Raw genomic sequence first — 57,671 nt, 5'->3', positions numbered from 1 at the left:
ACACTATCTAATTTAACAGGTTCAAAATTTAACTCTTCAACTTCTGGTCCGCTTGGTATTTCTCCAAACCATTTTTTTACTAGTTTTTTAGTTTCTTCTACATCAATATCGCCTGCAATTACTAAAGATGCATTATTTGCGCCATAGTATTGATTATAAAACTCTTTAACATCTTCTAATGTAGCTGCTTGTAAATCTGGTAAAGATCCTATTACTGTCCAACTGTAAGGATGTCCTTCTGGATATAAGTTTTTTCTAATAACTTCATCTGTATATCCATAAGGAGAGTTATCTACACGTTGACGTTTTTCATTTTTTACAACTTGTTTTTCACGCTCTAAAGCCTCTTTGGTTACCGTATTAATCATATATCCAAAACGGTCTGAATCTATCCATAATATTTTTTCAAAAGCATCTTTTGGCACCACTTCATAATATACGGTACCGTCACTCCATGTTCCTCCATTACGACTTCCGCCCCATTCTGGAATCATTTTTCTGTTAGCGCCTACAGGTACATTTTCAGAGTCATTAAAACTCATATGTTCAAAAAAGTGGGCAAATCCTGTTTTACCTGGTTTTTCTCGGTTAGATCCAACATGCATCATGGTTGCAACAGCAACAATTGGATCTGAATGATCTTCATGAAGAATAACTTCTAAGCCATTATCTAAAGTGAATTTTTCATAATCAATTTTAAAATCTACAGCAGTATCTGCTTTAGATACTTGCGTTTTTGAGTCTGAATTGTTACATGAGATAAATGCAAATACAGACAAAACGGATAAAGTTTTTAAGAGTCTCATTAAATTATATATTTGATTGAAGTCTAAAGATAAACAATATTTAATTGTCATAAATTTTTAATAAAACGATATGAAAAAAAATCTATTTTAATTATCTTTAAGAGGAACTTTAATACCAAAATAATATGGATATAAAATTTGAATATGACAATGTAAAGGCTAGTAAGGCTTTAGAAGAATACACAACAGAAAAAGTACAAAAATTATTTAATAAATATGAATTTTTAGTTAGAGCTGATGTGTTTTTTAAAGTTGAAAATACTAGCGATGATAAAACAGGAATGATATCTAGTATTAGATTAAGCGCACCTGGACCTAGATTATTTGCTAAAGACAGTAAAGACACTTTTCATAAAAGTGTTAGTGAAGCTGTTAGAGAATTAGATAATCAATTAGCCAAGCGAAAGGGTAAAATGAAAACACACCATTAATATATAACTATAAAAAAGGCGACCAAATAGGTCGCTTTTTTTTTGCTATATTAAACTGTTATTTGTTTCATTTTTATACCTAGTGCTTGTTCTACCTTAGTTACCTCGCTGTGTTCACTTGGTAAAATTAAAGCAATTGAAACACCTTTTTTACCGCCTCTTGCTGTCCTACCACTACGATGTGTATAATATTCTAAATGTTCTGGTAGTTGATGATGGATAATAAAACTAACATCATTAACATCTATACCTCTAGCCGATACATCTGTAGAAATTAAAAATTGTAAAGATTCGTTTTTAAAAGAACGCATAACCTTATCTCTATCTTTTTGGGTCATATCGCCTTCTAATGCATCTACATTAAAACCTTCTACTTGTAATTGATGCTTTAAAGCTTGTGCTCCTGCTTTTGTACGTGTAAATATAATACCACGTTCTTCTGCTCTTTCATCTAAAATTTGCATTATTGTACTTGCTTTTTGATGAATTGAAGTTTCTATAAAGAAGTGGCTTATATTTTTATTGACAATACTATTTCTGTCAATTTCAATACGGATAGCATTATCTGCAATGTATCTTTTTACAATATCTTTTAAATCGTTAGACATTGTTGCACTAAACAACCAAGTATTTTTTTTGCTTTTTATAGCGTTTAATATAGTTGTTAAATCGTTTTTAAAACCCATGCTTAGCATTTCATCTGCTTCGTCTAAAACAATTGTTTTAATGTTAGATAAATCTACAGCATCACGCTGCATTAAATCTACTAAACGACCAGGAGTAGCCACAATAACATGTGTAGTTCGCGCTAAATTTTTAAGTTGAATATCTATCTTTTCTCCACCATAAACAGATTCTACAAAAGTTTGGTTTGTATTATACTTAGTAAACTTAAAAAGTTGTTTTTTTATTTGTTGAACTAACTCGCGTGTTGGAGATAAGACTAATGCTTGAACATGACTTTTTTTAGGGTCAACTTTATGTAGTAAAGGTAAACCGTAAGCTGCAGTTTTACCAGTACCTGTTTGGGCTAAACCAACAAAGTCTGTATTACTGCTTAATAATATAGGTATGGCTTGTTCTTGAATTTCGGTTGGTGTTTTAATACCAATCTCTTTCAAAGATTTTGTATAGTTTTTATCTAAGCCTAAGTCTTTAAAAGTCATATTATTTTATTTGTAGTCGTTAGACTTGTTAATATATTAATTTATTCTTCTTCTGGAGGAGGGAAACCATGAATTTCTTCATAGATCTCGTCAAATTCAGATCTTATTTTAGCATTTAATTTTTTACGGTAATCGTCTTTAAGCCAATCTACAAAGTTATGTGTACTTTTACTAATACATTTTGTGTATCTACCAATTCTATAATCAATATCATCTCCTAAAAGCTTTGCTAAAGCTAAGGCGTCCCACATATCTTCACTATTTTCTACACAAATATGAGCATGCTGTGCGATAGAGCGTTCTAATACTACTTTAGAGCTTTCTCCTGCTCTAATTGAGTTTATATAGGTTTTTTTGATATCAAAATATACATGCTCTGAGTTTTTAAACTGCTCACGCATGTCATCTGGCATTTCGTATTTAAAATTATTTTCAAGTTCTTCATCACTTAAAATACCATCTAAATAATAGTTTGGAGAACGGAAAATTTTATGCCAATCTAAATCTGCGCCCCATGCTCCAAAACGATGTACGTTATTACCTAAATCTATAACGGTAAACTTGTCTTTTTTATCTAAAATACGAGATCCACGACCAATCATCTGATAGTATAATGTTAATGATTTTGTCGCACGGTTTAGCATGATACAATCTACTGTAGGTTCATCAAAACCAGTAGTTAAGATACTTACAGACGTTAAGATAGCATCTGGTGTTTCTTTAAACCATTTTAAAATAGCTTTACGCTCTTTTTTTGTATTGTTATTATCAAGATGAGCAATTTTATAACCTGCACGTCTAAAGGTATCGTAAACATGCAGAGATGTATTAATACCGTTATTAAATATTAATGTTTTCTTACCTTTACAACGCTCTTCATAAGCTTGTAAAAGCTTAGTTAACATGTCTGTATTGGTATATAAATCTTCTGAAGATTTTACAGTATAATCACCATTAGCACCAACAACTAAAGACGTTAAACCTACATTATAGCTATAGATTTCTGCACGTGCTAAAAATTCGTTTTCTATAAGAGATTGTATGGTTTCTCCTACAATTAATTCATTATAATTATCCTTCATAGGAAGGTTAATATTACTACTTAAAGGTGTTGCTGTAACACCAAGTATAAATGAATTATCAAAAAACTTAAATAATTTGGTAAAACTATTATAATGAGCCTCATCAATAATAACTAATCCAATATCAGAAATATCAAGTTTATTATCATTTAAACGGTTATTTAAAGTTTCTACCATTGCTACAAAACAATTATAGTCACCTTGATCACTTAAATCTGCTTTACTATCTATAACTTTGTTTGACACACCAAACTCAGACAACATTCTAGAGGTTTGTCTACAAAGCTCTATACGATGCGTCATTACTAAAACTTGTTTTTTTCTAGTTTTAAGATATTGTCTAACAATTTCAGAGAAGATTACTGTTTTACCACCACCGGTTGGTAATTGATAAAGCAAGTGATAATTATCTGGTGCTTCTTCAAAACAAGTAAAAATCTTATCTATAGCTCCTTTTTGATAATTATATAAACTTTTTCCTTCTGTACGTTCTTGTAATTCTTGTGTTTGGACTGACATTAATTAATAATTCTAAAAAATTTAAGATGTGCAAAAATACAATGATAATAGACTTATGACGAATAATTAGCGAAAAAAATTTATTGATTACATTTATCCCTTAATATGACAAGAATAATTGAAAATTATAAAGATAACTTTAGTGGTTTTTTTAATACACCACATTTATTTAACTCTGAAGTTTTTGGGATTACACCTTTTACTAAAGCATTACCACAACAATTTATTTTTACTAAGCTGATAACTAAAAAGTTAAGGTTAGGACAATTAGTAGAATATTTTGTTTTTGAAGAGTTAAAACAATTTAAATCAATCAAAATATTATCAGAAAACCTTCAAATTATAAATAAAAATAAATTAACAATTGGAGAGATTGATGCTATTTATTTGGATGAAGAAAAGCCATTTCATCTAGAAATTCAATATAAATTTTACCTTTTTGATACCACTGTTGGAGAGACAGAAATTGAACATTGTATTGGACCAAACCGTAAAGATACTTTAACACAAAAACTAAAAAAGCTAAAAGACAAGCAATTACCACTACTCTATTCTAACACAACAACACCTTACTTAGAACAACTAAATCTAAAAGCAGTAGATATAAAACAGAAAATCTATTTTAAAGCTCAAATTTTTATGCCTTATGGCAAAAATTTCATGCTTAAAACACTAAATAACGACAGTGTTTATGGGTTTTATTTCAACTATAATCACTTAAAAAATTTTAAACACTGTAAATTTTATATTCCTAAAAAATTAGATTGGTTAGTAGATGTGCATCCCAATGTAAATTGGCAAAACTATGAGCAAATGCTTCCTCAATTAAAAACATTTTATGAAGAAAAATACACGCCAATGCTTTGGTTAAAATTTCCAAACGGAGACATTAAAAAAAGTTTTATGGTTTGGTGGTGATTAACCGTTAATAACTTAGTCATAAAACTGCTTCCAAAACTTAACAATTTCATTTAATTTGCAACACTAAATTTTTTAATCTAAATGAAAGTCTGTATAGCCGAAAAACCTAGTGTGGCAAGAGAAATTGCTCAAGTCTTAGGCGCCAAAACCAAACGTGATGGCTACTTTGAAGGTAATGGTTATGCGGTAACTTACACGTTTGGTCATTTATGCACACTAAAAGAACCTAACGATTATAAACCCTATTGGAAAAGTTGGGATTTAAACAACTTACCCATGTTACCTGATAAGTTTGAAACCAAAGTATCAAACGATTCTGGTATTAAAAAGCAATTCAAAATAGTAAAATCCTTATTTGATAAAGCAGACGTTGTAATAAATTGCGGTGATGCCGGTCAGGAAGGAGAATTAATTCAACGTTGGGTTTTAGACCAAGCCAATTATAAAGGTGAAGTTAAACGATTATGGATATCTTCTCTTACCACAGAAGCCATAAAAGAAGGTTTTGAAAAATTAGAAGCTAGCACAAAATACGATAATTTATACTATGCTGGGTTTTCTAGAGCAATTGGAGATTGGCTTTTAGGAATGAACGCTACGCGTTTATACACCGTAAAATATGGTGGTTATAAGCAGGTTTTATCTATTGGTCGTGTGCAAACACCAACGCTAGCCATGGTTGTTAACCGTTGGAAAGAAATAGAAAACTTTAAACCACAACCCTATTGGGAACTACAAACGCTTTATCGTGACACCTTATTTAGCTACGAAGAAGGACGTTTTCTAAAAATGGAAGATGGCGAAAAATTAGCTAACATTGTTAAAGAACACGATTTTGAAATTGTAAGCATTACCAAAAAGAAAGGAAATGAATTTGCACCAAAACTGTTTGATCTAACAGGTTTACAAGTGTATTGCAATACAAAATTTGGCTTTTCGGCAGAAGAAACCTTAAAAATAGTTCAAAAGTTATATGAAATGAAAGTGGTAACTTATCCGCGTGTAGATACCACATTTCTTCCAAATGATATTTATCCTAAAGTACCAGGGATTTTGAAAAACTTGACTAATTACAGCCAATTAATTCAGCCACTTTTAGGTCAAAAAATTAAAAAATCTAAAAAGGTTTTTGACGATGCTAAAGTAACCGATCACCATGCGATAATTCCAACAGGTGTACAAACCAATTTGCAGTACAATCAGCAACAGGTTTACGATATTATTACCAAACGTTTTATAGCGGTATTTTATCCAGAATGTAAAGTCTCAAACACAACCGTAATTGGTAAAGCAGAAGCTGTAAACTTTAAAACCACAGGTAAAGAAATACTTGAAAAAGGTTGGCGTGTTGTTTTTGAAACAAATGACAAACCAACTAAAGAAACTGGCATTTTGCCCACGTTTGAAAAAGGCGAAAAAGGTCCGCATGAGCCTTCTTTTTTAGAAAAAGAAACCAAGCCGCCAAAACAATTTACAGAAGCATCTTTATTGCGTGCAATGGAAACCGCAGGTAAACAAGTAGATGATGACGAGTTACGTGATTTAATGAAAGAAAATGGTATTGGACGACCTTCAACTAGAGCCAATATTATTGAAACGCTGTTTACACGTAAATACATAAAACGTAATAAAAAACAAGTGTTGCCAACGATTACCGGTATTCAATTGATTGATTTAATTCAAAATGAATTATTAAAATCTGCAGAACTAACAGGACTTTGGGAAAAACAACTAAAAGACATAGAAAAAGGTGAATATAGCGCTGTAGCATTTATCAATAACATGAAAAAAATGGTAGACCATTTGGTGTACGAAGTTAGAACAGAAAAGGTTCAAGCCAAATTAAGTTACACCAATAATAAACCAGCCAACGCCAGTAAATCATCTTCTAAAAAAACTTCAAAAAAAGGTATTGTAGGTAAAACATGTCCAAAATGTAAAAAAGGACAATTATTAAAAGGAAAATCAGCTTACGGTTGCACACTATACGGAAGAGATTGTGATTTTGTTTTACCTTTTGAATATGCTTCAAAAAAAATATCAGAAAATCAATACAAACGCTTATTAGATAAAGGATCTACTGTAAACTTAAAAGGATTTAAGGTTAATGAGGCTTCTGTTGAAGGTTTGCTTCGTTTTGATGATAATTTTAAATTAAAATTAGAGCCTAAAAAAGAAAATTCCGCGAAAGCGACAAAAAAAAACGTAGACGAAAAAACTTGTCCTAAATGTAAAAAAGGTACAATTATAAAAGGAAAAACCGCTTATGGTTGTAGCAACTATAAAAATGGTTGCGATTTCAGGTTTAGCTACGATTTAATAAGAAAGAAAGCAAAAGGACAGCAATTAACTAAAGAGTTGGTTTTTAAAATTTTAAATGAAAACTAAACACCAACACTTTAAAATATATAAACCTTACGGAATGCTTAGTCAGTTTGACAGCAATGCTAAGCATGAGCAAAAAAAACGCTTTTTATCAGAGCTTGGTACATTTACAGATGGAACAATGCCAATTGGCAGATTAGATAAAAAAAGTGAAGGTTTATTACTATTAACTACCGATGGAAAATTGAGTAATCACATCAATCAATCTGGAATAGAAAAAGAATACTATGCTTTGGTTGATGGCGCAATTTCCGCGAAAGCGATACAAGATTTACAAACTGGAGTCAAAATTGGTTTTGACGGAATAAAATATAACACAAAGCCTTGTAAAGCTAAAATTTTAGAATCTACTCCTAACCTACCACAACGTACTAAAAAAATACGAGACGAAAGACATGGACCAACTACTTGGATATCTATAACTTTAACAGAAGGTAAATTTAAACAAGTTAGAAAAATGACTAGCGCTGTTGGCTTTCCTACATTAAGATTAGTCCGTGTTAGAATTGGTAATATTCTTCTAGAAAATATGAAATCTGGAGATGTAGTTTTATTAGAAAATTTACCAGAAATACTTTAACGTATCTTTAATTTATTTAGTTGTTTAAATAATCAAAAACTCTGTACTTTTGCTTGTTACAAACAATTAACATGAATAAATATCAACACTTTTTTTACGATTATTTTAAAGAATTAAGTTTTACAGACACTTCTGCAAAATACATGAATATGCTTTTGCTATTTGTAATAGCTTTAGTAGGTATATTTATTGTCGATTTGATTGTAAGAACGATTCTAAGATTTATTTCGGCAAGAATTGCTTCTACTACAAAATCTAATTTTGACGATTTATTAATTTCTAATCGTGTTCCTGCTAATACGGCACATGTGCCTGCTTTATATTTAGTGCATGAGAGTATTCCGATTGTTTTTCATGACTTTGAAAACCTTCATATTATTCTTGAAAAAATAACCACAATCATTGCCATAATTTTAGGTCTATGGATAGTTAGAAGCTTACTAAATACTTTAAAAAGTTATTTTAAAACTCTGCCAAGACTTAAAGATAAACCAATAGACAGCTATATACAGGTCTTTATGATTTTTGCTTGGTCTGCTGGTATTTTATTAGCAATAGCTGTTGTAATAGAGTTGTCTTTAACAAAGTTTATAGCAGGATTTGGTACAATATCTGCTATTATCTTATTAATCTTTAAAGACACTATTTTAGGTTTTGTAGCAAGTATTCAAGTCGCTATAAATGATATGGTTAGAATTGGAGACTGGATAACTTTTGAAAAATACGGTGCAGATGGTGATGTGATAGAAATAAATTTAGCTACTGTAAAGGTGCAGAACTGGGATAATACAATTACTACCATTCCTACATATGCCATGATTTCAGATTCGTTTAAAAACTGGCGTGGTATGACAAATTCTGATGGTAGACGTATTAAAAGACATATGTTAATCAAGCAAAATTCTATTAAATACTTAACTGATGAAGATATAGAGCGTTTAAAAGGTATTCAAATTATAGAAAGCTACCTAACTAATATGCAACAAAAAATAGAGCAATATAATACAGCTAACAATGCAGATAAGTCTTTATTAATAAATGGTAGAAATCTAACTAATGTAGGTGTTTTTAGAAAATTTATACAAACCTATTTAGAACAACACTCTGCCATAAATGACCAAATGTTATTGATGGCAAGACAATTACAACCTACTGCAGAAGGTATTCCTATAGAAATTTATTGCTTTAGTAAAGATAAGCGTTGGCAAAATTACGAGTATGTTATGAGTGATTTATTTGATCACTTTTTAGCAGCAGTGCCTTATTTTGATTTAGAAATTTTTGAATTTCCAGATAATTCAACTTTTAAAAGTCTAAGTAACAAGGGAAAAGTTAATTTATAGTTAATGAATTTCAAAACCGATAGTAATACTATTAAATTTGCAAATAAATAGATGTTATATGCAAAAGTTACTATCTAATTTAAAAATTACTATTAACGAAAATATTTTTCTAAAAGATCCAGAATCTTCAGATTTAGGAAAACGTATTGTTGAAAACAGCATTTTATTAATTGACGAAATAGGTTTTGACGATTTTACTTTTAAAAAATTAGGTGCCAAAATTGGCTCTAATGAAAGTAGTATATATCGCTATTTTGAAAACAAGCATAATTTACTAGTCTATTTAGCATCATGGTATTGGAGCTGGACAGAATACCAATTAGTATTTTCTATAAACAATATTGCAGATCCTTTAAAAAAATTAGACTTAGCTATAGAAGTTTTAACAAAGACTACAACTTTAGATAGTACTTTTAAACATATAGACGAAGTTGTTTTAAAACGCATTATTATTAATGAATACAGTAAGTCCTATCTAACAAAACAGGTCGACTTGGATAACGATGAAGGTTACTTTTCGATTTACAAAAGACTAGTAATTAGGCTTAAAGAATTAATACAAGAAGCAAATAAAGACTATAAATATGCTTTTTGTTTAGCTAATACAGTTATAGAAGGATCTTTACATCAGCAATATTTAAAAGATCATTTTAAATCCATTTCTGGATTAAAACCAAACGAAGCTCCTACAGAATTTTATAAAGATTTAGTGTTTAACACTTTAAATATTTCACCTAATGAGTAAAAAAATATTAACAGCATGGCAACGCTTTATCAACCTATTAAAGCTTGATAAAAAAGATTTAAAACAAGTTTTTTTCTACGCCATTTTTGCTGGATTAGTTAACCTATCTTTACCTTTAGGTATTCAGGCAATTATTAATTTGTTACAAGCAGCTCAAGTAAGTACATCTTGGATTGTTTTAGTCATTTTAGTAACCTTAGGAGTTATATTTGTTGGTGTTTTACAATTAATGCAAATACGAATAATAGAAAATATTCAGCAAAAAATATTTACAAGAGCATCTTTTGATTTTGCATATCGATTACCAAAAATTAAAATGAGCGCATTAAGAGGCTATTATCCTCCAGAACTAGTAAACCGTTTTTTTGATACTGTCATTATACAAAAAGGATTAGCTAAGATTTTAGTAGATTTTCCTGCTGCTATACTTCAAATTATTTTTGGACTATTACTACTATCATTTTACCATCCATTTTTTATCATATATGGTGTATTACTAATAGTACTAATGTATATTGTATTTAAATATACTGCAGAAAAAGGCTTAAAGACAAGCATAAAGGAATCAGACCACAAATACCGTGTTGCACATTGGTTAGAAGAAATAGCAAGATCTATAGTTAGTTTTAAACTTTCAGGAAAAACAAATTTAGCGCTTTCTAAAAACGACCAATTAGTAACCGATTATTTAGACGCAAGAGAATCTCACTTTAAAGTACTGGTTATGCAATTTATGCAATTAATTGGTTTTAAAGTCTTAGTAACTTTTGGGCTTTTAGTTATTGGTGGCGCATTGGTTTTAAATCAGCAAATGAATATTGGTCAATTTGTTGCTGCCGAAATTATTATTCTATTAGTAATTAATTCTGTAGAAAAATTAATACTTGGTCTAGAAACGTTTTATGATGTACTTACTTCTATTGAAAAATTAGGAAAAGTAGTTGATAAAGAATTAGAGCCACAAGATGGAGAGATTATAGATTTTGATAATAAAGAATTCAATTTAGAATTTGAAAACATCTATTATGAAGTGCCTGATAAAGAAACACCTATCCTACAAAACATTAACCTTAAAATTAATAATAAAGATAGAATTTTAGTTAATGGGACAAATGGTTCTGGTAAGACAAGTTTATTAAAACTAATATCTGGCATCATCCAACCAACAAAAGGAAATGTTTTTGTTAATAATCATTCTCTTGTTAGTTTAAACCTTAATCAATATCGTGCTCATTTAGGGCAAACACTAGAAGAAGAAACTCCTTTTGAAGGTACGTTAAAAGATAATATTACCTTTGGTGATCCGTCAATATCCAAATCAGACTTAGATTGGGCAATACAAAGTGTAGGATTATCTAATTATGTTAAGCACTTACCAAAAGGTTTAAATACTATTTTACGTCCAGAAGGAAAAGAAATCTCTTACACTACAGCTAAAAAAATCATTTTAGCAAGAGCCATAATAAAAAAGCCAAAACTATTAGTTTTAAAAGAACCATTAGATCATTTTGATCAAAAAGAAGCGTCAAAAATAATAGACTTTTTAATAGACAAAAAGCATGATTGGTCATTAATTGTTGTTAGCCAAAATCAACTTTGGGAAAACAAATTAAGTAAAGTAGTATCATTAGATAACGGTCAAATAATTAACAATAAATAAGATGTTAAATATTTCAAATAATAAGCTTGAAAACAGGTTAGATTTAACCAAGTACGAGTGCGGTAAAAAAGCATTTGGTAAAGAGCATTTTAAAGCGTTTAATCGCTTTTTGGTCACCTTTGGTGTTGTAGGTATAATAATATTATTCTTACCATGGACCCAAAATATAACAGCAGCAGGTAAGGTTACAACATTAACACCAGATCAACGTCCACAAACCATACAATCTCCTATTCCTGGTCGTATAGAAAAATGGTATGTAAGAGAAGGTGATTTTGTAAAAAAAGGAGATACAATTCTTCATATTTCTGAAATTAAAAATGAATATTTTGATCCTAATTTAGTTGAAAGAACCAATCAACAAATAAAAGCTAAATCATCTTCAGTTTCATCTTACAGCGAAAAAGTTAAAGCGCTTAACACTCAAATAGCTGCTTTAAGTAACGAAAGAAAGTTAAAGTTACAACAAGCAGAAAACAAACTATTACAAGCCAGATTAAAAACTAAAAGTGATAGTATAGATTTTGAAGCTGCAAAAACAAATCTAAACATTGCCGAAACCCAATTTAATCGTACACAACAATTACAGTCAGAAGGTTTAAAAGCAATTACAGATGTAGAAGCTAAACGATTAAAATTACAAGAAACTCAAGCAAAATTAATATCACAAGAAAATAAATTTTTAGCGTCTAAAAATGAAATCATTAATGCGCAAGTAGAGCTAAATCGTATAGATGCCGAGTATGCAGATAAAATTTCAAAAGCTAGAAGTGACAAGTTTACAGCGCAATCAAATCAGTTTGATGCCGAAGCGCAAGTTTCAAAATTAGAAAGCGATTATACAAATTATTCTATACGTAATGACATGTATTACATCAAAGCGCCTCAAGATGGTTTTATAAATAAAGCCATAAAAGGTGGTATTGGTGAAACATTTAAAGAAGGTGAGCAATTGGTAGGAATCATGCCTTCTAAATATGATATAGCTATAGAAACATTTGTAGACCCAATAGATTTACCTTTAGTTCATTTAGGAGAAGAATTTAGAGTACAGTTTGATGGTTGGCCTGCAATAATATTTAGCGGTTGGCCTAATGTATCTTATGGTACATACGGTGCAAAAGTTGTAGCTATAGAACGTTTTATAAGTCCAAACGGTAAGTTTAGAATACTATTAGCTCCAGATGAAAATGATTATGATTGGCCAGAAGCTATTAGAGTTGGTTCTGGAGCCAGAACAATAGGTTTATTAGAAGATGTGCCTATTTGGTTTGAATTATGGCGACAGCTTAATGGTTTCCCTCCAAATTACTATCAACCTGAAGATGCATCAAACACAAAGACTAAAAAATAAAAATGAAAAACACATTTATTTTCATATTTAGCCTCTTACCTATCCTATTACTAGGTCAAACTTTAGACAGTTTAAGTTATACCGAATATTTAGGTTATGTAAAACAATATCATCCTGTTGCAAAACAAGCAGATTTAAAGTTGGCATCTGGTGAAGCGACTTTACTAAAAGCTCGTGGAGGATTTGACCCTAAAGTTGAAGGTAGTTTTAACGAAAAAGACTACAAAAACACAGAATATTACGAAAGACTAAACGCAACTTTTAAAGTCCCAACATGGTACGGTATAGAGTTAAAAGCAAACTTTGAAGAAAACTCAGGATATTATTTAAATCCTGAAAATACAGTTCCTGAAGATGGTTTATTTAGTGCTGGTGTAGCTTTTTCGGTTGGACAAGGGTTATTTATCAATAAAAGAATGGCAGATTTAAGAAAAGCCAAATTTTTTAGAGAACAAACTGTTGCAGAGCGTAAACTAATGGTTAATGAGGTTATTTATAATGCTTCTATAGCATATTTTAATTGGGTTCAAGCTTATAATGAAACTAAAATTTATGAGAATTTTTTAAATAACGCTACTACAAGATTTAATGGTGTAAAGTCAAGTGTTTTAGCTGGCGATAAAGCAGCTATAGATAGTTTAGAGTCTGGCATAACAGTAAAAAACAGAAAATTAGAATTAGAACAAGCTAAAGTTAAATTAATGAAAGCAAGACTTGAAGCTTCAAATTACATTTGGCTAAACCAAACACCTGTAGATATTAGCGAAACTATAAAACCAGTAACAATTAATGAAGAAGAAATTGATAATGTTTTAGCTTTAAATCAATTAGAAAGTTTTCAGTTAAATAATCATCCAAAACTAATTGCTTTACAAAGAAAAATAGATGGTTTAGGCGTAGATCAAAAATTAAAAGCTAATAAATTACTACCTAAAATAGATTTAGAATATAACTTTTTAACCGAAACACCAGATATTTCAAATTCCTTTAATTCATCAGCATACAAAGCAAAAATAAGTGCTGCTTTTCCTTTATTTTTAAGAAAAGAACGTGGTGATTTAAAACTATCTAAACTAAAAGTACAAGATGCTAATTTTGAGTTATCTGATACCGAATTACAATTAAAAAATAAAATAGACGCTATTACTAAAGAATTAGAATCTTACGTTACACAAAACAAACTTATTAAAGACATAGTTCAAGATTATGATGCTATGTTAAAAGCAGAAGAACGTAAATTTAGTTTTGGAGAAAGCTCTGTATTTTTAATTAATACGAGAGAAAATAAATTAATTGAAGTACAGGTTAAAGCTGTAAAACTTGAAAATAAATTTCTTTCAACTAAAGCAAAATTGTTTAATAGTTTAGGCGTATTACCTAATTAGATTTATTATTTGAAGTTTGTGTAGAATCATTTTTTTCTACACTTTGAGACTTTAGTTTTAGCGGACTATCTTTTTCTTTTACTACAATAATCGTTGCTTTTACACCTGTTGCTAAGTTCCATTGGTTAACAGCAATAACATTTCCAAATTCATCTAACACCTGAAACTCTGCAGTGTTAGGACCAGAAGTCCCTTGGTTTAAAGCTAAAAAGTCTATTTCATTAATACCTTCATCTAAAGGTAACAGCAACCCATTAAATCCAGATGTTAAAACAACACTAGGTACAACAATGTCTTTATTGATAAATACTCTAATTTTATCACCATCAGGATATTGATGATCACGATAAATAATGTTTACGGCTTTTGCTGTGGTACGATATTCACCTAAAAACTGATTAACTAAGCTACCGTTATTACTTTTTTCGTCGTCTTCTTTAAATTTTAATTGCCTATCTAGTTGTTTTTTAAATAATTCACCAGGATTTCTCAAATTATTTTTTTCTACCATAGAAAATTCTTTTTTAGGTAGAGCTTCTGTTTTAGCATCTTTTGGTGCAGTTACTACATTATCGTTATCGTCTGGTTTTATATCATTTTGCTGCTCTTCTACAGGTTCAATGATTAATTCTGGATCATCTTTTGGATCTTCTGTTTCTTCAGCAGGTATTGCAATACCAATTCTTTCACTATCAATTTGCGAAACACTTGATACTGTAATAGAAAAAAATATTAAGAATGAAATTAAAATCTTCATGTTTAAATTAATTGGTACTAAATTAATTCAAAAACTATACCTAAATACTAAAATTATATTAATCCTTGTTAATTTACTATTAACACTACAAGCAATAAGGGTTTTATTAATTTTTTTACAATATACATAAATGTTAAAAACTGTTAAAACAGTATTATGTTATACAAAGTACTGTAACATTTTTGTTTTATACTCGTCATATAGGTGTAAATCATTTTAAATCAATCAAATAAAACTATTAATTATGAGAACTTTAAACAACAATCGATTATCAGAAACTTTAAAAGGAACCAAAAGTAACGTTTGGAATAGTAAAAGACGTTATAGACACTAAGTAAATAACAACTAAACCACAAAGATCATGAAAACACCAAAAATTATAAGAAGACTAAATCAAAATACTTTATCAAACGTACACTGTAATAGAGAAATCTTTAGGTTTAGTTGTACAAAAAACGGATTATGGCGAGGCGTTAAACGCTATGCACACTAATAAAAAAAGCAAGTGAAACTCACTTGCTTTTTTATTTTAATACTCTAATAATTTTAATAGTTCTTCTTCAAATTTTCCTTTTGCTAAATATTGTTCTTCTAACTGATTAATAAAAGGTATTGGTGTATCTAAACTGGCTACACGTTTTACTGGTGCATCTAAATATTCAAAACAATGTTCCATTATTAAAGATGAAATATCACTAGCAATACCACCAAATAAAGAATCTTCTTGCAGAATAATAGCTTTACCTGTTTTTTTAACAGAAGTATAGATAGCTTCTGTATCTAAAGGTTGCAGTGTTCTTAAATCTATAACATCTGCTGAGATATTAGGATGTGCATCTAATGTGTTTAAAGCCCAATGTACTGCAGCTCCATAAGCAACAATTGTTATATCATTACCTTCTTTTAATAATGAAGCTTTGCCAAATGGTAGTGTGTAGTAATCTGTTGGTACATCTTGTCTAATACTTCTATATAACGCTTTGTGTTCAAAGAATAATACAGGATTTGGATCATTAATAGCTGTAGCTAATAAACCTTTTGCATCATAAGGAAACGCTGGAAATACAACTTTTAAGCCTGGAGTTTTTGTAAACCAAGCTTCATTAGTTTGACTATGAAATGGTCCAGCAGCAACACCTGCACCACAAGGCATACGTAATACCACATCTGCATTTTGGTTCCAACGGTAATGTGATTTTGCTAAATAGTTAACTACTGGATTAAAACCAGAGGTTACAAAATCACTAAACTGTAGCTCTACAACACTTTTAATACCAGCAATACTTAATCCCATTGCAGATTCTATAATGGCAGATTCACAAATAGGAGTATTACGAACACGCTCTTTACCAAAAGCTTCAACAAAGCCTTCTGTAATTTTAAAAACACCACCATATTCTGCAACATCTTGTCCCATAATTACAAGATCTTCGTGACGTTGCATAGATTGTTTTAACCCTTCAGAAATAGCATCAACTAAACGTAATTCTGACATGTTTTCTTTCGGTTTAACTTCTTGGTATTTAACCTCTTGAAAAACATCATTTAATTCAGTGCTTAAATGTGGCGTGATTGGTTCTTCCGCGAAAGCGATTTCTAAATGCTCGTTTATTTCGTGGATAATATCTTCTTTAATTTTAACTTCTTCTTCATCGGTTAAAATACCTTCATTTTTTAAAAATTCTTGATAGTTTTCAATTGGATCTTTTTTAGCCCATTGATCCATCAAATCTTGCGGTACGTATTTGGTACCACTAGCCTCTTCATGACCACGCATTCTAAAGGTTTTAAATTCAATTAATACAGGACGAGGATTTTTACGGATGCTTTCTGTAATTTCAGAAATTTTTGTGTAAACCTCTAAAATATTATTGCCATCTATAATATGACTTTCCATACCGTAACCAATAGCACGGTCTGCTAAATTCTCACAGTTGTATTGCTCTTTTGTTGGTGTAGACAAACCATAACCGTTGTTTTCTATACAAAATAGCACAGGTAATTGCCATACAGAAGCAACGTTTAAGGCTTCGTGTATATCGCCTTCACTTGTTCCGCCTTCACCTGTAAACACTGTAGTTACTTGGTTTTTGTTTTTTAGTTTAGAAGCTAAAGCAATACCATCTGCTACACCAAATTGTGGTCCCAAATGGCTAATCATACCTACAATCTTATATTGCTGTGTACCAAAATGAAAACTTCTGTCTCTACCTTTTGTAAACCCATTAGCTTTTCCTTGCCACTGCGAGAATAAACGGTATAACGGGATGTTTCTTGTTGTAAAAACACCTAAGTTACGGTGCATTGGTAAAATATACTCTTCGTCTTGCATAGCAGATGTTACTCCTACCGCTATGGCTTCTTGCCCAATACCAGAAAACCATTTACTTATTTTACCTTGTCTAAGCAAAATAAGCATCTTTTCTTCAATTAATCTAGGTTTAAGTAAACGCTTGTAAAGATCTAACAGCGTATCGTTATTTAGGGTTGATTTGTCAAATTTCATTAATAAGCTTTCAATAATTGAAAATATGATAATATATACTATGCCAAATATAGTATAATTACGAATAAAATAAACTACTGTTTTTGCTTAGTTTTCGTTACATTTGTAGTTAGAAGATTATAATTTTTACACATTATGAATAAAATACCTAGTGTTAATTTAGAGGATTTTCTATCTGATGATCCTAAGAGAAAACAAAAATTTGTAGATGAAATTGGTAAGGCTTACGAAGAGATAGGTTTTGTAGCTCTTAAAGGTCATTTTTTAGACGATAAATTAGTAGACGATTTATACGAAGAAATAAAGAACTTTTTTGAATTACCTGTAGAAACTAAGCAGAAATACGAAATACCTGGCATTGGTGGACAACGTGGATATGTGTCTTTTGGAAAAGAAAGTGCAAAAGGTAAAAAAGAAGGTGATTTAAAAGAATTCTGGCACTTTGGACAATACGTAGAAGATGATCCAAAACGCGCCAAAGAATACCCAGAAAATGTAGAAGTTAAAGAAGTTCCTAATTTTAATGTCGTTGGAAAAAAAGCATACCAAACTTTAGAAAAAACGGCTAAGTATGTATTACGTGCTTTAGCGCTTCACTTAGGTTTAGAAGAAACGTATTTTGATAATTATATCCATAACGGAAATTCAATTTTAAGACCAATTCATTACCCACCAATTACTCAAGAACCAGATAATGCGGTTCGTGCAGCAGCACATGGTGATATTAATTTAATCACTTTATTAATGGGTGCACAAGGTCGTGGTTTACAAGTTCAAAACCATAATGGAGATTGGATTGATGCTATTGCTGAACCTGATGAATTAATGATTAACGTTGGTGATATGTTATCACGCCATACTAATAATAGATTAAAATCTACAATTCACCGTGTTGTTAATCCGCCAAGAGAATTATGGGGTACGTCTCGCTACTCTATTCCTTTCTTTATGCATCCAATTAGTGAAATGAAATTAGATGTATTAGATAGTTGTGTAGACGAAAACAACCCTAAGCAATATGAAGATATTACTGCTGGAGAGTTTTTAGAACAACGATTAAGAGAATTAGGATTAAAAAAATAGTTTTCAGTCACAGTCACAGTTATTTCTTCTAAATAATTGTGACTGTAAACTGATACTGTATACTAAATAACATGGATTTACAAGATCAATTAAAAAATCTATTTCCTGATCACGTCCCTGAAGAAACCGAAGAACAGCAAGAAGAAAGCAACATTTGGTTACAAGATGATCCTATAATTTGTAAATACGAAAAACGTAAAGGAAAGCCCATTACAATTTTAGAAGGATATACTGGTGCTGATGAAGATTTTAAACTACTATCCAAAGAGTTAAAACAAAAACTAAGCGTTGGTGGTAGTTTTAAAAACGATAAAATCATTATTCAAGGTGATTATCGTGATAAAATTATGGAAATATTAAAAGATAAAGGCTTTAATGTAAAACGTGTTGGAGGCTAATTATGGGTAAAAAAACGCTTCATATTACAAATGGTGGTGTATTAACAGAGTATTTAACCAAATTAGATTTTGAAGGCGATATGCTAACATGGCACGAAATGTTGTGCGTTGGACCTACTACAAAAGAAATAGACAATGATAATTTTTTCAGTATTAGAAAAAAATTTATCGAGTCTACTTATAATATTCCTTACAAAGCAGAAGTTTTTAAAAAAGAGCTAGATAAACTTTCAAAATTAGAAAGTTACGAAGAAGTTATCCTTTGGTTTGAATATGATCTGTTTTGCCACATCAATATGATAGCCGCAATAAGTCTTCTAAAACAAAAAAAATGTCAATTACCTATTTACTTAGTTAATTGTGGGAAAATTGAAGGAGAAAAACAACTAAAAGGCTTTGGAGAATTAACTCCAAAACAAATTAATTTTAATTACGAAAACCGTATTCAATTAAATGTAGACGATATAGCTTTTGCACAAAAAGCTTGGCGTGTATATTGCGAAAATAACCATAACTTATTAAAAGAATTAATTATACGTCCATCTAATTACATTTACATGAGCAATTGTTTAAAAGCGCACATGAAACGTTTTCCAGATACAAGATCAGGATTAAACATGATGGAGTATAATCTTTTAAAGCTAATTAATGAGTATAAAATAAAAGATCGCCATCATTTACTTGGTTATGGCTTGCATTATCAAGGCTATTACGGATATGGAGATATTCAAATAAAAAGAATAATTGATAATATTTCAATATTCTATGACGAAAAAGAAGAACAGTTAACCCTTAACAGAAGCGGTCATTTAGCTTTAGAGCACCAAAAAAACTTTTTTGAAGAAATGAAATCAGACTTCCAATTTGGAGGCGTAAAAAAGTCAGATTTCCAATATTTAAAAACCGAAAGTAAATTAGTAAATACCATCAAATAATGGCAATACAAGAATCAGAACTAATCTTAAATCCAGATGGTAGTGTTTACCACCTTAATTTAAAACCAGAACATATATCAGATACCATAATTTTTGTAGGAGATCAAGATCGTGTCGAAAAAATAACAAAACACTTTGATTCGATCGAATTTACCACACAAAAAAGAGAATTTAAAACACAAACTGGGACTTATAAAGGCAAACGTTTAAGTGTTATATCAACAGGTATTGGACCAGATAACATAGATATTGTCTTAAATGAATTAGATGCTTTAGTAAACATAGATTTAAAGACTAGACAACCTAAAGAAAATCTAACATCATTAAATATTGTACGTGTTGGTACTTCTGGCTCTTTGCAAGCAGATATACCTGTAGATTCATTTTTAATGTCATCGCATGCATTAGATTTAAATGGAATGCTACACTTTTATCAGATAGATAATATTAGTAATCCAGAAATCGAAGATGCCTTTATAAACTTTACAAATTGGGACAGTAAAAAAGCACGTCCAATTATCATAAATAATAGTAAAGCTTTAGAAATACAATTTGAAGGGTCAAATATTTTTAAAGGCATGACAGCAACAGCTGGTGGATTTTACGGTCCACAAGGTAGAGTGTTAAGATTACCTCTTTTTGATGCAGATTTAAACCAAAAAATGGATACATTTAACCATGATGGTTTTAGAGTCACAAACCTAGAGATGGAAACATCTGTAATTTACGGTCTATCAAAACTTTTAGGCCACAATGCACTATCACTTAATGCAATAATTGCAAATCGTGCTAATGGTACTTTCAGTAAGGATCCAAAAAAAGTAGTCGAAAACTTAATAGAATACACGCTTGATAAGTTTACAAAGTAATTAAACTTTTTAAACATATCTAAGAATTTCGCTTTCGCGGAAAAACATAACAATACATTAAATGAAACAAATAAACATTGGTGGCGTACCAGAACATTTCAATCTGGCTTGGTATTTAGGCTTAAAAAATGGAGAATATAAAGATGCAGGCATAAATCTACGTTGGAAAGACTATTTTGGAGGAACAGGCGCAATGAACAAAGGTTTACGCGATGGTGATATAGATATGGCTGTTATCTTAACAGAAGGTATTATTAAAGATATAATAGCAGGTAATAAGTCTAAAATTGTTCAAGTCTTTGTAGAGTCGCCATTAATTTGGGGAATTCACGTCGCTTCTAAATCAGATTATAATACAATAGAAAGTCTTAAAGGAACAAAAGCAGCCATAAGCAGGTATGGATCAGGTTCTCATTTAATGGCTTATGTTAACGCAAAAAATAATAATTGGGATTTAGAAAAAGATCTAGATTTTGAAGTCATAAAAAACTTAGATGGCGCTGTTGAAGGTCTTACAGAAGGTAAAGCCGATTATTTTATGTGGGAAAAATTTACCACAAAACCTTTAGTAGATAACGGTACATTTAGACGTGTTGGTAATTGTCCTTCTCCTTGGCCATGTTTTGTGATAGCAGTTAGAGAAGAGTTTTTAAAAACTAACAAAGAAGATGTAAAAACCATTTTAGATATTGTTAATGCTACTACTTCAGAGTTTAAAGATATACCAAGTATTGATCGCATGATTGCTAATAGATATGAGCAAGAATTAGAAGATGTACAAGAATGGTTAAGTCTTACCGAATGGAGTCAAGAAAACATCTCTGAAGCGACAATAAAAAAAGTACAAGATCAACTATTTGATTTGAATATTATAGAAGAAAAGTGGAACTATAACGATCTTGTTGCAGAGTTGTAGACCATGAAAACAATTCTAAAAATTATTGGTTTAGCACTACTCTATTTAATTATAGTTTACGTTGAAATTTTGATAGCTTTTTTAATTTTTGGCTCTAGCGGAAATGCTACTGAAAAATCTTCAACATTAACATTTCAGTTCATAGTATATTTTTTACCATTAGTTATAGTGATTTTGCTTGGCAAACGCATTTTAAAAAAATAATTACCACTCTATCTCCTCTAACCCATTATTCTTTAAAACAGCATTAGTCTTACTAAAATGCTTATTTCCAAACCAGTACCCACGATTAGCACTTAAAGGCGACGGATGACCTGATGTTAAAATATGGTGTTTTTCATTGTCAATTAGTTTGGCTTTTTTCTTAGCAAATCCGCCCCAAAGTAAAAATATGACATTTTCTTTTTGTTCACTTATTGTTTTAATAACAGCATCTGTAAAGGTTTCCCAACCGTGTTTTTGATGGCTACCAGCTTCATGCGCTCTAACAGTTAACGTTGCATTTAGTAAAAACACACCTTGCTCTGCCCAACGTTCTAAATTTCCACTTTTTGGATATGTTTTTTTTACATCTGTTTCAATTTCTTTAAAAATATTAACTAAAGATGGCGGATGCGCAACACCATCATTAACACTAAAACACAATCCATTGGCTTGATCGTAATTATGATACGGATCTTGACCAATAATAACGACTTTTAATTGATCTAACGTACATTTTTTAAACGCATTAAATATTAGGTTTTCTGGCGGAAAGCATTGATATTCTCTATATTCTTCCTTTACAAATTCGGCTAATTTTTTAAAATACGGTTTATCAAATTCGTCTTGTAAAATAGCGTTCCAACTTGGGTTAATATCAACGTTCATAAGTTTGTAAATAAAATGGTAGTCTTCTAAATACTGAAGTGCTTTCAAAGATAAAAATAATACTATCTTTATTTTTTAAAAATGTTTGTCATTTCGATCTTAAGAAAGAAATTACAGCACTTATTGCAACAAGCATTATGAGATATCTCACATGCGTTCGATATGACAAAATAAAATAAGTCATTTCGACTGAAAAGGAGAAATCGCATTATTTAGAAAAAGCATTATGCGATATTTCATATACATTCGACATGACAACATAAATTAATTGTCATGCTAAGCTTGTCGAAGCATCTTTAAATTAAAATTTAAAATAGTTCTCAGATTATAATAAGTATTTAATACATATGAAAAAACTAAAATTCCCTTCAGCACAAACCATTTTACTAATCATTGCAGGATTAGTAACTTTATTAACTTGGGTTATTCCTGCAGGAAAATATGAAACTTTAGGCTATAACAGTGCTGACAACACATTTACTAAAACTGGTATCACTGAAACTGAAAATTTACCAGCAACTCAACAAACTTTAGAAAACTTAAATATTAAAATCCCTCTAGAAAAATTTACAAACGGAGATATTTATAAACCAATAAATATTCCAAATACCTATCATCAATTAAAAGCCAAGCCACAAGGGTTTTTCGATTTTGTAAAGTCGCCAATTAAAGGAGTTATAGAAGCAGCAGATATTATTTTTTTAGTCCTAATTATTGGTGGATTAATTGGTATTATTAATAGTACAGGAGCTTTTGACGCAGGAATTGGTTGGTTGGCTAACGCATTAAAAGGACGAGAATTTATCCTAATCATATTTGTGACAATATTAGTTGCTGCAGGAGGAACAACCTTTGGTTTTGCTGAAGAAACTATTGCCTTCTTCCCTATTTTAATTCCTGTGTTTTTAGCAGCACGTTACGACGCTATTGTTGGTATTGCGTGTATCTTTTTAGGGAGCACAATTGGCACCATGTGTTCTACAGTTAATCCGTTTAGTGTTATTATTGCAAGTGATGCTGCTGGTATTGCTTGGAAAACCGGGATTTGGGGACGATTATTTATGCTATTAGCGTGTTTAACTATTGCTTTAATTTATATTATTCGCTACGGTAAACGCGTACAAAATGACCCTACAAAATCTATAGTTTACGACCAACATCAACAAATTGCAGCACTGTTTAAACACGATAAAAAAGTGATAGATTTTAATGGTAGATTACGTTTAGCATTAATTGTTTTCACTTTATGTTTTATAGTAATGATTTATGGAGTAGTTTCTATTCAAGGGTTTTGGTATACAGAAATGACTGCGACATTTTTAGTAGGCGCAATTATTATAGGTGTTATTGCAAAAATTAAAGAAACCGATTTTATTGACACTTTTGTTAGAGGCGCAAGCGATTTATTAGGCGTTGCACTAATTATTGGTATTGCACGTGGCGTTACCGTAATTATGGTAGATGGATTAATAAGTGATACTTTATTGTATTATGCTAGTTCTGCAACAGAAGGCATGAATAAAGGTGTTTTTGCAAGCGCTATGACTGCAATCTACGCAGGCTTATCATTTTTTATACCTAGTAGTTCTGGTATGGCTGTGTTGACTATGCCAATTATGTCTCCGTTAGCAGATAGCGTGGGAATTGGAAGAGAAATTGTAGTTAATGCCTACCAATATGGTATGGGATTATTTTATATGATTAACCCTACAGGTTTGATATTAGCCTCTTTAGTAGTAGTAAAAATTGGTTTTGATAAATGGTTAAAGTTTATAATGCCTCTATTTATTACTCTAGTTGTTTTTACATTAATTGTAATGACAATATCTTGCTACTTATAATTATAGCCTTATATAACGATATTTTAAAATATCGGTTTATAAGACGATTTTTTTGGTAATCGTGTTTTAAAACGATATCTTTATAAAAAAATATACATGATAGCAGTATTAACAGGAGATATTATTAATTCTAGACAAGGTCAAACATCCTTGTGGTTAAATCAACTAAAGTCAACGCTTAATCTTTATGGACAGACACCAAAAGATTGGGAAATATTTAGAGGCGATAGTTTTCAATTAAAAACAAATCCAGAAAATGCTTTACGTATAGCTTTGCATATTAAGGCTGTAATAAAACAAGTAAAACCTTATGACGTACGTATTGCAATAGGTTTAGGAGAACAATCTTATGATAGTAAAACTATATCTGAATCTAACGGAACTGCTTTTGTTAATTCTGGTGAAGGTTTTGAATCTCTTAAAAAACAAACATTAACAGTTGTATCTGAAAACAAAAAATGGGACAACACGATTAATATTATGATTAATCTAGCTTTGTTAACAGCCAATAGTTGGAGTAATACTGTTGCAAAGGTAATTAGTACAGTAATAGAAAATCCTGAAAAAAACCAAAATGACATTGCTTTACTTTTAGGAAAATCTCAAAGCACCATTAGCGAAGCTTTAAAAAGAGGCGGATATGAAGAAATTATGCAGTTAAACGCGTTCTATAAAGAACAAATCTTAAACCTATGATTGTACTTTTATTAAAACTATTATTAGCTCACGTAATTGGTGATTTTGTGTTACAACCAAAAAAATGGGTTAAGCAAAAAAATAAAAAGAAGCATAAATCAAAATACCTTTATTTTCATGTCATTATACATGCTTTAGCCTTAATAATCCTTTTAAAGTTTAAATTTAGTTTCTGGATAGGTATTTTAGTTATTACAGTATCTCATTATATAATAGATTTAATAAAACTCTATCTAAATAATAAAATAAAAGCGCACTACCTGTTTATTGCAGACCAGATAGCACATATTATAGTAATACTAATTGTTTCAGCTTTATATACAAACTATAAGTTTGATATTAATAGTATTTACTCTAAAGAAGTCATAGCTTTGTTATTAGCATTAATGACATTAACTTCAGTTTCTTCAGTAATTATGCAACTAATAATGAACAAATGGAAGTTAGATGAAGACGATGCAGAAAACTCTTTAGATAAAGCAGGAAAATACATAGGCATACTAGAGCGTTTGTTTGTCTTTGGATTTATCGTGTTAAATCAATGGAGCGCTATTGGATTGCTAATTACTGCAAAATCTGTATTTAGATTTGGTGATTTATCTAAAGCTAAAAACAGAAAACTTACCGAATATGTCCTAATAGGTACATTGTTAAGCTTTGGTATCGCTATAGCTGTTGGTTTACTTTTTAATTTTGTTATAAAAAATTAGCATATCAAGTAAATAAAGACTTTTAAAATTTCAATTTACATTTCCGTAAATTTGCAAACAAAACAAAGAAAAAGAGAAATCTGCCTTGCAGAGTTTACCTATGATAAACATTCATCAAAAAACATTACAAGATTTAGAGTTTGCTACCGTTTTAAACCAAGTTAGTGAGTATTGTATCACTGCTTTGGGTAATGAAGCTGCGCTTTCTATTTCGCCATACAAAGACAAAGAGACGTTACTGTTTTCGTTACAATTAACTAACGAGTATATTTCGTCTTTTTATAACGATAATCGCATACCAAATCACGGTTTCGATTCAATTACAAAAGAATTAAAGCTACTAAAAATTGAAAACACTTTTTTAGAGCCACATAGTCTGAAAAAATTAGTTTCTATATCATTAACCAGTAACGATTTAATCAAATTTTTTAAAAAGTTTGAAACCTATTATCCAACTTTACAGCAGTTTAGCAATAAAATTGAAGTCACTACAGACATCATAGACAAAATAGACAGTGTAATTAACCGATTTAACGAGGTTAAAGACGATGCTTCTCCAACATTATACCAACTACGCCAACAAATTAACAAGTTAAAAGGAAAGATTAACTCAAGTTTTACTAGTGCTCTAAACCATTATCATAATTTAGAATACCTAGACGACATTAGAGAATCTGTAGTTGATAATAAACGTGTATTGGCTGTAAAAGCGATGTACAGACGTAAGGTTAAAGGCGCCATTATGGGCGGAAGCAAAACAGGAAGCATTGTTTATATAGAGCCAGAAACCACCTTACAGCACACTAGAGAACTTAACAATTTACAATACGAAGAAGGCGAAGAAGTTGTACGTATCTTAAAAGAAGTAACTAATTACATTAGGTTTTATTTACCGCTTTTAGAGCTTTATCAATCGTTTTTAACTAAAATAGATGTGATTTCGGCAAAAGCAAAATATGCCAAATCGATGAATGCGATTTTACCAGAAATCACAGAAAATCGCGAGTTATACTTACGTGATGCCTTTCATCCACTACTCTATTTAAATAATTTAGAAAAAAAAGAAACAACACATCCGCAAACTATCCAGCTTAAAGAAGATAGTCGCATTATAGTTATTTCTGGACCTAATGCTGGCGGAAAAAGTATCACCTTAAAAACTGTTGGTTTATTACAAGTAATGCTACAATCCGGATTGTTAATTCCGGTGCATGAACGCAGTAAAGTTTGCTTGTTCGACCGTATTGTTAGTGATATTGGAGATAATCAATCTATTGAAAATCATTTAAGTACCTACAGTTATCGTTTAAAACAGATGAATTATTTCTTAAAGAAAATAAACAAGAATACGCTGTTTTTAATAGATGAATTTGGTACAGGATCGGATCCAGAACTTGGTGGCGCGTTAGCCGAAACGTTTTTAGAAGAATTTTATGCCCGTAAAGCATTTGGAATTATCACGACGCATTATGCTAATTTAAAGCTGTTAGCTAATGAAAAGGATGAAATGATTAACGCCAACATGATGTTTAACGAGCGTACGTTAGAGCCAATGTACAAACTAGCATTAGGACAAGCAGGAAGTAGTTTTACTTTTGAAGTTGCACAAAAAAACGGAATTCCGTATAGCTTAATTAACCGTGCTAAAAAGAAGATAGAACGTAGTAAAGTACGTTTTGATGCAACAATTGCTAAGCTTCAAAAAGAACGCGCAAAGCTTGAAAAAACAGGCGAAAACCTAAAGAAAAACGAAAAGAAAAAGCAATCTGAAGCTGATAAGTTAGAAGAGATTAATGCTAAAATTCAGAAAAAATTAGAAAGCTATCAAGAATTGTATGATAGCAATCAGCGTTTGATTTATTTAGGTCAAAAAGTAAATGATTTAGCCGAAGGTTACTTTAACAATAAGCGTAAACGCGAATTGATGTCTGAGTTGTTTAAGCTTGTCCAAATTGAAAATTCTAAACGTAAAAAACAATCTGCCAAACAAGCAAAAGCCGAAAAAGCAAAACAACAACAAATAAAACAAGAAGCAGAGAAAAAGGTAGAAGTTATACGTAAGAAAAAGAAAGAAGCGAAGAAAAAAGAAGCTGAAAAACCTGCACCACCAAAACCAGTTTTAAAAGTTGGTGATCGCGTTCGTATGGAAGATGGTAAAGCTGTTGGAAGTATTGATAGCATTGACGACAAAGGAAAAGCTGTTGTTAACTACGGTATTTTTACGACCAATGTAAGTTTAGACCAATTAGAATTGGTAGAAGCGGTGAAAAAGTAAACTATTTACCAAACATTTTGTAAATAACCCAAGCTGGACCAATTAACAAAAACTGTAAATCATCAATAAAGCTTGGTTTTTTACCTTCAACTTTATGCCCATAAAATTGGCCAATCCATGCTAAGACAAATATTATTATTGATGTAATTGCCAAATTAAAATATTGAGCTATAAAGTAATTTACTATTAGACAAAATGCAGAAAAAAACAGCATTTGTAAACCAATTTTTAAAGACATTCTAAAATAAAAAAACACTAAAACAAAAGCTAACACAACAAAAGCCCAGTTAGCAATAATAGGATGTGGTAAAAAACGACTTAAAAAACCGCTAGGAATAGACATAAACAGACCTACTATACTTAAAAAAATAGCTGGCACACAAATAAAGTGAATAGAAATATTTGTTGGATTTTGATGGCTTACTGCGTAACTATCAAACCATTCTTTAGCTGTTCTCATATAATTGGTTTTTGTAAATATATTAAATTATTTTTGTTATTATGAATCACTTACCAAAGCATAAACAATTAATACTTTTTGATGGTGTTTGCAACCTATGCAATAACTCTGTTCAATTTGTTATAAAGCAAGACAAAAAGAATAAGTTTATGTTTGCTCCTTTACAAGGTAAGGCTGGACAAGAAATCATTAGAAAATACAATATTAATACCGCAAAAACAGATTCAATTTTATTATATTCTGAAGAAAAAGGACTTAAGTTGAAATCTACAGCAGCATTATATATAGCTAAAGATTTAGGATTTCCTTACGCTCTACTTTCTGTGTTTTTAATTGTTCCTGCTTTTATCAGAAATATGGTTTACGATTTTATAGCCAAAAACCGCTACAAATGGTACGGTAAAAAAGAAGCTTGTATGATTCCTACACCAGAGTTAAAGAGCAAATTTTTGGAGTAATATTGTTCTCGATACAATACTTCTATTGTCGCAATACTCGAATCGACGAGTTTAAGATATATAAAACCACGACACCTCGAGTGTTTTTTGAAGAATGAGAAAAATGCATCGAAAAGCTTTATCTCACCCAAAGTATAAGTTTACTTAATAAAAAGTTCACTTCCCTAATTACAATTTTTTTAGTTTATACTTTCAAATTAATTTAGCATTGAGAGTAGTAATAAAAGATCTCAAAGCATTACTGTTAACTTAACCCTTACTTCTGTTAGTAAGGAACGAGTTAAGTTCTAAACAAAAGGCATGTCTAACCGTTTGTTTAGCTTAGGTTACTAATGGATAATGTAATGTTTTGAGATTTATTTTTTTAGGTAAAGATGTTTAAACATTTAATTATTTTAAAATCTTTTTTAGATAATGATAGGCTTCTTTTTCCATGATATCAAAACCACCATCAGCAAAAGCCATTAGTTTTATATCAGCAAATAAATCTGCTAAATCATTACGGTAATAATCATGTGTTTTTACAGCTTCGATAATATTTTGTATGCTTTGGTAGTCATTATCTTGGTTAAACTTCTCTTCTACTCTTTTGTAAATATCCTTATCAACTCTAGATAAAATATACTCTTTTTCTTTTTTGGTTTCTTCTAAATCAGAATGAGCAACAAAAATTAAAATGTATGCTAGTAACTCTTCTTTAGACCATTGTTTAGGATCTTGCATGTTTCCTGTTGTTAAAGTTCCGTATTCTGTCCACGAACCATCGTAAACGCTATTGTTATAACCTAATAGTGTTGCAGCTAAACTTAAAATTGAAGCAGTAATACCAGAGCCACAAGTAAACACTAAATGTTGATTATTATTTGCTAAATCTTTAAAAGCTGAAGCTATTTGTTCTTTGTACTGAAATTTATGTTCGTTTAAGATATTTTGATATGGTAAATTAACCGAGTTTGGTATACGTCCTGAACGTAAACCTTCTCTTGGTTCTGGTACGCGACACATAAAACGATCGTTAGATCTTGCATCGATAATCTTAAAATTTGGGTCTTTATTTATAGCTTCTAAAGATTCAAAATAGACAACATTATTTGGATTGTATTTAGCTATAAAATTCCCTGTTTCATGTTGCTTTTCAGTTTTAACTTCTGTTGGAAATTTCTGACTCTTCCATTCAGGAAAACCTCCATCTAAAACAGCTACATTGTTATGTCCAAATGTTTTAAATAACCACCAAACACGCGGACTTGAATATATTCCAAATTCATCATAAACAACAATAAAATCTTCTTTATTAATACCTAATTTTTGTGCTTCGGTTTGAAATTGAATTTCAGAAGGAATTGTGTTAGGAAATTCTGCTGAAGTATCAGTAAAAGCATTCTTTATATCAAAAAATCTAGCATTTTCTATTTGTTGTTCTTCTGATTTAAAGTTGCTTGAAACTTTTTTTATTGTTCCATTTATAACAATAACGTTTGGATGGTTTAAATGATCTTTTAACCACTTTACAGAAACAATATTATCAAAACCATCCATAATTAGATATTAAGTTTTATCTGTTTAAATTTAGAATAATTATAATACATGATTATTTTACATCTTCATAATTGTCATCCCATTCTTTTGGATGTGGCTCATGCAATTTATCTAACGATTTTGCTACCAACATAGACACAGTAGCATCACCAGTAACATTTACGACTGTACGACACATATCTAAAGGTCTATCTACTGCAAAAATTAAGGCTAATCCAATTGGTAATAATTCCGCAGGAAAACCAATAGACTCTAAAACAATAACCAACATTACCATACCAGCACTTGGCACAGCAGCACTACCTATAGAAGCTAATAATGCGGTTAAAATTATAACAATTTGATTGGTAAACGTTAATCCTTCTGGCCAAATTACCTGCATAATAAAAACAGCTGCTATACCTTGGTACAAACTTGTTCCATCCATATTTACTGTTGCGCCTACTGGTAAAACAAACCCAGAAACTTCTTTATCTACACCAATATGTTCTTCTACACGTTCCATTGTAACTGGTAATGTTGCAGCACTACTTGAGGTTGAAAATGCTAATAATTGTGCTGGACTAATTTGTTTTAAGAACCATAATGGTGATTTTTTAGCATATATGCTTACTAGTAGCAAATAGAAACATACCATTAAAAATAGTCCACCAACAACACATAGTGCATAATATAAAAGTTTTAGTAAAATTTCTGTATCATCAAAAGCTATAATTACGTTTGCCATTAGTGCAAATACAGCGTAAGGTGCAAATAGCATAATTAAATCGACCATTTTCATAATGACCTCGTTGAGCGAATCGAAAAAATCTACCATAGGTTTGGCTTTTTTCTCTCCAATTAACAACAAACAAATACCAACAAATAATGCAAAAAATATGACTTGCAACATTGAAGCATCTGCAAAAGATTGAAATATATTACTAGGAAAAATATCTACTAAAGGTTGTAATGGACCAGCATCTTTAGTTGCGTTTGCTTTATTTAATTTATCAACAACACCTGCATCATTTTCATACTTCATTTTAATTTTTTCGATAGTATCTTTAGGCATACCTGTACCTGGTTTTGCAATATTTACAATACTTAAACCAATTACAATAGCAACTAAAGTTGTTGCAATGTAAATACCAATGGTACGTAAGCCCATTTTTTTGATTTTTGAAATATCTTTTAAATCGGAAACTCCTTTAATTAATGAAGCTAAGATTAAAGGAACTGCAATTAACTTTAAAAGATTAATAAAAATTTTACCGAATGGAGCAATCCAATTTGTTGTAAATAATTTTCCGCCATCAATAGTATTCATTAAAAAACCAAAAATTATTCCTAGTATCATTCCTATAATAATCTTCCAATGTAACGCTAGTTTCTTCATATAATATATTTCTTTTCCTTAGATAAATTATTTAATTAGTTAGTTATAGTTTTAATAAGCTTATTATATTTCTAGTAAATTTTATTAATCAAAAAATAATCGGCTAAAACCAGTGCAGCCATAGCTTCTACAATAGGTACAGCACGAGGTACAACACAAGGATCGTGTCTTCCTTTACCTTGCATTTCAACTTCATTTCCTTCTTTATCAATAGTGGTTTGATCTTGCATAATTGTTGCTACAGGTTTAAAAGCAACTCTAAAATAAATATCCATACCGTTACTTATTCCTCCTTGGATACCACCAGAAAGATTTGTTTTAGTACTTCCGTCAATATTAAATTGGTCGTTATGTTCACTACCTTTCATCTTAGCGCCGCAAAATCCGCTACCATATTCAAAGCCTTTTACGGCGTTTATTGATAGCATAGCTTTACCTAACTCGGCATGTAGTTTATCAAAAACAGGCTCGCCTAATCCAATTGGCACATTTTTTAACACACAAGTTACTGTTCCTCCTATGGTATCACCTTCTTTTCTGATTTGCTTGATTTTTTCAATCATTTTATCGGCATATTCTTCATCTGGACAACGTACAATATTAGATTCTACTTTAGAAAAATCTAAATCTTGATACGGTTTTTCAAGAAAAATATCACCAACAGAAGATGTATAAGCATGAATTTGTATAGTATTAAGCATTTGCTTAGCAATAGCACCAGCTACTACTCTACTCGCAGTTTCCCTAGCACTACTACGTCCGCCACCACGATAATCTCTAAATCCGTATTTTTTATCGTATACAAAATCTGCATGACTTGGTCGATACGCATTTTTAATATGCGAATAGTCTTTAGATTTTTGATTGGCGTTTTCTATAACAAAACCAATTGGTGTTCCGGTAGTTTTACCTTCAAAAATACCAGAAAGAAATTTGACTTCGTCTGGTTCTTTACGTTGAGTTACAATTTTTGATTGTCCTGGTTTACGACGATTCATTTCTTGCTGGATAGCTTCAAAATCTAATTCAATTCCTGGTGGACAACCATCTATAATTCCGCCAATTGCAGTTCCGTGTGACTCACCAAATGTGGTAAGTTTAAATAAATTTCCGAAGCTATTTCCTGCCATAAATATTTAATTTACGCTAATGTAATCATAAAAAATGCCTAAACAAAACAGGTTTTATTTCAACTTTAAAAAATTGATAATATTAACTTAACAATATACTGATAATTAAATAATTGTAAAGACACGTTGTATTAACAAACATTATCAATATTTGTAGCGTAAAAAAATCTAAAGTATTGAAATTTAAAAGAAAAGTTGAAATAGTAGTTATATCTGATGTACATCTTGGTACTTATGGTTGCCATGCTAAACAACTCCTTACCTATTTAAATAGTATAGAACCAAAACATTTAATTTTAAATGGTGATATTATAGATGTTTGGCAGTTTAGTAAGCGTTATTTTCCTAAATCACATATGCAAGTGATTAAAAAAATTGTATCATTTGCTGCAAAAGGAACAAAAGTAACTTACATTACCGGAAATCATGACGAGATGCTTAGAAAATTTACCGATACCGAAATTGGTAACATTGCAGTAGTCAATAAATTAGTTTTAGAGTTAGACGATAAAAAAGCTTGGATTTTTCATGGAGATGTTTTTGATGCCTCAATCCAAAATGCTAAATGGTTAGCAAAACTTGGTGGTTACGGTTATGACCTTTTAATTTTAATAAACCGTTTTACTAATTGGATGTTAGTTAACTTAGGAAAAGAAAGGTATTCTTTATCAAAACGTATCAAAAACAGCGTAAAATCTGCAGTTAAATACATTAGTAATTTTGAAAAGACAGCTACAGATTTAGCTATAGAAAACGGTTACGATTATGTTATTTGCGGACATATACACCAGCCAAAAAATGAAATCGTAGAGTCTAAAAAAGGAAAAACACACTATTTAAATTCTGGTGATTGGGTTGAGAATTTTACTGCTTTAGAATATCAGTTTAAACGCTGGAAATTATACAAATACAGTGAAGATAAACTTTCTGCTTTTTACGCTGATGAAGATCTTAAAGAAATGACAGAAGCCGAATTGATTGCAGCAATTACAGTTATGAAACCAATGAAATAATTCGGTTTTTTAAAATAGATTAAGTTTCTTTACTTTGTAAAAAACGCACCACATGAAACTTACGCAATCTATTTTACTCTTATTTTTAAGTCTATTTTTATTTAATTGTTCTGATGATAGTGATGATTCAGAAATAAATAATCAAATTCAATTTTCTGGTGAGTTTTTACCATTATCCATTGATAACCAATGGAATTATGATGTAGAAAACACAAATAACAATACAAACGAAACTACAAATAGTCAAGACGTTTTAAAGGTTGAAAGTGAAAATGCCTCAGGATATTCTTTATCAGTTAATGATAATGGTGTAGCTAATGGAACTATGAGTGGCATTTTAACCACTGGAGATTTATCTTTAACAGAAACCACTCTAGTTTCTAACGGAACAATAGGCTTACCTATTGACGGATTTGATTTTAATATTGTTTTAGATAATGCGTTATTATACAATACTGAAGCACCAAATGGCGAACTATTATATACACAGTCAGGTACTTTTACTCAAGATTTTCAAGGTTACCCAATAACTATTAATTATTCTTTGTTTAGCACACAGTTAGAAAACCTAGAAAATATGGAAGTTTTAGGTGTAAATTATGATACTGTAACATCTGCTAATATTTCACTTGAATTATCTGTATCTACAGAAGTGTCTGTATTTGGTTTAACGCAAACAATAAGTCTTTTAGATACTCAAAATGTCTTATCTGTAGATGCGTTTTATGCAAAAGATATAGGATTGATTACCGCTAATGCTAATATTGGTTATTCTTTAAACGAAAATACAGTAACCATTTTACAGCAACTAGGTGTAGATTTAAATATGCTACCAACAAACACGTCAATATTAAACACACAAGAATTGACAAGTTACACTTTACAATAAAGCTTCTTTTAATATAGTTACTGGATGATATGCAGTTTTCTGTGTTCCATCTTTTATTTGATGCCTACAACTAGTACCATTGGCACTAATCACTGTGTTTTTGTCAGCTTTTCTAATAGCAGGAAATAAGGTTTGCTCGCCTACTTTCATACTAATATCAAAATGTTCTTTTTCGTAACCAAAACTTCCTGCCATACCACAACAACCACTTGGTATGATTGTAACTTTATATTTTTTAGGAAGGTTTAAAACGTTAAAACTATGTATTTGATTAGACAATGCTTTTTGATGGCAATGTCCATGAAATTTAATAGTTTTTTCTTCAAGTGTGAATTGATCTGAAGTGATATTTCCAATAGCAATTTCATTACTAATAAATTCTTCAATTAAAAAGGTATGTTTAGCAATATGTTTCGCTGAAATTTTATCATCTACTAACTTAGGATACTCATCTTTAAACGTTAGAATAGCTGAAGGTTCTATACCTAATAATGGCGTGTTTTCTGTAATTAAGTTTTTAAAACACTCAATGTTTTTATCGGCGACATTTTTTGCTTGATCTAATAATCCTTTAGATAGCAACGAACGACCAGATTCAGCATGATTGATAATTTCGACTTGATAATTTAATGCTGTTAACAATGTTATTGAATCTTGACCTATTTGGCTATCTAATTGGTTGGTAAACTCATCATTAAATAAATATACTTTTTTTATTGAATTATTTTTAAAATATTGATTTTTAGTATTTTGATAATAATCACCTAAACTAACACTTGATAATAAAGGCAAACTTCTTTTAGACGCAATTCCAAAACTTTTTTTGATTAATGAAGACGAAAATTTATTAGAAAACATAAAATTAGTTACACCTTTAAAACGTCTTCCAAATACATTTAATTGATTATTGTAAGCAAACAATTTAGTGCGCCAACTAATTCCATTCTCTTTTTGATATTGATATAAAAACTCGGCTTTTAAACTAGCAACATCAACACTACTCGGACATTCGCTAGCACAAGCTTTACAGCTTAGACACAAATCAAATACATCTTTTAATTCTTTATGATTGAATTTGTTTTCTTTATCCGAAGTCGTTAAAAACTCTCGTAACGCATTGGCTCTAGCTCTTGTGGTATCCTTTTCGTTTTTTGTTGCTCTGTAACTTGGACACATTGTACCTCCAAATTCAGGCAATTTCCTACAATCTCCTGATCCGTTGCATTTTTCAGCTTCGCGTAAAATCCCTAAAGACTTAGAAAAATCAAGCTTGGTTTTAATGTTAGGCTCTACTCTATCAGCTTGATAGCGTAAGTTTTTATCCATTGGTAATGCATCTACAATTTTACCAGGATTAAAAATATTATCAGGATCAAAAGTATACTTTATTTGCTTTAGTGTTTGGTAATTTTTGCTACCTATCATTAACTCGATAAACTCTGCACGTACAATACCATCTCCATGTTCGCCGCTAAAAGAACCATTATATTTTTTAACTAATTTGGCAACATCGGTTGTAATTTGCCTAAATAATTTAACATCTTCAGATTGCTTTAAATCTAAAATTGGACGTAAATGAAGCTCGCCAGCACCAGCATGCGCATAATACACTGCATTCTGGTTATAATGCTTCATCAAAGCAGTAAAATCATTAATGTAATTGGCTAAATCATCAATAGTTACAGCTGTATCTTCAATACATGCAACTGCTTTTTTATCTCCAACAATATTACCCAACAAACCTAATCCAGCACTTCTTAAGTTATTAGCTTTATCAATATCGTCTTCTATTAAAATAGGATTAGCGTAGCTTAAATTGTGCTTTTCAATATCAGTAATTAAAGCATTTGCTTTGTTTTTGGCGTCTGTTAATGTGTTTGCTCTAACTTCACACATTAATATCGCCATAGGATCACCTGTTATAAAATATCTGTTTTCTTGTTGTGTTTTGTTTGCTTTTGTGCAATCCAAAATGGTTTTATCCATCATTTCGCAATTAAACAAATCGTGCTGCATTGCTGGCTTTACTGCATTTAAACAATCTTTAATAGTTTTAAAATGCATGGCTACCATGACGCGATGTTTTGGCGGCAAAGCGTCTAATTGTAAAGTAATTTCGGTAGTAAAAGCTAATGTACCTTCGCTTCCTGATAATAATTTAGCGACGTTAATATCTTCTTTTTCTATTAATTCGTCAATTGCGTAACCAGTGTTTCTTCTATGAATTTCAGGTTTTGGAAAGTTGTTTTTTATTTCGTTTACGGTTTCTTCCGAAGAAATAATTTCATCTAAAACCTTATAAATATTGGCTTCTAAGGTATTATTAGATTTTAATTGCTGAATTTCAGTTTTAGTTTTTGAATTAAAAACAGCTTCACTTCCATCACTTAAAATGGTTTTTAATTGAATGACCTTATCTCTTGTCACTCCATATTTAATAGACGTTGTTCCAGACGAGTTGTTACCAACCATTCCGCCAATCATACAGCGATTAGACGTAGATGTATTTGGACCAAAAAATAATCCAAAGGGTTTTAAATAGTTATTTAGTTGATCACGAACAACACCAGGTTGTACTGTTACTGTTTTATTATTTTTATCTAAACTTATTATTTTATTGAAATGCTTTGAAACATCAACTACAATTCCGCTACCAACACATTGACCAGCAAGTGATGTACCTGCAGTACGCGGTATTAATGAAGTTTTGTTGTTTTTAGCAAAATCAATAAGTTTATATATGTCATTTACTGTTTTTGGATAAGCAACTGCAAGTGGTAAAATCCTATAAACTGAAGCATCTGTAGCGTATAAAGTTTTTAATAGTTGATCAAAATGAAGTGTTCCTTCTAAGTTTTTTGAAAGTGCTTGAAGCTTAGCGTTCATAAGTGTTAGGATGTTTTTGCTAAAAATCAAATTTAAGACATGTTAACTAATATTAACAACGATTTATGAACGAATTTTAACATTTGAAACGTTTTATAACTAATTTTACGTAAAACCAAAACAATTAAAATTTATGAAAAATCTTATTATTACAACTGTTGCATTACTAGGTTTTGCAACTTTTACGTTTGCTCAAGACATTTCTCCAAACGCAATTGGATTACGTTTAGGAGATAGTGATGGTTTTGGGGCAGAAATATCTTATCAAAGAGCTTTAGGAGATAACAATCGTTTAGAAGCTGATTTAGGTTTAAGAAGCGGGAATAACTACGATGGATTTAAATTAGCTGCTTTATACCAATGGGTATGGAATATTGATGGTGGTTTTAACTGGTACGCTGGTGCTGGTGGAGGATTAGGTTCATACAGCTTTGATAATGATATACCAGGTCTTGATGACGATAGCGAAACATTTTTATTTGTAGCTGGAGATATTGGTATTGAATATAATTTTGATATCCCATTACAATTATCTTTAGATGCTAGACCTGAATTAGGATTTGGAGATTATAGAGATGATTTAGATTTTGATATCGCTTTAGGAATTAGATATAGATTCTAAACCAATTAAAATACAAATAAAAAAGCCATCTAGATTAGATGGCTTTTTTTTATTAATATACTTTACATTTATTAAGGGTTTCTTGATAAATAGCTTCGTATTTTGGAACAATTTGATGTATATCAAAAGTTTTGGCTTGTGACTTAGCATTTTTCTTAAACGCTTTAAATCTACTTTCATCTTTTAATATATAAATCGCATTTTTGCTCATATCTTCAACATCTCCTACTTCACTTAAAAATCCAGAAAAACCTTCTTTATTAACTTCAGGTATTCCTCCTGTATTACTTGAAATTACGGGAACACCTGACGCCATAGCTTCTAAAGCAGAAAGCCCAAAGCTTTCGGTTTTACTTGGTAATAAAAATAAATCTGAAAAACATAGTATGCGATCAATCTCGTTACTATTCCCAAAGAAAACTACTTTATCTGCAATACCTAATTCTTCACATAAACGTTCTGCAGGTTCGCGTTCTGGTCCTTCTCCAACCATCATTAATTTGGCTGGTATTTCTTTTTGAATATTATAAAACACTTTAATTACATCTGGTATACGTTTAACTTCTCGCATATTACTAATGTGCGTTATAATTTTTTCATCTTCTGTTGCCATCATGGCACGTTGACAATCTGTAAAATTATGATTAAACCTAGAAATATCTATAAAGTTAGCAACTACATTTATTTCCTTTTTTATATTAAACAAACGCAGTGTATCTTCTTTTAAACTTTGTGATACTGTTGTAACAGCATCAGATTTGTTAATACTAAATGTTACTGCTGGTTTGTAAAATGGATGATTACCTACAAGTGTAATATCTGTACCGTGTAAAGTTGTTACTATTGGTACATAAATACCTTCTTCTAACAACATTTTTTGCGCCATATATGCAGCATAGGCATGAGGAATTGCGTAGTGTACATGCAAAACTTCAATCTTATGAAGCTTTACCATATCTACCAATTTACTTGATAAAGCTAACTCGTATGGTTGATAATGAAATAATGGATATTCTGGAACATTTACTTCGTGAAAATGCACATTATTACCTAATAACTCTAATCGCACTGGTTGATTATAGGTTATAAAATGAATTTGGTGTCCACGCTTGGATAATTCTAAACCTAATTCTGTTGCAACTACACCACTACCGCCAAAGGTTGGATAACATACTATGGCTATTCTCATTTATTTGATTGGTTTTAATTGAAAGGCTTAAACTTTCAAATATTTATAAGTTGGTCAATAATTTTAATTAAAACTTACAAAAGATAAGAGTTATTCTATAATTGCTTCATATATAACTTCTTGAATATTTGTTCTTATGTTTTCTCTAAGTAACATGTTTTTTCCCATAGATGTTGGATATGTTCTATTTGCCATAAAAACATATACAATTTCAGTTTCTGGATCTGCCCATGCATAAGTTCCTGTAAAGCCAGAATGTCCAAAACTAGTCATACTAACACAACCGCAAGTTGGTCCAACATCTCCTAATTGTGGTTTGTCAAAACCAATACCACGACGGTTATCACTTTCGCAGAAATAACATGTATTAAATTTATCTAATGTTTCACTTTTAAAATAGCGTTTTCCGCCATAAAACCCTTTTTGTAAAAACAACTGCATGATTTTTGCAATATCATTAGCATTACTAAAAATACCTGCATGACCACCAACACCTCCTTGCATTGCTGCACCCATATCATGCACATATCCTTGTACGGTTTGGAAACGGTAATAATCATCATTTTCTGATGGTACTATATGTTTGTTACTAAATTTTTCAGAAGGATTATAAGTTGTGTAATTGGCACCTAATGATTTGTAGAAATGATCTTGAACAAGTTCATCTAAAGGTTTATCGTAGTACTTTTCTATATATTGTTTTAAAATATAATACGGCAAATCACTGTATCTGTATCTTAATCTTGATAATAGATCTGTGTCTTTAATAATACCATTTATAGAGTCTTTATAATCGTCTCGCATATATAAGTCAGGCATAACCTTAACTGTAAATCCCTTTGTTTTTTCTTTTCTATAGTATTTTAATGACGGTTTTTTAGTAAGTGTATCTAATGTTTTATAATAAAAAGGAATCCATGGTTTTAACTGCGCATAGTGAGATAACATGCGTTTTAAAGTCACATCTTTTTTATTAGAATTTTTGTATTCTGGTATGATATCGGAAAGTTTTGTATCTAAGCTTACAACTCCTTGCTCCTCTAATTCCATTAATAATGGTAATGTAGCTACAATTTTAGTAAGAGAAGCTACATCATAAATATCATTAAACTTTACTTGTTCATCACCTTCATATGTATGTTTGCCAAAGTTTTTATTGTAAATTACTTTACCGTGTCTAGCTACAATTAACTGAATACCTGGCGTCATTTTATTAGTTATCGCATAATTGGCTATAGAATCTACTTTTTTTAATATCGTACTAGACATGCCTACTCGCTCTGGTGAAGAATATCCTAATCGATCTAAACTATTTGTTTGGACTCCATCTCCAACGGAAAAATAAGGACCTGCAGAAACAGATAAGCAACCTCTTGCAGGGATAGCACCAAAAATTAACTGAGCTGATTTTTGTTGTGCAATATCACTATTTTGATAGCTAACAATAATACTTTCAAAATTAGAAATTGTTTTTAAATCCATTAACGCATATGGTTTAGCAAAAACATTTAAAACAACATTATTGTTTCTTGCTATTTCATATAACCACGTTAATTCTTTATCAGAAAATTTGTATGACTTCCAAGGGTTATCATTTGATTTATGAAAACCAACAATTACAGTGTTATAATTTTGAAGTTTAGTAATTAAATTATCTAAATTATCATCCGAAATTATATGAACATCTGTATATTTTTTTAACTCATTATAAAAAACATCACCAGAATCATCACCTAGTTTTACATAGGCTATTTTCTTAGTTTCTAAGTGTCTAAATGGTAACTGTTTTATTGAGTCTTTAGCAATAGTAATGGCATTTTCCATTAATTTCTCATATAAAACATCATCTTTAATTCGGTTTAAATCTTTAACTAAATTTTTAGTAGAAATTGGTTTATAGTTATTTAATCCAACTTTGTATTTAGCCATTAATATTTTTTTGACCGAATGCGCTAAACGTTTTTCAGTAATTTTACCTGTTTGATATGCTACAGCTATTTTATTAATACCAGCAGCAACATTTTCTGACATTAGCATTACATCATTACCTGCTAAAAAAGCAGCTAAATCCACATCACCCGCTGTATCAAGTCTATTTATTTTATTTCCGTCGATTGAAGGACTTACATATTCTGAAACACCTTTCATTGTTAAAGCATCTGTAAAAATTAATCCTTTAAACTTTAAACGTTCTTTTAATATATCTTTTATAATTATACTAGATATTGAAGATGGTAAACCTTCTTGACCTGTTAAACTTGGTACGTTTAAGTGTCCTACCATTACACTAGATAGTCCTTTTTTTATTAGTTTTTTATATGGATAAAGCTCTATAGAATCAATTCTTTTTGCTGAAAAATCTATTGTTGGTAAGGTTTTATGTGAATCTGAAGACGTATCTCCGTGACCAGGAAAATGTTTTGCATTAGCTAAAACGCCAGCGCTTTGCATACCTTCCATAAAAGCTAAAGCTTTTTCTGTAACATTATCTCTATCTTCCCCAAAAGAACGATTACCTATAATCGGGTTGTTGGGATTGGTATTAATATCTACAACAGGAGCAAAATTAAAATGGACACCTAAACGCTTGCAATGCTCGCCTAATTGTCTTCCTGTTTGTTCAATTAATTCGTTATTTTTTACGGCGCCAAGTGTCATATTCCAAGGAAAAGAATAGGTTGAATCTAATCGCATACTTAATCCCCATTCTGCATCCATACCAATTAATAATGGTGTAGCTGAAGCTGCTTGCAACTTATTATTTAATTGAGCCTGTCTAATTGGTCCACCTTTACTGTAGATAATTCCGCCAATTTTATTGTCTTCAATAAGCTTTAATATATCATCTTTTGATGGACCATCTCCGTTAGAAAACACTTGAACCATGTATAATTGTCCAATTTTCTCGTTTAATGATAAACTATTATACACACTATCCACCCATTTTTTTTGGGCTTCTTTGTCTTTGGTTAATAAAGGGTTATCACTATTTTGAGAAACAGTGAAAATTGAGAATAAACAAAATATAGCTAAGAAAAATAATTTATGCATAAAAATGAGTTGTCTGTTTTTATATATTCAACTAAAAACTATGCCAAATTAGTATATTTTGTAGGATAAATAAAGGACTTTAAGATTGTTTTATAAAAGCGTTATAAACAAAATTAATCTACTAGATCTATATGTCTATCATGATACCCTAACAAATAGAGCACACCATCTAGACCTACGCTTGAAATAGAACTCTGCGCATTGTTTTTAACTTTAGGTTTTGCATGAAAAGCAATACCTAAACCAGCTAAATTTAACATTGGTAAATCATTAGCACCATCTCCAACTGCAATGGTTTGATTTATATGGATACCTTCTTTTTTTACTATTTCTTTAAGGTATTCTGCTTTTTTATTACCATCAACAATTTCTCCAAGATATCCGCCTGTTAAGACACCATTTTTAATTTCTAACTGGTTGGCATACACATAATCAATACCTAATTTTTTTTGTAAATAGTAACCAAAATAAGTAAATCCACCAGATAGTATTGCTGTCTTAAATCCGTAAGTTTTTAAAGTATCTATTAATCGTTTTGCACCTTTAGTTATGGGTAAATTTTCAGCTACATTTTTTAAAACATCTTCACTTAAACCTTCTAACAACTTCATGCGACGCTTAAAACTTTGGTTAAAATCTATTTCGCCTTGCATTGCAGATTCTGTTATAGCCTTTACCTCTGCTCCGACGCCTGCAAGTTCTGCTAACTCATCTATAACTTCAGTTTGAATTAACGTAGAATCCATATCAAAACACACTAAGCGTCTGTTACGTCGATAAATATTATCTTCTTGAAAAGCAATATCTACATCTAAATCGTGAGATATTTGCATAAATTTTTCTGTAAACTCAGCTTTATTATCAATTTTTCCTCTAATAGAAAGTTGAATTGATGCACGAGGATAATCATCTTCTTTAACTAAAGATGTACGACCTGTTAATCGTTTTATCGCATCAATATTCAGATTTTTATCTGAAATGACTTGAGTAACTTTAGATATTTGTTCTGCTGTTAATTGTTCTCCTAAAATAGTTACAATATATCTGTCTTTACCTTGTAGTGTTACCCAATTTTCATAATTTTCTAAAGAAATAGGCGTAAATTTTGCTTTAACACCCAACTCGTAAGCTTTAAAAAGTAAATCTTTTAATACTGCTGAAGACTTATTTCCTGATTCTATTTCAAAAAGAAAGCCTAAAGATAACGTGTCATGTATATTTGCTTGTCCTATATCTAAAATCTTAGCTCCATAATGAGACAAAACGTTAGTTAAACTAGAGGTTAAACCTGGTTTATCTTGTCCTGAAATGTTTAGCAGAAAAATGTCTTTGGTCATGTTGTTTGTGTTTAGAAAAACCTGCTATGCCAGCTTTGTTCTGCAGGAACTTCCCAATTTTCGTTAAGTTCTCCAATATTTGTTACCAAATTATTAAAAACTATGGTGTTTTTTGATACTGCTTTATCTTTTACCATTTTTTTAAAATCAAGTAATGTTTTGTGGGCAACAAATTGACCTTGTTTGTAGGATACATTCATTTTATCCATTAAATCTACATTGTAGTCTTGTTCTAATTGTTGAATAAATCTAACAGAAGCATCTATACTACAACCTGTTGCAGATTGTGATGTTTGGTTTACTGCCAATATGATAAAACGTTTATATCTAATATCATAACCAGCATTAAGATCTGAACCGTGAGCTGTCCAATTGGTAATAAATGTATCTAATTTTTGTTTAATTTCAGTAAGCTCTTCTTCAGAAAAACTTCTATTGGCTTGGTATATCCAAACTCTTGAATGTTCTGGTAGCGTATTAAAATCTACTAACATTAATCTAAATTTTTGTTTTTGTTGTTAGGTTTACGTTTTGCCATAAAAATGCCAAAAACCCAAAATAAGAAAAAGCTAATTGTGGTATATAAGCTATTGAACGGCATATCTCTTAAATAGTTAATAAATGTAACTATTAATGTCCCTATAATAGCCATTATAAAACCCGTTATAACTCTTTGTTTTAACGGTGGTTTTTGTTGGTTTTCCAAAGCTTATTTATTCTTGTGTGTTAGCTATTAGTTCTGCTATATCCATAACATCTATTTCTGCTTCTTTTTCTTTAGCTTTAACACCATCTGTCATCATTGTATTACAGAATGGGCAAGCAGTAATAATTACTTTTGGATCAGTTTCTAAAGCGTCTTCTGTTCTTAAAACGTTAATGTCTTTATCTCCTTTTTCTGGTTCTTTAAACATTTGTGCACCGCCAGCACCACAACATAAAGAGTGACGTTGGTTACGTTTCATTTCTTTAAAATCTACACCTAAAGTTTGGATTAAATCTCTAGGAGCTTCAAACACTTCGTTAGCACGACCCAGGTAGCATGGATCATGAAAAGTAACTTTTTTTCCTTTAAATTCGGATTCTTTAACTTTTAGTTTTCCTTGAGAAATTAATTGTGACAAAAATTCGGTATGATGAAACACCTCATAATTACCACCTAATCCAGGATATTCATTTTTTATGGTATTATAGTCATGAGGATCTGTTGTTATAATTTTTTTCACCTCATACATATTCATTACCTCAATGTTAGTTACAGCTTGCATCTGAAATAAAAACTCGTTACCAGCTCTTTTTGCAGCATCACCAGAATCTGACTCTTCTGTTCCTAAAACAGCAAAATCTACATTAGCTTTATTTAATAATTTTACAAATGCTTTGGTTATTTTTTTTGCTCTATCATCAAAAGCACCTGCAGAACCTACCCAAAATAAATATTCTGGTTTTTTACCTTCTGCCATCATTTGTTCCATTGTTGGCACATTTAATTGCTCGCTCATACTATTAGGAGTTTATTTGTTTAAGGCTTTAAAATCTTCTTTTGAAAGCCTTATGTATATTGATAATATTTTTATTCCGTTATCTCTACGGTTTTTAGGATCGTTTTGTTCAAGTTCTGATAATTTAATCGCTTGTAATCCTAATTGCTTTTTTTGTTCTTCGGTACAATAATCACAAAGTACTTTTTTTAATTTTATATCTTCAACTTTACTTTTATGATACTTTATTGCTGTGATTATTTTAAATTGTAATGAGTCTTTTGTATAATCTTGTGCTTTGGTTTGGTTTAAACCAAAAATGAACATGATTAATATTAAAACTCTATATTTCAATTTTTAAAAATTTTAGTCTACTCGTCTTTCCATTTTAAACGATCCATTTGGTTGTATGGCCAAGGTGCACCGTTATTTTCTATATTGGTCATCATATTATTTAATTCCATTGGTGCCGCACTTTGCTCCATAACTAAATATTGACGCATTTGCATGATAATATTTAATGGATCTATACTAACAGGACAAGCCTCTACACAAGCGTTACAGCTGGTACATGCCCAAAGCTCTTCATTTGTAATATAATCGCCTAATAATTGTTTACCATCGTCTACAAATTTACCGCCGTTTGCATCAATGTTTTTACCAACTTCTTCTAAACGGTCTCTGGTATCCATCATGATTTTACGTGGAGATAATTTTTTACCTGTAAGATTTGCAGGACATTCGCTAGTACAACGACCACATTCTGTACATGTATAAGCATTTAACAAGTTTAACCAACTTAAATCTTGCACATCGCTTGCTCCAAATTTTTCTGGTTCTGCAGCGTTTTCGTCTTCTGCTGGCGCAGCAAATGGATCTGCATTTGGATCCATCATTAACTTTACCTCTTTAGTTACTGTTGGGTTATTAGGAAACTGTCCTTTTGGTGTTAATTTACCGTAATACGTATTTGGGAACGCTAATAAGATATGTAAATGCTTAGAGAAGTATAAATAATTTAAGAATACTAAAATACCTACAATGTGTAACCACCAAGCAGCTCTTTCTATAATGTGTAATGTTCCTTCTGATAATCCAGAAAATAAAGGTGAAATAAATTGACTAATTACATTACCTGAATCTAAGGATTGAAATGTGGTATCTGTTGCATTCATAACCAAAAACAAGGTCATTAATACCATTTCAAAATAAAGGATAAAGTTACCATCGTTTTTAGGCCAACCTTTCATTTCGGCGCTTAAAAAACGTTTTAATTTTATAACGTTACGTCTTAACCAAAATACAACAACTGTAACAAATACTAATGCTGCAAGGATTTCAAAACTTCCTATTAAAAATCCGTAAACTGATTTTGGTAGCACTTTTAGTCCTACTCTATGTGTCCCTAAAAGTCCGTCAAGAATAATTTCTAAAACTTCAATATTTATAATAACAAAGCCTACGTAAACAATTATGTGTAACAATCCTGCTATAGGTCTTTTTACCATTTTGCTTTGCCCTAAAGCAATATAAGCCATGTTTTTCCAACGTTGTGGTTTATTATCTGAAACGTCTAAATCTTTACCTAGCTTAATGTTTCTTGATAATTTTTTTACGTTTTTTACAAAGTAGCCAATGCCTAAAATAAGGACAATTGCAAATAGAATATTAGGAATATATTCCATAGTTAGTCAATTTTAATTTAGTTAGTTATTGTCTTTAATCTCATTACCTTCAGCATCATAACGTTTTGGTTTTTTTCCAAATAATGAAAAATGTACATAACGTTTTGGGTTTAACTTCATGTCTTGCAGAAGTTGTTCCATTTGCAATGCTGCGCCTTCAAGATTATTATATAATTTATCGTCTTTTAAAAGTTTTCCTAAAGAGCCTTCTCCATTTTCTACACTTGCTAATATACCATTAACACTGTTTAATGTATTCTCTAATTTTTCAATACTATTACTTATTTGAGCTTCTTTTAACTCTTTTGATAATGTAGTTAAATCCTGACTTACAGTTTTAAAATTTTCTAAAACTTGAGCGATATTCTCATCATTCTTCTTAACAACTCCGTTAATTGAATAAGATAGGCTTTTAAATGATTTTAAAGTTGAATTTAACTCTGCAATTGTATTTTTTAATCCGTTTTCTGATGTATCTGTAACTAAACCATTTAGGTTAATCAATAAAGTATCTGCAGATTTTAAAGTTGAATTTAGGTCTGTACTAAGTTCAGAAAAGTTACCTGTAAGTTTATCTACTAATCCTTGCTCTACTTCAGATTTTAAAAAGTCACCATCCTTAGCATAATCATTATCATTAGCAGCAATTAAAGCTAAAGCGTTACCGTCCATAATACCTGGCTTGTAAAGTCTTATAATACTATTTCTTGAAAACTTTATTTCGTCATCAACAGTAAAAGACACTCTTGTTTTACCAGTGTTTATATCGTAAACAATATCTTTTACCTTACCAACTCTATTTCCTTTAATAGTTACAGAAGAAGATTTTGAAAGCGCATTGTATTCAAATTCGGTATAATATACATCGTCATTTTCTAAAATATTATTTCCTTTTAAGTAGTTATAACCGAATATAAACAGGAAAATACCTGTAAGAACAATTATAGAGGTTTTGACTTCTTTTGTAATTTTTATCATATTAGAACTTGGTTATGTAACAAAATTAGAAATAAAATTATTAATGGACTGCTATTTTTTTTCTGTTTTTAAGGCTTCAGAAACTTTTATCTGTTTACCATCTTTAAATGCAGTAATAAATGCTGTATTATAACCTTTGTTTTTTGCTTGAATTTGAAGCTTTTGTATTTGATTATAGTCTGAAGTGTATCCATAATAATATTTGTAAAGCTTACCTACTTTTTGTCTAGAAATATCTTTTAGACCTTTAAAGTTATACGGTTTAGGGTCTAAAGCTTTACTACTTGCTGCCAATTGTACTTTAAAAACAACATTTGTAATGGTATTTTCTGTTGTTGATATAGTATCTGCAATAGGTTTTTCTATATGGTTACCTACATTAAAATCTAAATCTTTTTTATAATCTTTAATTGCATTAGCAATAGCTGTTGATAACTCTGCTTGACCTTTTTTAGAGTTAAGGTATTTACCTTCGTGCGTATTGGTTACAAAACCTGTTTCTATCAATACACTTGGCATAACTGTTTGATGCAAAACAATAAAACCTGCTTGTTTTACACCTCTATTTTTTCGCTTTAGTTTGTTTGTAAAGTTATCTTGAATGTTGGTTGCCAGCTTAATACTTTGATCTAAATACTCTTCTTGCATAAAGGACAAACCAATAAAGGATTCTGGTGAGTTTGGATTAAAACCAGCGTAATTTTCTTCATGATTTTCTTCTAAAAAGATCACTTCGTTTTCTGCTTTAGCAACCTCAAAATTGGTTTTATTTCTATGCAATCCTAAAACATAGGTTTCTGAGCCATAAGCTTGACTAGTATGAGCATTACAGTGTACAGAGACAAACAAATCTGCATTAGCATCATTTGCTATTTTACCTCTTTTAAATAAATCTACAAATACATCTGTTTTTCTGGTATAAACCACTTTTATATCATGTTCTTTTTCTAAAATCTGACCAATTCCTAATACAACTTTTAAAGCTATATCTTTTTCTTTTAGTCCAGATTTAGCATGTTTACCAGGATCTTTACCACCATGACCAGCATCTAAGACTACTATAAATTTATCTTTATCTACTTGGGCAAAAACATTATTTAATGTAAAAAATGTTAATACTATAATAAAAGATACGAAATGTTTTAAAGTGTTCGTTTGCATAGATATTATAACCTTTTTTTTATAGGTTTATTATGGAATATAAATTTTAACGAAATATAAATATTTCAATAAAAAATATATGTAGTTTTGTCATTTCAAAAACCAAGCCATACTTTTACAAAAATACATTTAAAAGCATTGCATACACAACGTCTTAACATACTTTTTACCCTGAGTTTTACAATGTTTATTAACATTGTTTGCTTTGCACAAAAAGATTTGCCTAAGGAAGGAACAAAAATTCCGCCTGTAGAAAACACAGAAGAATTACCTGAAGAAGAAGTTAATGATAGTCTAACCATTGATGCAGAAAGCTTTTTGGCAAGTAATAAAGAAATAGACTCTACCAAAAACGATACTATAAAGCCTAAAACTCAACTTTTATCAAGTACTGTAACTTATAAGGCTACAGATTATATGGCTTACAAGAAAAAAGAATCTAAAATGTATCTTTATAATGAAGCTGAAGTCTATTATGAAGATATGGAAATTAAAGCCGGTAGTATTATTTTAGATTTTGATAAAGATCTAGTATATGCTTACGGTATAAAGGATACATTAGGTAATTATACACAAAGACCAAGCTTTAAGCAAGGTCAAAACTTAATAGAGCCAGATTCTATTATATTTAACACAGTGACAAAAAAAGGGTTAATTTACAACTCACAAACAGAACAAAACGGAGGTACTTTAATTACAGAAACTACTAAAAAAATTAATGATTCTGTATATTATGTAAGAAATGCAAAATTTACTACTGCAGAAGATTTAGACGATCCGGAATATTATTTTTTAATCAGTAAAGGTAAAATTGTACCAAACTCAAAAGTAATTACAGGTCCCACACAAATGCATATTTATGATGTCCCTACTCCTGTTTGGATACCTTTTGCTTTTTTCCCGTTAACCAAAACACGTACATCTGGAGTAATATTTCCTAGTTTTGGAGAAGATGGTACACGTGGTTACTTTTTACAAAATGGTGGATATTATTTTGCGATTAGTGATTATGTAGATTTAGCTACTATCGGAGATTATTACACCAATGGTAGTTACGGATTAAGACTAGAAAGTAAATATGCCAAACGTTATAAGTTTAATGGTAACGTAGGTTTTAGATATGAAAATTTAATTACTAGCGAGCGTGGCTTTCCTGATTATGCAAAAACTACTATTTATAACATACGTTGGTCTCATAATCAAGATAGTAAAGCCAACCCTAACTCACGTTTTTCTGCGTCTGTAAACCTTGGTAGTAGTAATTATTATCAACAATCTGTAAATCAAGTAAACTTACCTAACACTCAAAACAATACACTAGCATCTTCTATTTCATATTCTAAAACATTTCAAGGAGAGCCACAAGCAAATATTAGTTTAACAGCTACTCACTCTCAAAACACACAAACAGGACTTGTAAATATGACACTACCAACGTTTCAAGGTAGTATAAGTCGTATATTTCCTTTTGCACCAAAAACTGGAGTTAAAAAAGGAATTATTCAAAACATTAACTTACAATATAATGTTAGAGCAGAAAATAGAATAAGTACAGAAGAAGAATTTTTCTTTAAAAGTGAAATGTTTGATGATGCGCAAGTTGGCGCAAGGCATTCTATACCAATTTCTACAAACTTTAAAGTGTTTGACTATTTTAGTGTAAGTGCTAATGCTAATTATGAAGAAGTATGGACATTAAATCCAATTAGAAAATATTATGATCCTGTGCTAGATGATATCGTTACAGAAGAATTAAACAAATTTGATTCTTTTAGAACCTATAATTTTAGCACAAGTGTTGGTACAACCATTTATGGTATGTTTGACTTTGACAAAAAAGGAGAAGGCAAAAGATTACAAAAAATAAGACACGTTATTAGACCATCTATTAGTTATAATATTAATCCAGCTTTTGATAATTATTATGACACCGTAGAAGTTATTGACGCAGATGGAACAACAAGGTCAGAATATACTCGTTTTGAAAACAGTCTTTTTGGTAGTCCAAACAATACCTTTTCTAGTTCTATAGGTATTGGTATAGCAAATAACTTTGAAGCAAAAGTAAGAGACAGAGACACCACAAAAGTAGAACCAAAAAAAATCACATTATTAAATAACCTTAATTTTTCTACTTCATACAATGTGGCAGGAGACTCTTTAAATTGGAGTCCTGTAAGAGTTACCGGTGGTATGCAAATTTTAAACAATAAAATGAACATTAACTTTGGTGCTACATTAGACCCATATGCATTAGATGCTAACAACAGAAGAATAAACACTTTTAATATAGATAATGGTGGGAGTTTATTTAGAATGACCAGCGCTAACCTTACTTTAAACTACAGTTTAAGCAGTGATGGTATAAGCAACTCTACTAACGAAAGTCAAAGCTCTATTAACGAAAGGTTACAAGGTGGTGGACGTGCAGATGACTTATTTGGTGTATCTGAAGATTTTGCAGATCAACAATTTAATAGAGATGGTGTCGATAAAGAAGAAGAGGAAGAAGAAGAATCCGAACTTTATAATTACAAAATACCATGGAGTTTAAGACTTGCCTATGCTGTTAACTACTCTAACGCAGCAAGACAAAATGAAATATCCTCACATTCATTAATGTTCTCTGGTGATATAGAAATTTCTCCAAAATGGTCCATTGGAGGATCATCAAGTTATGATTTTAAAAATAAAGGGTTTGGTTTAACACAGTTAAGATTTCAACGTGATTTATTAAGTTGGAGGATGAACTTTAGTTGGGTACCTTTTGGAACCTACAACCGTTGGAATTTTTTCATAGGAATAAAATCAAGCTTACTTAAAGATTTAAAATACGAACAACGTCGTAGACCAGACGAACAGCTATAAATTTATCATGAAAAAAATAATTACAACAACAAAAGCACCAGCTCCAATAGGCCCATATAATCAAGCGGTTTTAAATGGAAATACTTTATACACATCAGGTCAAATTGCTTTTAACCCTGAAACTAATGAGCTTGTTTTAGATGATATTAAAACAGAAACTAAACAAGTCATGGAGAATCTAAAAGCAGTGTTAGAAGCTGCAGAAATGACTTTTGAAGATGTAATCAAAACTTCAATATTTATTAGAGACATGAATAACTTCTCTTTAATTAATGAAGTCTATGGAAGTTATTTTAATGAAGACACAGCTCCAGCAAGAGAAACCGTAGAAGTAGCAAACTTACCAAAATTTGTAAACGTAGAAATTAGTATGATTGCTTCAAAATAAGCTATAACTATAAACAATTGTTAATAAAACAGCCTTATCTTTTTAAAAAAAGATAAGGCTTCTTTTTTAATTACTTGTATTTTTGATAGTAACCCAAACTTTACTATCAATGCGTATTGAATTAGATATTAAATTAGGTTTTAAAGATGTAATGATAAGACCTAAAAGATCTACATTAAAAAGTAGATCGCAAGTAGACTTAGAAAGAGAGTTTAAATTTTTACACAGTAACCATACCTGGAAAGGTATACCTATTATGGCAGCTAATATGGATACTGTTGGTACGTTTGAAATGGCTTCTGCCCTATCTAAACACAACCTATTTACTGCAATACATAAGCATTATTCTTTAGAGCAATGGAATCAATTTCTATCTAATTCAGGTAATGATATTAGTAATTATATAGCAGTAAGTACAGGAACAGGAAAAAATGACATTGAAAAGCTAAATTCAATTTTTAATACTCATCCTGACTTAAAGTTTATTTGCATAGATGTTGCTAATGGCTATTCAGAACATTTTGTTGATTTTGTAAAGAAAACAAGAGATAATTTTCCTGATAAGATTATTATGGCAGGAAATGTTGTAACCGGAGAAATGGTTGAAGAGTTATTAATATCAGGAGCAGATATAGTAAAAGTAGGTATTGGACCAGGTAGTGTTTGCACAACACGTGTTAAAACAGCTGTTGGTTACCCGCAATTATCTGCAATTATCGAATGTGCTGATGCAGCTCATGGATTAGGTGGACAAATCATTAGTGATGGCGGTTGTACTATTCCTGGAGATTTATCTAAAGCTTTTGGAGCTGGTGCAGATTTTGTAATGCTTGGCGGTATGTTTGCTGGTCATACCGAAAGTGGCGGTACTACTATAGAAAAAGACGGAAAAAAGTATAAGCAATTTTACGGTATGAGCTCTGCAACAGCAATGAATAAACATGTTGGTGGCGTAGCAGATTATAGAGCTAGCGAAGGTAAAACTGTAGAAGTTGCTTTTAAAGGTGATGTAGAAAACACCTTGCAAGATATTTTAGGAGGCATAAGAAGTACATGTACGTATGTAGGTGCTGCAAAACTAAAAGAGCTAACAAAAAGAACAACTTTTATTCGTGTTGCAGAACAAGAAAATCAAGTTTATAACTCATAAAAAAAAGCACTTTATTAAGTTAAAGTGCTTTCATTAAAAGATCTGCTGTAGCAGGATTTGTAGCTAATGGTACATCATGTACATCACATAATCGCATTAGCATTAAAACGTCTGGTTCGTGTGGATGTTTTTCTAAAGGATCTCTAAAAAACAATACCATATTACATTTTCCTTCTGCTACTCTTGCTGCAATTTGTGCATCTCCTCCTAAAGGTCCTGATAAAAGTCTAGTAACATCAAATCCTGCTTTTTTTACTTTTTTACCAGTTGTACCTGTAGAAATTAATGTTATATTTTTATTTAGTAATAAGTCTTTGTGCTGGTTTAAAAACTGAACCATTTCTGCTTTTTTACCATCGTGTGCTATAATTGCTATTTCCATAGGTCTTTGGTATTAAGAAGCATTAGTATGAAAGCTAACTAAACCTTCAATAGGTCTTCTTTCAAAATTTCCTACTTTAAAGTTTAGCTCTTTAGCAACTTCTTTAATTTCTTCTTGACAGAAAAAAGCTATTGAACCTGCAAAATGTACAGGAACAGTTTTTAGCTCTTCTTCGTACTGCAAAATCATGTTTTTAGCAAAACGTCTTATACCTTTTTTTATTAATTCTTTTACGTAATCAGAATCTTTATTAAGTATCATAAACTCTGCAAAACTTGCTAAATACGCGTTAGGATTTGGCTGTTTGTATAAATTATATTTAATATAATCTGCATCTAAATTATACTTGTCTCCAAAAGCTACTTTTATTTCTTCTGGCATGTGGTTAAAGTAATAATCACGTATTAATTCTTTACCATAATAGTTACCAGAAGCATCATCCATTAATGTATAACCTAAAGATTTTACACGTTGGTGTAGTTTGTTTCCATCATAATAACTACAGTTTGATCCTGTACCCATAATACAGACTACTGCAGCTTCGGTTGGCTCGTTTACTGTTGCAAATACGGCAGCCATAGTATCTTCTTCTACAGAAATTTCTGCATTAGGAAAAAACTCGTGAAGTACTAATTTTAGTACTAATTTTGGGTTTTCTGTGCCACAACCAGCTCCATAAAAATAGATATTAGTTACTTCTTTTCTATGTTTTTTTAAAGCTTCACTTTTTTTAAGAACTTTTTTAATTTTCTTTTCTGAAAGAAGTGCAGGATTTAATCCTTTTGTACGGATTTTTTCTAACAACTGATTACCTTGGTTATCTACCGCTTTCCAGTCGCATTTTGTAGATCCGCTATCAACAATTAAAATCATAAAATTAGTTTTAACAAAAAAGCGTAGCACTTTTTTATAAATATACTACGCTTTTGTTTAATTGAATAATTATGGATTATAGTGAGTTTACTTTTAAAGCTAAATCTACTAATTTGTTTGAGTATCCAAATTCGTTGTCATACCAAGATATTAACTTGAAGAATCCAGAATTTAATTCGATTGACGCTTCTGAGTCAAATACACTTGTTCTTTCTTCGCTTACAAAGTCTTGAGAAACTACCATTTCGTCTGTGTAACCTAACACACCTTCCATTTCTCCTTCAGAAGCTTTCTTCATTGCTGCTTTAATTTCTTCTAAAGAAGTTTCTTTTTTTGTTTTTACAGTAAGATCTACTACAGAAACATCTACAGTAGGCACCCTAAATGCCATACCAGTTAATTTTCCGTCTAATTCTGGAATAACTTTACCTACAGCTTTTGCTGCTCCTGTTGATGTTGGTATAATGTTATTTAAGGCTGAACGACCTAATCTATAGTTTTTTCTTGATGGTGAATCTACTGTAAATTGTGTTGATGTAGCAGCGTGAATTGTTGTCATTAATGCCTCTTCTATACCAAAGTTTTCTTCTATCACTTTAGCGATTGGTGCTAAACAGTTAGTTGTACAAGATGCATTAGACACAATATTGTCTGATGCTTGTAATTTGTTGTCATTTACACCCATTACAAACATTGGTGCGTCCTTACTTGGTGCTGAAATTACTACTTTTTTAGCGCCTGCTTGTATGTGATAATCTGCTGTTTCTAATGTTGTAAATATACCTGTACACTCTGCAACCACATCTACTCCTGCTTCATCCCATTTTAAGTTTTTTGGGTCTCTTTCTGCAGTTACACGTATTGTTTTTCCTTCTACTATTAGGTTACCGTCTTTTACTTCTATTTTACCATCGTAACGTCCGTGTACAGAATCGTATTCTAATAAGTATGCTAAATGCTCTACGTCTAATAAATCATTTATTGCTACTACTTCTACATTATCTCTTTTTAAAGTTGCTCTAAAAACGATTCTTCCAATACGACCAAAACCGTTAATTCCTAATTTTAATGTTGACATATTTCTATTAATTATTTTATTGTTAGTTATTATTTATGTTGTCATTATATCTGATACACGAATTAACTCATGATCAATTTCTGACTTTCCTTTTACTGCTTGTTCTAATGGTGTTAAAACTATTTCGTCTTTAAGTAATCCTACCATGTAATTAGATTTACCTTCCAAAAGACTTTCAACTGCTTTTACACCCATTCTACTAGCTAAAACACGATCAAAGCATGATGGTGATCCGCCACGTTGCATGTGACCTAAAACAGATACTCTTACTTCGTATTCTTCCATGTTTTCTTCAACATAGTCTTTAAGTTCGAATACGTTTTTACCTGTTTTATCTCCTTCAGCTACAATTACTATACTAGAAGATTTACCTGATTGTTTACTTCTTCTTAAAGATTCTAAAAGCCTATCTAAACCTAAGTCTTCTTCTGGTATTAAAATTTCTTCAGCTCCTGCTCCTACACCAACGTTTAAGGCTATGTGACCTGCATCTCTTCCCATTACTTCTACAAAAAACAGACGATTATGAGAACTAGCTGTATCTCTAATTTTATCTACACAATCTACTACAGTATTAAGTGCTGTATCATAGCCTAAAGTGTGTGATGTACCATAAATATCATTATCTATTGTACCTGGTATACCCATTACAGGAAAACCAAATTCCTCGTTAAAGATTAATGCTCCTGTAAAACTTCCATCACCACCAATTACAACTAATGCATCTACGTTTTCGGCAACTAAAGCGTCATAGGCTTTTTTACGACCTTCTTTAGTTCTAAACTCATCAGATCTAGCAGATTTTAAAAATGTACCTCCTTTATTGATAATATCTTTTACACTTCTTGCTGTTAAGGGTTTAAAATCGCCTTCAATCATACCCTCGTAACCTCTATATATTCCTACACATTCTATTTTGTAAAAAGCGCAGGTTCTAACCACAGAACGAATAGCTGCATTCATACCTGGAGAATCTCCTCCAGAGGTAAAAACAGCTACTTTTTTTATAGTATTTGACATAAAATTAATTTGTTAGTATTGTAAAGCTACTAAACAAATTTTATTATTGACATGAGTTTTACTAAAATTTTGCGAAGTGCCGCAAACTATATCGTTTTCGTTAATAACTATTTAATTTTGAAGACGTTTTGCTACGGATAATTATGTTTAAAAAGTGAAAAATTAGTCTTTTTTGAAAGTATTATCAGACTTAAAAACCGATTCTGGTTCGGTTGCATTTTCGTTTGGATCTTGATTAAAATTTTCTTCTTCTTTTTCTTTTTTTGGATTGAAAATTTTACGCAGTAATTCGCCAAAAGTATCAAAGTCTACATTGTATGCAATTCCTACACCTTGAGTGTAACCTATTTCTTCTCCAAAGTTACGAATGCTGTTTTCTCTATTAAATACTTTTGCTATTAAAGTTCCTTCTTCATTTAATA

General features: G+C 30.7%; 51 protein-coding genes (2 of these 51 cut by a window edge). 26 read left to right on the top strand and 25 right to left on the bottom strand.

Annotated elements, in window-relative coordinates; translation table 11 throughout:
- Positions 1-806, bottom strand: partial view of a pitrilysin family protein gene (locus INR78_RS12180; protein ID WP_223076727.1) — the start only. 2,032 nt of this gene lie to the left of the window's left edge; only the first 806 of its 2,838 coding nucleotides appear in the window; its start codon is at positions 804-806; its stop codon lies off the left edge, out of view.
- A gap of 125 nt (positions 807-931) precedes the next feature.
- Here INR78_RS12180 and hpf point away from each other — a divergent pair, with 125 nt between their 5' ends.
- Positions 932-1,237, top strand: a complete 306-nt coding sequence (gene hpf / locus INR78_RS12175; protein WP_027879009.1) for a ribosome hibernation-promoting factor, HPF/YfiA family — start codon at positions 932-934, stop codon at positions 1,235-1,237.
- A 50-nt stretch (positions 1,238-1,287) separates the two neighbouring features.
- Here hpf and INR78_RS12170 read toward each other — a convergent pair whose 3' ends face one another.
- Positions 1,288-2,403 carry a DEAD/DEAH box helicase gene (locus INR78_RS12170; protein WP_223076726.1) on the bottom strand — a complete coding sequence of 372 codons (1,116 nt, stop codon included), beginning with the start codon at positions 2,401-2,403 and terminating at the stop codon, positions 1,288-1,290.
- Positions 2,404-2,444: 41 nt separating this feature from the next.
- Complete coding sequence (locus tag INR78_RS12165; protein ID WP_106677725.1) at positions 2,445-4,004, bottom strand: DEAD/DEAH box helicase; 1,560 nt, start codon at positions 4,002-4,004, stop codon at positions 2,445-2,447.
- 105 nt (positions 4,005-4,109) lie between these two features.
- On the opposite strand from INR78_RS12165, the gene INR78_RS12160 reads away from it, so the two are divergent.
- From INR78_RS12160 to INR78_RS12125, 8 genes are all read left to right on the top strand, one after another.
- Positions 4,110-4,922: a DUF1853 family protein gene (locus INR78_RS12160; protein ID WP_223076725.1), complete on the top strand. Its 813-nt coding sequence runs from the start codon at positions 4,110-4,112 to the stop codon at positions 4,920-4,922.
- 84 nt (positions 4,923-5,006) lie between these two features.
- On the top strand, positions 5,007-7,313 hold the full coding sequence (locus INR78_RS12155; protein ID WP_223076724.1) for a type IA DNA topoisomerase: 2,307 nt from the start codon (positions 5,007-5,009) through the stop codon (positions 7,311-7,313).
- A complete protein-coding gene (locus tag INR78_RS12150; RefSeq protein WP_223076723.1) occupies positions 7,303-7,890 on the top strand; it encodes a pseudouridine synthase in 588 nt (195 codons plus the stop codon). Before INR78_RS12155 ends, INR78_RS12150 begins: the two co-directional genes overlap by 11 nt.
- 71 nt (positions 7,891-7,961) lie before the next feature.
- Positions 7,962-9,233 carry a mechanosensitive ion channel family protein gene (locus tag INR78_RS12145; RefSeq protein WP_223076722.1) on the top strand — a complete coding sequence of 424 codons (1,272 nt, stop codon included), beginning with the start codon at positions 7,962-7,964 and terminating at the stop codon, positions 9,231-9,233.
- A gap of 58 nt (positions 9,234-9,291) precedes the next feature.
- Complete coding sequence (locus INR78_RS12140; protein ID WP_223076721.1) at positions 9,292-9,978, top strand: TetR/AcrR family transcriptional regulator; 687 nt, start codon at positions 9,292-9,294, stop codon at positions 9,976-9,978.
- Positions 9,971-11,638, top strand: a complete 1,668-nt coding sequence (locus INR78_RS12135; protein WP_223076720.1) for a peptidase domain-containing ABC transporter — start codon at positions 9,971-9,973, stop codon at positions 11,636-11,638. Before INR78_RS12140 ends, INR78_RS12135 begins: the two co-directional genes overlap by 8 nt.
- Before the next feature lies 1 nt (position 11,639).
- The gene (locus INR78_RS12130) at positions 11,640-12,992 is read left to right on the top strand and encodes an HlyD family secretion protein (RefSeq protein ID WP_223076719.1); all 1,353 of its coding nucleotides are present in this window, start codon (positions 11,640-11,642) and stop codon (positions 12,990-12,992) included.
- A 2-nt stretch (positions 12,993-12,994) separates the two neighbouring features.
- On the top strand, positions 12,995-14,377 hold the full coding sequence (locus tag INR78_RS12125; protein WP_223076718.1) for a TolC family protein: 1,383 nt from the start codon (positions 12,995-12,997) through the stop codon (positions 14,375-14,377).
- Here INR78_RS12125 and INR78_RS12120 read toward each other — a convergent pair.
- The gene (locus tag INR78_RS12120; RefSeq protein WP_223076717.1) at positions 14,370-15,134 is read right to left on the bottom strand and encodes a hypothetical protein; all 765 of its coding nucleotides are present in this window, start codon (positions 15,132-15,134) and stop codon (positions 14,370-14,372) included. The genes INR78_RS12125 and INR78_RS12120 overlap by 8 nt on opposite strands.
- A gap of 361 nt (positions 15,135-15,495) precedes the next feature.
- On the opposite strand from INR78_RS12120, the gene INR78_RS13660 reads away from it, so the two are divergent.
- Positions 15,496-15,627 carry a hypothetical protein gene (locus INR78_RS13660; protein WP_255593076.1) on the top strand — a complete coding sequence of 44 codons (132 nt, stop codon included), beginning with the start codon at positions 15,496-15,498 and terminating at the stop codon, positions 15,625-15,627.
- Positions 15,628-15,663: 36 nt separating this feature from the next.
- On the opposite strand, the gene INR78_RS12115 is transcribed toward INR78_RS13660, so the two are convergent.
- Positions 15,664-17,640, bottom strand: a complete 1,977-nt coding sequence (locus INR78_RS12115) for a thiamine pyrophosphate-dependent enzyme (RefSeq protein WP_223076716.1) — start codon at positions 17,638-17,640, stop codon at positions 15,664-15,666.
- A 135-nt stretch (positions 17,641-17,775) separates the two neighbouring features.
- On the opposite strand from INR78_RS12115, the gene INR78_RS12110 reads away from it, so the two are divergent.
- The 5 genes from INR78_RS12110 (at position 17,776) to INR78_RS12090 (ending at position 21,841) form a co-directional block, all read left to right on the top strand.
- Positions 17,776-18,723: an isopenicillin N synthase family oxygenase gene (locus INR78_RS12110; RefSeq protein ID WP_223076715.1), complete on the top strand. Its 948-nt coding sequence runs from the start codon at positions 17,776-17,778 to the stop codon at positions 18,721-18,723.
- A gap of 71 nt (positions 18,724-18,794) precedes the next feature.
- A complete protein-coding gene (locus INR78_RS12105; protein ID WP_223076714.1) occupies positions 18,795-19,121 on the top strand; it encodes a translation initiation factor in 327 nt (108 codons plus the stop codon).
- A 2-nt stretch (positions 19,122-19,123) separates the two neighbouring features.
- A complete protein-coding gene (locus tag INR78_RS12100; protein ID WP_223076713.1) occupies positions 19,124-20,056 on the top strand; it encodes a DUF1835 domain-containing protein in 933 nt (310 codons plus the stop codon).
- The gene (locus INR78_RS12095; protein ID WP_223076712.1) at positions 20,056-20,925 is read left to right on the top strand and encodes a nucleoside phosphorylase; all 870 of its coding nucleotides are present in this window, start codon (positions 20,056-20,058) and stop codon (positions 20,923-20,925) included. The genes INR78_RS12100 and INR78_RS12095 overlap by 1 nt, the downstream gene beginning before the upstream one ends.
- Positions 20,926-20,986: 61 nt before the next feature.
- Complete coding sequence (locus INR78_RS12090) at positions 20,987-21,841, top strand: substrate-binding domain-containing protein (RefSeq protein ID WP_223076711.1); 855 nt, start codon at positions 20,987-20,989, stop codon at positions 21,839-21,841.
- Positions 21,842-22,045: 204 nt separating this feature from the next.
- On the opposite strand, the gene INR78_RS12085 is transcribed toward INR78_RS12090, so the two are convergent.
- A complete protein-coding gene (locus INR78_RS12085; RefSeq protein ID WP_223076710.1) occupies positions 22,046-22,711 on the bottom strand; it encodes a uracil-DNA glycosylase in 666 nt (221 codons plus the stop codon).
- Between the two features lie 347 nt (positions 22,712-23,058).
- Here INR78_RS12085 and INR78_RS12080 point away from each other — a divergent pair, with 347 nt between their 5' ends.
- From INR78_RS12080 to INR78_RS12065, 4 genes are all read left to right on the top strand, one after another.
- Positions 23,059-24,552 (top strand): YfcC family protein, encoded by a 1,494-nt coding sequence (locus tag INR78_RS12080; protein ID WP_223076709.1) that lies wholly within the window; start codon positions 23,059-23,061, stop codon positions 24,550-24,552.
- 96 nt (positions 24,553-24,648) lie between these two features.
- Positions 24,649-25,248, top strand: a complete 600-nt coding sequence (locus tag INR78_RS12075; RefSeq protein WP_223076708.1) for a SatD family protein — start codon at positions 24,649-24,651, stop codon at positions 25,246-25,248.
- A complete protein-coding gene (locus INR78_RS12070; RefSeq protein WP_223076707.1) occupies positions 25,245-25,958 on the top strand; it encodes a DUF3307 domain-containing protein in 714 nt (237 codons plus the stop codon). Before INR78_RS12075 ends, INR78_RS12070 begins: the two co-directional genes overlap by 4 nt.
- 100 nt (positions 25,959-26,058) lie before the next feature.
- Positions 26,059-28,233: a DNA mismatch repair protein MutS gene (locus INR78_RS12065; RefSeq protein WP_223076706.1), complete on the top strand. Its 2,175-nt coding sequence runs from the start codon at positions 26,059-26,061 to the stop codon at positions 28,231-28,233.
- Position 28,234: 1 nt separating this feature from the next.
- On the opposite strand, the gene INR78_RS12060 is transcribed toward INR78_RS12065, so the two are convergent.
- Positions 28,235-28,693, bottom strand: a complete 459-nt coding sequence (locus INR78_RS12060) for a DUF962 domain-containing protein (protein WP_027879032.1) — start codon at positions 28,691-28,693, stop codon at positions 28,235-28,237.
- Between the two features lie 41 nt (positions 28,694-28,734).
- Here INR78_RS12060 and INR78_RS12055 point away from each other — a divergent pair, with 41 nt between their 5' ends.
- Positions 28,735-29,151, top strand: a complete 417-nt coding sequence (locus INR78_RS12055) for a thiol-disulfide oxidoreductase DCC family protein (RefSeq protein ID WP_223076705.1) — start codon at positions 28,735-28,737, stop codon at positions 29,149-29,151.
- A 390-nt stretch (positions 29,152-29,541) separates the two neighbouring features.
- On the opposite strand, the gene INR78_RS12050 is transcribed toward INR78_RS12055, so the two are convergent.
- From INR78_RS12050 to aroC, 3 genes are all read right to left on the bottom strand, one after another.
- Positions 29,542-30,690: a sulfurtransferase gene (locus INR78_RS12050; protein ID WP_223076704.1), complete on the bottom strand. Its 1,149-nt coding sequence runs from the start codon at positions 30,688-30,690 to the stop codon at positions 29,542-29,544.
- Positions 30,691-30,742: 52 nt separating this feature from the next.
- Positions 30,743-32,068, bottom strand: a complete 1,326-nt coding sequence (locus INR78_RS12045; RefSeq protein ID WP_223076703.1) for a dicarboxylate/amino acid:cation symporter — start codon at positions 32,066-32,068, stop codon at positions 30,743-30,745.
- A 71-nt stretch (positions 32,069-32,139) separates the two neighbouring features.
- Positions 32,140-33,198: a chorismate synthase gene (aroC, locus tag INR78_RS12040; protein ID WP_223076702.1), complete on the bottom strand. Its 1,059-nt coding sequence runs from the start codon at positions 33,196-33,198 to the stop codon at positions 32,140-32,142.
- A 176-nt stretch (positions 33,199-33,374) separates the two neighbouring features.
- Here aroC and INR78_RS12035 point away from each other — a divergent pair, with 176 nt between their 5' ends.
- Together INR78_RS12035 and INR78_RS12030 are read left to right on the top strand one after the other, a co-directional pair.
- On the top strand, positions 33,375-34,211 hold the full coding sequence (locus INR78_RS12035) for a UDP-2,3-diacylglucosamine diphosphatase (protein ID WP_027879036.1): 837 nt from the start codon (positions 33,375-33,377) through the stop codon (positions 34,209-34,211).
- A 52-nt stretch (positions 34,212-34,263) separates the two neighbouring features.
- Entirely contained in the window at positions 34,264-35,100 is an 837-nt protein-coding gene (locus tag INR78_RS12030; protein WP_223076701.1) for a hypothetical protein, read from the top strand.
- Here INR78_RS12030 and INR78_RS12025 read toward each other — a convergent pair.
- Positions 35,092-37,986, bottom strand: coding sequence for an FAD-binding and (Fe-S)-binding domain-containing protein (locus tag INR78_RS12025; protein ID WP_223076700.1), 2,895 nt, complete (start codon positions 37,984-37,986; stop codon positions 35,092-35,094). The two genes, INR78_RS12030 and INR78_RS12025, sit on opposite strands and share 9 nt — an antisense overlap.
- A 133-nt stretch (positions 37,987-38,119) precedes the next feature.
- Between INR78_RS12025 and INR78_RS12020 the strand changes: the two genes are divergently transcribed.
- Positions 38,120-38,608, top strand: a complete 489-nt coding sequence (locus INR78_RS12020; protein WP_027879039.1) for a hypothetical protein — start codon at positions 38,120-38,122, stop codon at positions 38,606-38,608.
- Positions 38,609-38,660: 52 nt separating this feature from the next.
- Here the strand turns inward: INR78_RS12020 and bshA are convergent, their stop codons facing one another.
- From bshA to INR78_RS11975, 9 genes are all read right to left on the bottom strand, one after another.
- Entirely contained in the window at positions 38,661-39,797 is a 1,137-nt protein-coding gene (gene bshA / locus INR78_RS12015; protein WP_223076699.1) for an N-acetyl-alpha-D-glucosaminyl L-malate synthase BshA, read from the bottom strand.
- Positions 39,798-39,887: 90 nt separating this feature from the next.
- The gene (locus INR78_RS12010; protein WP_223076698.1) at positions 39,888-42,848 is read right to left on the bottom strand and encodes a glycoside hydrolase family 3 N-terminal domain-containing protein; all 2,961 of its coding nucleotides are present in this window, start codon (positions 42,846-42,848) and stop codon (positions 39,888-39,890) included.
- Between the two features lie 113 nt (positions 42,849-42,961).
- A complete protein-coding gene (gene serB / locus INR78_RS12005; protein WP_223076697.1) occupies positions 42,962-44,185 on the bottom strand; it encodes a phosphoserine phosphatase SerB in 1,224 nt (407 codons plus the stop codon).
- Between the two features lie 11 nt (positions 44,186-44,196).
- Complete coding sequence (locus INR78_RS12000) at positions 44,197-44,679, bottom strand: ABC transporter ATPase (RefSeq protein ID WP_223076696.1); 483 nt, start codon at positions 44,677-44,679, stop codon at positions 44,197-44,199.
- 219 nt (positions 44,680-44,898) lie between these two features.
- Entirely contained in the window at positions 44,899-45,687 is a 789-nt protein-coding gene (locus INR78_RS11995) for a (Fe-S)-binding protein (protein ID WP_106677643.1), read from the bottom strand.
- 12 nt (positions 45,688-45,699) lie between these two features.
- Entirely contained in the window at positions 45,700-46,020 is a 321-nt protein-coding gene (locus INR78_RS11990; protein ID WP_223076695.1) for a hypothetical protein, read from the bottom strand.
- A 17-nt stretch (positions 46,021-46,037) separates the two neighbouring features.
- Positions 46,038-47,351, bottom strand: a complete 1,314-nt coding sequence (locus INR78_RS11985) for a (Fe-S)-binding protein (protein ID WP_223076694.1) — start codon at positions 47,349-47,351, stop codon at positions 46,038-46,040.
- A 21-nt stretch (positions 47,352-47,372) separates the two neighbouring features.
- Positions 47,373-48,329, bottom strand: a complete 957-nt coding sequence (locus tag INR78_RS11980) for an MlaD family protein (RefSeq protein ID WP_223076693.1) — start codon at positions 48,327-48,329, stop codon at positions 47,373-47,375.
- A gap of 51 nt (positions 48,330-48,380) precedes the next feature.
- A complete protein-coding gene (locus INR78_RS11975; RefSeq protein ID WP_223076692.1) occupies positions 48,381-49,490 on the bottom strand; it encodes an N-acetylmuramoyl-L-alanine amidase in 1,110 nt (369 codons plus the stop codon).
- 87 nt (positions 49,491-49,577) lie between these two features.
- On the opposite strand from INR78_RS11975, the gene INR78_RS11970 reads away from it, so the two are divergent.
- The 3 genes from INR78_RS11970 (at position 49,578) to INR78_RS11960 (ending at position 53,896) form a co-directional block, all read left to right on the top strand.
- Positions 49,578-52,358 carry a putative LPS assembly protein LptD gene (locus INR78_RS11970; protein WP_223076691.1) on the top strand — a complete coding sequence of 927 codons (2,781 nt, stop codon included), beginning with the start codon at positions 49,578-49,580 and terminating at the stop codon, positions 52,356-52,358.
- A gap of 7 nt (positions 52,359-52,365) precedes the next feature.
- A complete protein-coding gene (locus tag INR78_RS11965; RefSeq protein ID WP_223076690.1) occupies positions 52,366-52,746 on the top strand; it encodes a RidA family protein in 381 nt (126 codons plus the stop codon).
- Positions 52,747-52,855: 109 nt separating this feature from the next.
- Complete coding sequence (locus INR78_RS11960) at positions 52,856-53,896, top strand: GMP reductase (protein ID WP_223076689.1); 1,041 nt, start codon at positions 52,856-52,858, stop codon at positions 53,894-53,896.
- Positions 53,897-53,915: 19 nt separating this feature from the next.
- Here the strand turns inward: INR78_RS11960 and INR78_RS11955 are convergent, their stop codons facing one another.
- From INR78_RS11955 to INR78_RS11935, 5 genes are all read right to left on the bottom strand, one after another.
- The gene (locus INR78_RS11955) at positions 53,916-54,278 is read right to left on the bottom strand and encodes a methylglyoxal synthase (RefSeq protein ID WP_027879053.1); all 363 of its coding nucleotides are present in this window, start codon (positions 54,276-54,278) and stop codon (positions 53,916-53,918) included.
- 12 nt (positions 54,279-54,290) lie between these two features.
- The gene (locus tag INR78_RS11950) at positions 54,291-55,151 is read right to left on the bottom strand and encodes an N-acetylglucosamine kinase (RefSeq protein ID WP_223076688.1); all 861 of its coding nucleotides are present in this window, start codon (positions 55,149-55,151) and stop codon (positions 54,291-54,293) included.
- A 76-nt stretch (positions 55,152-55,227) separates the two neighbouring features.
- Positions 55,228-56,229, bottom strand: coding sequence for a type I glyceraldehyde-3-phosphate dehydrogenase (gap, locus tag INR78_RS11945; RefSeq protein ID WP_027879055.1), 1,002 nt, complete (start codon positions 56,227-56,229; stop codon positions 55,228-55,230).
- 33 nt (positions 56,230-56,262) lie between these two features.
- Positions 56,263-57,249: a 6-phosphofructokinase gene (gene pfkA / locus INR78_RS11940; protein WP_027879056.1), complete on the bottom strand. Its 987-nt coding sequence runs from the start codon at positions 57,247-57,249 to the stop codon at positions 56,263-56,265.
- A 162-nt stretch (positions 57,250-57,411) separates the two neighbouring features.
- Positions 57,412-57,671: the 3' portion of a translocation/assembly module TamB gene (locus INR78_RS11935; RefSeq protein ID WP_223076687.1), read on the bottom strand. The gene runs 4,117 nt beyond the window's last position; 260 of the gene's 4,377 nt are visible here — the last part of the coding sequence; its start codon lies off the right edge, out of view — the gene reads right to left on this strand; the stop codon is at positions 57,412-57,414.

It is taken from the genome of Mesoflavibacter sp. SCSIO 43206, from assembly GCF_019904215.1.
Taxonomy (GTDB): Bacteria; Bacteroidota; Bacteroidia; order Flavobacteriales; family Flavobacteriaceae; genus Mesoflavibacter; species Mesoflavibacter zeaxanthinifaciens.
The sequence above is the reverse complement of the archived record's forward strand: the minus strand, read 5'-3'. Positions and strand labels throughout refer to the sequence as shown.

Bases quoted from the DNA above. Each gene is read 5' to 3' on its own strand.
- hpf (WP_027879009.1), top strand. From the start codon at position 932: ATGGATATAAAATTTGAATATGACAATGTAAAGGCTAGTAAGGCTTTA.
- INR78_RS12170 (WP_223076726.1), bottom strand. From the start codon at position 2,403: ATGACTTTTAAAGACTTAGGCTTAGATAAAAACTATACAAAATCTTTG.
- INR78_RS12165 (WP_106677725.1), bottom strand. From the start codon at position 4,004: ATGTCAGTCCAAACACAAGAATTACAAGAACGTACAGAAGGAAAAAGT.
- INR78_RS12160 (WP_223076725.1), top strand. From the start codon at position 4,110: ATGACAAGAATAATTGAAAATTATAAAGATAACTTTAGTGGTTTTTTT.
- INR78_RS12155 (WP_223076724.1), top strand. From the start codon at position 5,007: ATGAAAGTCTGTATAGCCGAAAAACCTAGTGTGGCAAGAGAAATTGCT.
- INR78_RS12150 (WP_223076723.1), top strand. From the start codon at position 7,303: ATGAAAACTAAACACCAACACTTTAAAATATATAAACCTTACGGAATG.
- INR78_RS12145 (WP_223076722.1), top strand. From the start codon at position 7,962: ATGAATAAATATCAACACTTTTTTTACGATTATTTTAAAGAATTAAGT.
- INR78_RS12140 (WP_223076721.1), top strand. From the start codon at position 9,292: ATGCAAAAGTTACTATCTAATTTAAAAATTACTATTAACGAAAATATT.
- INR78_RS12135 (WP_223076720.1), top strand. From the start codon at position 9,971: ATGAGTAAAAAAATATTAACAGCATGGCAACGCTTTATCAACCTATTA.
- INR78_RS12130 (WP_223076719.1), top strand. From the start codon at position 11,640: ATGTTAAATATTTCAAATAATAAGCTTGAAAACAGGTTAGATTTAACC.
- INR78_RS12125 (WP_223076718.1), top strand. From the start codon at position 12,995: ATGAAAAACACATTTATTTTCATATTTAGCCTCTTACCTATCCTATTA.
- INR78_RS12120 (WP_223076717.1), bottom strand. From the start codon at position 15,134: ATGAAGATTTTAATTTCATTCTTAATATTTTTTTCTATTACAGTATCA.
- INR78_RS13660 (WP_255593076.1), top strand. From the start codon at position 15,496: ATGAAAACACCAAAAATTATAAGAAGACTAAATCAAAATACTTTATCA.
- INR78_RS12115 (WP_223076716.1), bottom strand. From the start codon at position 17,640: ATGAAATTTGACAAATCAACCCTAAATAACGATACGCTGTTAGATCTT.
- INR78_RS12110 (WP_223076715.1), top strand. From the start codon at position 17,776: ATGAATAAAATACCTAGTGTTAATTTAGAGGATTTTCTATCTGATGAT.
- INR78_RS12105 (WP_223076714.1), top strand. From the start codon at position 18,795: ATGGATTTACAAGATCAATTAAAAAATCTATTTCCTGATCACGTCCCT.
- INR78_RS12100 (WP_223076713.1), top strand. From the start codon at position 19,124: ATGGGTAAAAAAACGCTTCATATTACAAATGGTGGTGTATTAACAGAG.
- INR78_RS12095 (WP_223076712.1), top strand. From the start codon at position 20,056: ATGGCAATACAAGAATCAGAACTAATCTTAAATCCAGATGGTAGTGTT.
- INR78_RS12090 (WP_223076711.1), top strand. From the start codon at position 20,987: ATGAAACAAATAAACATTGGTGGCGTACCAGAACATTTCAATCTGGCT.
- INR78_RS12085 (WP_223076710.1), bottom strand. From the start codon at position 22,711: ATGAACGTTGATATTAACCCAAGTTGGAACGCTATTTTACAAGACGAA.
- INR78_RS12080 (WP_223076709.1), top strand. From the start codon at position 23,059: ATGAAAAAACTAAAATTCCCTTCAGCACAAACCATTTTACTAATCATT.
- INR78_RS12075 (WP_223076708.1), top strand. From the start codon at position 24,649: ATGATAGCAGTATTAACAGGAGATATTATTAATTCTAGACAAGGTCAA.
- INR78_RS12070 (WP_223076707.1), top strand. From the start codon at position 25,245: ATGATTGTACTTTTATTAAAACTATTATTAGCTCACGTAATTGGTGAT.
- INR78_RS12065 (WP_223076706.1), top strand. From the start codon at position 26,059: ATGATAAACATTCATCAAAAAACATTACAAGATTTAGAGTTTGCTACC.
- INR78_RS12060 (WP_027879032.1), bottom strand. From the start codon at position 28,693: ATGAGAACAGCTAAAGAATGGTTTGATAGTTACGCAGTAAGCCATCAA.
- INR78_RS12055 (WP_223076705.1), top strand. From the start codon at position 28,735: ATGAATCACTTACCAAAGCATAAACAATTAATACTTTTTGATGGTGTT.
- INR78_RS12050 (WP_223076704.1), bottom strand. From the start codon at position 30,690: ATGGATGGTTTTGATAATATTGTTTCTGTAAAGTGGTTAAAAGATCAT.
- INR78_RS12045 (WP_223076703.1), bottom strand. From the start codon at position 32,068: ATGAAGAAACTAGCGTTACATTGGAAGATTATTATAGGAATGATACTA.
- aroC (WP_223076702.1), bottom strand. From the start codon at position 33,198: ATGGCAGGAAATAGCTTCGGAAATTTATTTAAACTTACCACATTTGGT.
- INR78_RS12030 (WP_223076701.1), top strand. From the start codon at position 34,264: ATGAAACTTACGCAATCTATTTTACTCTTATTTTTAAGTCTATTTTTA.
- INR78_RS12025 (WP_223076700.1), bottom strand. From the start codon at position 37,986: ATGAACGCTAAGCTTCAAGCACTTTCAAAAAACTTAGAAGGAACACTT.
- INR78_RS12020 (WP_027879039.1), top strand. From the start codon at position 38,120: ATGAAAAATCTTATTATTACAACTGTTGCATTACTAGGTTTTGCAACT.
- bshA (WP_223076699.1), bottom strand. From the start codon at position 39,797: ATGAGAATAGCCATAGTATGTTATCCAACCTTTGGCGGTAGTGGTGTA.
- INR78_RS12010 (WP_223076698.1), bottom strand. From the start codon at position 42,848: ATGCATAAATTATTTTTCTTAGCTATATTTTGTTTATTCTCAATTTTC.
- serB (WP_223076697.1), bottom strand. From the start codon at position 44,185: ATGACCAAAGACATTTTTCTGCTAAACATTTCAGGACAAGATAAACCA.
- INR78_RS12000 (WP_223076696.1), bottom strand. From the start codon at position 44,679: ATGTTAGTAGATTTTAATACGCTACCAGAACATTCAAGAGTTTGGATA.
- INR78_RS11995 (WP_106677643.1), bottom strand. From the start codon at position 45,687: ATGAGCGAGCAATTAAATGTGCCAACAATGGAACAAATGATGGCAGAA.
- INR78_RS11985 (WP_223076694.1), bottom strand. From the start codon at position 47,351: ATGGAATATATTCCTAATATTCTATTTGCAATTGTCCTTATTTTAGGC.
- INR78_RS11980 (WP_223076693.1), bottom strand. From the start codon at position 48,329: ATGATAAAAATTACAAAAGAAGTCAAAACCTCTATAATTGTTCTTACA.
- INR78_RS11975 (WP_223076692.1), bottom strand. From the start codon at position 49,490: ATGCAAACGAACACTTTAAAACATTTCGTATCTTTTATTATAGTATTA.
- INR78_RS11965 (WP_223076690.1), top strand. From the start codon at position 52,366: ATGAAAAAAATAATTACAACAACAAAAGCACCAGCTCCAATAGGCCCA.
- INR78_RS11960 (WP_223076689.1), top strand. From the start codon at position 52,856: ATGCGTATTGAATTAGATATTAAATTAGGTTTTAAAGATGTAATGATA.
- INR78_RS11955 (WP_027879053.1), bottom strand. From the start codon at position 54,278: ATGGAAATAGCAATTATAGCACACGATGGTAAAAAAGCAGAAATGGTT.
- INR78_RS11950 (WP_223076688.1), bottom strand. From the start codon at position 55,151: ATGATTTTAATTGTTGATAGCGGATCTACAAAATGCGACTGGAAAGCG.
- gap (WP_027879055.1), bottom strand. From the start codon at position 56,229: ATGTCAACATTAAAATTAGGAATTAACGGTTTTGGTCGTATTGGAAGA.
- pfkA (WP_027879056.1), bottom strand. From the start codon at position 57,249: ATGTCAAATACTATAAAAAAAGTAGCTGTTTTTACCTCTGGAGGAGAT.